The organism is Kaistia terrae (genome assembly GCF_026344005.1).
GTDB classification, from domain to species: Bacteria; Pseudomonadota; Alphaproteobacteria; order Rhizobiales; family Kaistiaceae; genus Kaistia; species Kaistia terrae.
The window spans coordinates 1-57,671 of sequence record NZ_JAPKNH010000012.1; the positions used below are offsets into that span (position 1 = coordinate 1).

General features: G+C 63.7%; 44 protein-coding genes (1 of these 44 running past the window's edge). 21 read left to right on the forward strand and 23 right to left on the reverse strand.

All coding sequences use genetic code 11. From position 1 onward, the window contains the following. The first annotated feature begins 12 nt into the window (after positions 1 to 12). Positions 13 to 105, forward strand: coding sequence for a hypothetical protein (locus tag OSH12_RS22700; RefSeq protein WP_407660766.1), 93 nt, complete (start codon positions 13 to 15; stop codon positions 103 to 105). Between the two features lie 94 nt (positions 106 to 199). Here OSH12_RS22700 and OSH12_RS22705 read toward each other — a convergent pair whose 3' ends face one another. Further along, positions 200 to 1,300 (reverse strand): mandelate racemase/muconate lactonizing enzyme family protein, encoded by a 1,101-nt coding sequence (locus tag OSH12_RS22705; RefSeq protein ID WP_266345916.1) that lies wholly within the window; start codon positions 1,298 to 1,300, stop codon positions 200 to 202. 68 nt (positions 1,301 to 1,368) lie between these two features. Continuing rightward, entirely contained in the window at positions 1,369 to 2,847 is a 1,479-nt protein-coding gene (locus tag OSH12_RS22710; protein WP_266345917.1) for an aldehyde dehydrogenase family protein, read from the reverse strand. Positions 2,848 to 3,061: 214 nt separating this feature from the next. Between OSH12_RS22710 and OSH12_RS22715 the strand changes: the two genes are divergently transcribed. From OSH12_RS22715 to OSH12_RS22725, 3 genes are all read left to right on the forward strand, one after another. Beyond that, positions 3,062 to 3,787: an FCD domain-containing protein gene (locus OSH12_RS22715; RefSeq protein ID WP_266345918.1), complete on the forward strand. Its 726-nt coding sequence runs from the start codon at positions 3,062 to 3,064 to the stop codon at positions 3,785 to 3,787. 28 nt (positions 3,788 to 3,815) lie between these two features. Next, the gene (locus OSH12_RS22720) at positions 3,816 to 5,438 is read left to right on the forward strand and encodes a GMC family oxidoreductase (RefSeq protein WP_266345919.1); all 1,623 of its coding nucleotides are present in this window, start codon (positions 3,816 to 3,818) and stop codon (positions 5,436 to 5,438) included. 181 nt (positions 5,439 to 5,619) lie between these two features. Then, entirely contained in the window at positions 5,620 to 7,338 is a 1,719-nt protein-coding gene (locus OSH12_RS22725) for an FAD-binding protein (RefSeq protein ID WP_266345920.1), read from the forward strand. Positions 7,339 to 7,560: 222 nt separating this feature from the next. On the opposite strand, the gene OSH12_RS22730 is transcribed toward OSH12_RS22725, so the two are convergent. From OSH12_RS22730 to OSH12_RS22740, 3 genes are all read right to left on the reverse strand, one after another. Further along, a complete protein-coding gene (locus OSH12_RS22730; RefSeq protein ID WP_266345921.1) occupies positions 7,561 to 9,042 on the reverse strand; it encodes an aldehyde dehydrogenase family protein in 1,482 nt (493 codons plus the stop codon). Positions 9,043 to 9,097: 55 nt separating this feature from the next. Beyond that, positions 9,098 to 10,723 (reverse strand): GMC family oxidoreductase, encoded by a 1,626-nt coding sequence (locus tag OSH12_RS22735; protein WP_266345922.1) that lies wholly within the window; start codon positions 10,721 to 10,723, stop codon positions 9,098 to 9,100. Positions 10,724 to 10,786: 63 nt separating this feature from the next. Continuing rightward, positions 10,787 to 11,218, reverse strand: coding sequence for a MaoC family dehydratase (locus OSH12_RS22740; protein WP_266345923.1), 432 nt, complete (start codon positions 11,216 to 11,218; stop codon positions 10,787 to 10,789). 136 nt (positions 11,219 to 11,354) lie between these two features. Between OSH12_RS22740 and OSH12_RS22745 the strand changes: the two genes are divergently transcribed. The 9 genes from OSH12_RS22745 to OSH12_RS22785 all read left to right on the forward strand — a co-directional run bounded on the left by OSH12_RS22745 (position 11,355) and on the right by OSH12_RS22785 (position 21,019). Then, complete coding sequence (locus tag OSH12_RS22745; protein WP_266345924.1) at positions 11,355 to 11,624, forward strand: hypothetical protein; 270 nt, start codon at positions 11,355 to 11,357, stop codon at positions 11,622 to 11,624. A 21-nt stretch (positions 11,625 to 11,645) separates the two neighbouring features. After that, positions 11,646 to 12,875: a CaiB/BaiF CoA transferase family protein gene (locus OSH12_RS22750; protein ID WP_266345925.1), complete on the forward strand. Its 1,230-nt coding sequence runs from the start codon at positions 11,646 to 11,648 to the stop codon at positions 12,873 to 12,875. A 25-nt stretch (positions 12,876 to 12,900) separates the two neighbouring features. Continuing rightward, entirely contained in the window at positions 12,901 to 13,359 is a 459-nt protein-coding gene (locus tag OSH12_RS22755; RefSeq protein WP_266345926.1) for a MaoC family dehydratase, read from the forward strand. Positions 13,360 to 13,427: 68 nt separating this feature from the next. Next, on the forward strand, positions 13,428 to 15,035 hold the full coding sequence (locus OSH12_RS22760; protein WP_266345927.1) for a choline dehydrogenase: 1,608 nt from the start codon (positions 13,428 to 13,430) through the stop codon (positions 15,033 to 15,035). A gap of 87 nt (positions 15,036 to 15,122) precedes the next feature. Continuing rightward, positions 15,123 to 16,103, forward strand: a complete 981-nt coding sequence (locus tag OSH12_RS22765; RefSeq protein ID WP_266345928.1) for an ABC transporter substrate-binding protein — start codon at positions 15,123 to 15,125, stop codon at positions 16,101 to 16,103. 117 nt (positions 16,104 to 16,220) lie between these two features. Beyond that, the gene (locus OSH12_RS22770) at positions 16,221 to 17,765 is read left to right on the forward strand and encodes a sugar ABC transporter ATP-binding protein (RefSeq protein WP_266345929.1); all 1,545 of its coding nucleotides are present in this window, start codon (positions 16,221 to 16,223) and stop codon (positions 17,763 to 17,765) included. Beyond that, complete coding sequence (locus tag OSH12_RS22775) at positions 17,762 to 18,784, forward strand: ABC transporter permease (protein WP_266345930.1); 1,023 nt, start codon at positions 17,762 to 17,764, stop codon at positions 18,782 to 18,784. Before OSH12_RS22770 ends, OSH12_RS22775 begins: the two co-directional genes overlap by 4 nt. Then, positions 18,785 to 19,810, forward strand: a complete 1,026-nt coding sequence (locus OSH12_RS22780; RefSeq protein ID WP_266345931.1) for an ABC transporter permease — start codon at positions 18,785 to 18,787, stop codon at positions 19,808 to 19,810. Positions 19,811 to 19,900: 90 nt separating this feature from the next. Further along, complete coding sequence (locus OSH12_RS22785) at positions 19,901 to 21,019, forward strand: LacI family DNA-binding transcriptional regulator (protein WP_266345932.1); 1,119 nt, start codon at positions 19,901 to 19,903, stop codon at positions 21,017 to 21,019. Positions 21,020 to 21,226: 207 nt separating this feature from the next. Here the strand turns inward: OSH12_RS22785 and OSH12_RS22790 are convergent, their stop codons facing one another. The 3 genes from OSH12_RS22790 to OSH12_RS22800 form a co-directional block, all read right to left on the reverse strand. Beyond that, a complete protein-coding gene (locus OSH12_RS22790) occupies positions 21,227 to 22,282 on the reverse strand; it encodes an aldose epimerase family protein (RefSeq protein ID WP_266345933.1) in 1,056 nt (351 codons plus the stop codon). Between the two features lie 940 nt (positions 22,283 to 23,222). Next, complete coding sequence (locus OSH12_RS22795; protein WP_266345934.1) at positions 23,223 to 28,070, reverse strand: autotransporter domain-containing protein; 4,848 nt, start codon at positions 28,068 to 28,070, stop codon at positions 23,223 to 23,225. 93 nt (positions 28,071 to 28,163) lie between these two features. Continuing rightward, positions 28,164 to 30,431, reverse strand: a complete 2,268-nt coding sequence (locus tag OSH12_RS22800) for a glycosyltransferase family 2 protein (RefSeq protein WP_266345935.1) — start codon at positions 30,429 to 30,431, stop codon at positions 28,164 to 28,166. Between the two features lie 813 nt (positions 30,432 to 31,244). Here OSH12_RS22800 and OSH12_RS22805 point away from each other — a divergent pair. Then, positions 31,245 to 32,144: a tetratricopeptide repeat protein gene (locus OSH12_RS22805; protein WP_266345936.1), complete on the forward strand. Its 900-nt coding sequence runs from the start codon at positions 31,245 to 31,247 to the stop codon at positions 32,142 to 32,144. Between the two features lie 200 nt (positions 32,145 to 32,344). Here OSH12_RS22805 and OSH12_RS22810 read toward each other — a convergent pair whose 3' ends face one another. From OSH12_RS22810 to OSH12_RS22840, 7 genes are all read right to left on the reverse strand, one after another. After that, positions 32,345 to 33,136: an SDR family NAD(P)-dependent oxidoreductase gene (locus OSH12_RS22810; protein ID WP_266345937.1), complete on the reverse strand. Its 792-nt coding sequence runs from the start codon at positions 33,134 to 33,136 to the stop codon at positions 32,345 to 32,347. Positions 33,137 to 33,215: 79 nt separating this feature from the next. Beyond that, positions 33,216 to 34,277, reverse strand: coding sequence for an aldo/keto reductase (locus OSH12_RS22815; protein WP_266345938.1), 1,062 nt, complete (start codon positions 34,275 to 34,277; stop codon positions 33,216 to 33,218). Further along, complete coding sequence (locus tag OSH12_RS22820) at positions 34,274 to 35,317, reverse strand: Gfo/Idh/MocA family protein (protein ID WP_266345939.1); 1,044 nt, start codon at positions 35,315 to 35,317, stop codon at positions 34,274 to 34,276. Before OSH12_RS22820 ends, OSH12_RS22815 begins: the two co-directional genes overlap by 4 nt. Continuing rightward, the gene (locus tag OSH12_RS22825) at positions 35,314 to 37,284 is read right to left on the reverse strand and encodes a hypothetical protein (RefSeq protein WP_266345940.1); all 1,971 of its coding nucleotides are present in this window, start codon (positions 37,282 to 37,284) and stop codon (positions 35,314 to 35,316) included. Before OSH12_RS22825 ends, OSH12_RS22820 begins: the two co-directional genes overlap by 4 nt. Beyond that, the gene (locus OSH12_RS22830) at positions 37,281 to 38,300 is read right to left on the reverse strand and encodes an ABC transporter permease (protein ID WP_266345941.1); all 1,020 of its coding nucleotides are present in this window, start codon (positions 38,298 to 38,300) and stop codon (positions 37,281 to 37,283) included. The genes OSH12_RS22825 and OSH12_RS22830 overlap by 4 nt, the downstream gene beginning before the upstream one ends. 20 nt (positions 38,301 to 38,320) lie before the next feature. Beyond that, positions 38,321 to 39,898 carry a sugar ABC transporter ATP-binding protein gene (locus tag OSH12_RS22835; RefSeq protein ID WP_266345942.1) on the reverse strand — a complete coding sequence of 526 codons (1,578 nt, stop codon included), beginning with the start codon at positions 39,896 to 39,898 and terminating at the stop codon, positions 38,321 to 38,323. Further along, positions 39,895 to 40,869 (reverse strand): substrate-binding domain-containing protein, encoded by a 975-nt coding sequence (locus OSH12_RS22840; RefSeq protein ID WP_266345943.1) that lies wholly within the window; start codon positions 40,867 to 40,869, stop codon positions 39,895 to 39,897. The genes OSH12_RS22835 and OSH12_RS22840 overlap by 4 nt, the downstream gene beginning before the upstream one ends. A gap of 486 nt (positions 40,870 to 41,355) precedes the next feature. Here OSH12_RS22840 and OSH12_RS22845 point away from each other — a divergent pair, with 486 nt between their 5' ends. Continuing rightward, the gene (locus tag OSH12_RS22845; RefSeq protein WP_266345944.1) at positions 41,356 to 42,210 is read left to right on the forward strand and encodes a sulfurtransferase; all 855 of its coding nucleotides are present in this window, start codon (positions 41,356 to 41,358) and stop codon (positions 42,208 to 42,210) included. 78 nt (positions 42,211 to 42,288) lie between these two features. Here OSH12_RS22845 and OSH12_RS22850 read toward each other — a convergent pair whose 3' ends face one another. From OSH12_RS22850 to OSH12_RS22875, 6 genes are all read right to left on the reverse strand, one after another. Continuing rightward, the gene (locus tag OSH12_RS22850; protein WP_266345945.1) at positions 42,289 to 43,185 is read right to left on the reverse strand and encodes an SDR family oxidoreductase; all 897 of its coding nucleotides are present in this window, start codon (positions 43,183 to 43,185) and stop codon (positions 42,289 to 42,291) included. A 49-nt stretch (positions 43,186 to 43,234) separates the two neighbouring features. Continuing rightward, positions 43,235 to 45,343 carry an ADP-ribosylglycohydrolase family protein gene (locus OSH12_RS22855; RefSeq protein ID WP_266345946.1) on the reverse strand — a complete coding sequence of 703 codons (2,109 nt, stop codon included), beginning with the start codon at positions 45,341 to 45,343 and terminating at the stop codon, positions 43,235 to 43,237. Between the two features lie 24 nt (positions 45,344 to 45,367). Further along, positions 45,368 to 46,213 carry a carbohydrate ABC transporter permease gene (locus OSH12_RS22860; RefSeq protein WP_266345947.1) on the reverse strand — a complete coding sequence of 282 codons (846 nt, stop codon included), beginning with the start codon at positions 46,211 to 46,213 and terminating at the stop codon, positions 45,368 to 45,370. Next, on the reverse strand, positions 46,210 to 47,055 hold the full coding sequence (locus OSH12_RS22865; RefSeq protein ID WP_266345948.1) for a carbohydrate ABC transporter permease: 846 nt from the start codon (positions 47,053 to 47,055) through the stop codon (positions 46,210 to 46,212). The genes OSH12_RS22860 and OSH12_RS22865 overlap by 4 nt, the downstream gene beginning before the upstream one ends. A 67-nt stretch (positions 47,056 to 47,122) precedes the next feature. Then, the gene (locus tag OSH12_RS22870) at positions 47,123 to 48,439 is read right to left on the reverse strand and encodes an ABC transporter substrate-binding protein (RefSeq protein ID WP_266345949.1); all 1,317 of its coding nucleotides are present in this window, start codon (positions 48,437 to 48,439) and stop codon (positions 47,123 to 47,125) included. A gap of 27 nt (positions 48,440 to 48,466) precedes the next feature. After that, positions 48,467 to 49,471: a LacI family DNA-binding transcriptional regulator gene (locus OSH12_RS22875; protein ID WP_266345950.1), complete on the reverse strand. Its 1,005-nt coding sequence runs from the start codon at positions 49,469 to 49,471 to the stop codon at positions 48,467 to 48,469. A 286-nt stretch (positions 49,472 to 49,757) separates the two neighbouring features. On the opposite strand from OSH12_RS22875, the gene OSH12_RS22880 reads away from it, so the two are divergent. From OSH12_RS22880 to OSH12_RS22890, 3 genes are all read left to right on the forward strand, one after another. Next, a complete protein-coding gene (locus OSH12_RS22880; RefSeq protein WP_266346028.1) occupies positions 49,758 to 50,207 on the forward strand; it encodes a DUF1801 domain-containing protein in 450 nt (149 codons plus the stop codon). A gap of 111 nt (positions 50,208 to 50,318) precedes the next feature. Further along, positions 50,319 to 51,233, forward strand: a complete 915-nt coding sequence (locus OSH12_RS22885) for an AraC family transcriptional regulator (RefSeq protein ID WP_266345951.1) — start codon at positions 50,319 to 50,321, stop codon at positions 51,231 to 51,233. A 222-nt stretch (positions 51,234 to 51,455) separates the two neighbouring features. Then, positions 51,456 to 52,205 carry an SDR family oxidoreductase gene (locus tag OSH12_RS22890; protein ID WP_266345952.1) on the forward strand — a complete coding sequence of 250 codons (750 nt, stop codon included), beginning with the start codon at positions 51,456 to 51,458 and terminating at the stop codon, positions 52,203 to 52,205. A 147-nt stretch (positions 52,206 to 52,352) separates the two neighbouring features. Here OSH12_RS22890 and OSH12_RS22895 read toward each other — a convergent pair whose 3' ends face one another. Both OSH12_RS22895 and clcA read right to left on the reverse strand, forming a co-directional pair. Beyond that, entirely contained in the window at positions 52,353 to 54,119 is a 1,767-nt protein-coding gene (locus tag OSH12_RS22895; RefSeq protein ID WP_266345953.1) for an oleate hydratase, read from the reverse strand. A gap of 302 nt (positions 54,120 to 54,421) precedes the next feature. Next, complete coding sequence (gene clcA, locus OSH12_RS22900) at positions 54,422 to 55,723, reverse strand: H(+)/Cl(-) exchange transporter ClcA (protein ID WP_266345954.1); 1,302 nt, start codon at positions 55,721 to 55,723, stop codon at positions 54,422 to 54,424. A gap of 564 nt (positions 55,724 to 56,287) precedes the next feature. On the opposite strand from clcA, the gene OSH12_RS22905 reads away from it, so the two are divergent. The 3 genes in view from OSH12_RS22905 to OSH12_RS22915 are tightly spaced (at most 35 nt apart) and all read left to right on the forward strand, a layout consistent with a single transcriptional unit that may run on beyond the window. Continuing rightward, positions 56,288 to 56,590: an urease subunit gamma gene (locus tag OSH12_RS22905; protein WP_266345955.1), complete on the forward strand. Its 303-nt coding sequence runs from the start codon at positions 56,288 to 56,290 to the stop codon at positions 56,588 to 56,590. Between the two features lie 21 nt (positions 56,591 to 56,611). Then, positions 56,612 to 57,022, forward strand: coding sequence for an urease subunit beta (locus OSH12_RS22910; RefSeq protein ID WP_266345956.1), 411 nt, complete (start codon positions 56,612 to 56,614; stop codon positions 57,020 to 57,022). Between the two features lie 35 nt (positions 57,023 to 57,057). Further along, positions 57,058 to 57,671, forward strand: the start of a protein-coding gene (locus tag OSH12_RS22915; protein WP_266345957.1) for an urease subunit alpha. Its footprint extends 1,105 nt past the window's final position; 614 of the gene's 1,719 nt are visible here — the first part of the coding sequence; its start codon is at positions 57,058 to 57,060; its stop codon lies beyond the right edge, outside the window.

The following is a 57,671-nucleotide window of genomic DNA, read 5'->3' on the forward strand; positions in this document are numbered from 1 at the left end:
CTGGACCAGGAAGTGCTGTCCCTCCTGCGCCGAGCCTCCCCCGTGCCGCCACCACCGCCGGGCGTCAAAAAGACCATCACCGCGCCGGTCCGGTTCAGACCCTGACGTCACTGCCGAGTTAGCGGCACTCCGGCGGCTGATTGAGACAGTCTCAGTGCGCATGTCTGCCGCCGGGCGCGATCTCTCCCGCCTTTACGCGTCAGGCGCGGTCGGCCTCTTCCAGGCGAGCCCAGTCGAAGCGCACGCCACAGCCCGGTTCGTCGGGCGCCACCGCGCGGCCGTTCTCGACCACCAGCGGACGGTGGGTGTAGCGGTCGATCTGGAAGGCGTGGACCTCGAGCCAGCCGGCATTCGGCACGGCCGGCACCAGGCTCACATGCAACTCCTGCATGCCGTGGCTGCAGACCGGAATGTTCTTCGCCTCGGCAAGCTTTGCCGCGCGCAGGAAGCCGGTGACGCCGCCGCAATTGGAGGCATCGGGCTGGATGTAGGACAGCGACGAATGCTCGAAGGCGTGCTTGAACTCCTGCAGCGTATGCAGGTTTTCGCCCATCGCCAGCGGCACCGTCGTCGCCTTGGCGAGCGCTCCATAGCCGGCGAAATCATCCGGCTCCATCGGCTCCTCGAACCAGACGAGATCGAACGGCTCGAAGGCCCTTCCGGCCGCGATCGCACGGTCGAGGTCATAGCCAAAATTACCGTCGACCATCAGCTTGTTCGAGGCGCCGATGCGCTGGCGCACGGCGCGCAGGCGCGCAACGTCCTCGGCCAGGTCGGCCTTGCCGACCTTGATTTTCACGGCGGTAAAGCCCTGGTCGATATAGCCGCCGACGCTCTCGACCAGCTTTTCCAGCGGATAGTTCAAATCGACGCCGCCGCGATAGGTCAGCGGCGTCTTGCCGGCGCCGCCCGCCATCTTCCAGAGCGGCAGGTTCCGCACCTTGCCGCGCAGATCCCACAGCGCGATGTCGATCGCCGAGATGGCGAAGGAAGCAATGCCGCCGCGCCCGACATAATGCAGGCGCGACTGCATCTCGTCATAGAGCGTGTCGATCTCGTCCGGGTCATGGCCGACCAGCATCGGCGCGAGATCATGGTCGATCATCGCCTTGGTGGCATGGCCGCCGGTGCCGATCGTGTAGGTGTAGCCAATGCCCGACTGTCCGTCCGAGGTCGTGATCTCCGCCGTCACCAGCTCGAAGTAAGTCTGCAGGCCGTGCTTGGCGTCTTGCATCGGCTCTTCGAGCGGAACGCGGAAAACGCGCGCCTGGATATCGCGAATGGTCTGTCGGCTGGTCATGGTTTCCTGGCCCTGGCGGTTCTTGTTGTCGAGTATGGGAGGGGTTTGCTGCCGTTTCCCCGGCCGCATCAGCTCCAGTTGACGTACATCGTCTTCTTCTGGAAATAGCCGTCGAGGCCGTAGCGGCCGTCTTCGCCGCCGATGCCGGATTGCCCCCAGCCGCTATGGAAGCCCTGCACCAGTTCGCCATTGGTGCGGTTGAAATAGATCTCCCCGAAGTTCAGACCTTCGGTCAGCCGCATCAACCGCTTCAGGTTGCCCGTGTAGACATAGGCGGAGAGGCCGAACTCGGAATCATTGGCGAGCGCGAGCGCCTCCTCGAAGTCATCGACGATGACGATCGGCACGACGGGCCCGAAGATCTCCTCGCGCATGGCAGGGACGGCGTTGTCCTTGGCGAGCAAGACGGTCGGTGCATACCAGTTGCCTCTCGCATAGGCGCCCTCGGTGAGCCTGCCGCCTTCCAGCAGGACTTCGGCGCCGGCCTCGGTGCTGCGGGCGACGATATCGACGATCTTGTCGACTTCGGGACCGCTGATCTTGGGTCCGATATCCGGATTGGAGAGCGGATCGCCGACCACCAGCGCCTTGCTGCGGGCGATGAACTTCTGGATGAATTCCTCCGCGATGGCGCGGTGGAGATACATGCGCTCGTTGCAGGTGCAGATCTGGCCGCAATTGGTGTAGCGGGCGGTGATGGCGCTCTCGACCGCGCGGTCGATATCGGCGTCCTCCATGACGATGAAAGGCGCCTTGCCCCCGAGCTCCAGCCGGATCGGCTTGATGCGCGCGGCACCCGAGGCATAGATCTCGCGACCCGCCCGCGTGCTGCCGGTCATCGTCACGAGATCGGAATCCGGGCTTTCGACCAGCGCCTGGCCGACCGAACGTCCGGTTCCCGTCACGACGTTGAAGACACCGGCGGGAATGCCGACTTTTTCTGCGAGCGCAGCAATGGCGAGGCCCGAGAGCGGCGTGAACTCATGCGCCTTCAGGACGAAGCTGTTGCCGGCCACCAGCGCCGGGCCGAGTTTTCGCGCTGTCAGCGCCGCCGGATAGTTCCAGGCGGTCAGGCCGACCACGACGCCATAGGGAACGCGGCGGATCCAGATTTCCTCGCTGGCGGCGTCGGACGGCATGATGTCGCCCTCGATCCGGCGCGCGCTCTCGGCCGCATAGCGCAGGAACACCTCGGTTGCGCCGATCTCTCCGGTCGCCTGGTTGAGGGGCTTGCCCTGCTCGGCGACGACGACATGCGCCAGCAGCTCGCGATTGTCGCGAACCGCGTCGGCGAGCAGCCCGACCAGTCTGCCTCGTTCCGGCGCCGGGGTCGCGGCCCAGCCGGGCTGCGCCTTGCTGGCGGCATCAAGCGCTGCCTGGGCATGATCGGCGGAGCCGCCCGGGACCGTAGCGACGACCTCGCCAGTGGCGGGGTTCTCGACCTCGACGCGATCTGCCTTTGCCTCGGGAAGCCACGCGCCATCGATGAACATGCCGAAATGCGACGGCGTTCCCGCCATCGCCGCGGCCTTGAACTTGTCGAGCATCGCTTCCTCCAATATTATTTTTGGTACGACCAAACTTTGTAAAACTTGGACCACGGAACCAAAACTGAGTCAAACCGATTTTAAAAATCGAGGTATTTGGCCGATTCGTGCCGATATCAAATTATTTTGGTCCGTCCATATCGGCTCATGCTTGATCTTCGCCGGCGTTTGATGGATTGCTGCAATCAATAAATTTCCGCCCGGATGAAGATCGATGTCGAACGCCAAGCTGCCGGATGAGCCGGCTCCCCGCATGAGCGAGCACCGCGCCGCCGATGCCATGGTGGCAGAGATCGAGCAGGACATCGTCACGGGAAAGCTGGCGAACGGCAGCCCGCTGCCGCCCGAACGCGACCTGATGGGGCGCTTCGGCATCAGCCGCACCGTCGTGCGCGAGGCGATCGCGACGCTGACGACGCGCGGCCTGCTGGAAAGCAAGCCGCGTTATCGGCCGATCGTGCGCAGCCCCGGCTATGACGCGGCCTTCTCGGCGGTCGGCGGCGTCGTCATGCACCTGCTGAAGCAGAACAACGGCGTCAAGACGCTCTATGACGTCCGCATTTTCCTGGAGGCATCGCTGGTGCGCCACGCGGCGCTACACGCCCGCAAGGACGACATCGTCGCGCTGCGTGAGGCGCTGGAGCGCAACCACGCCGCCATCCACGATCCGGTCGAGTTCGACAATACCGACGTCGCCTTTCATGCCGTTTTCTATGCGATCCCCGGCAATCCGGTGTTTCCGGCGGTGCACCGTGCCTTCGTCAGCTGGCTGTTCGAGCACTGGCAGAGCATGAACCGCTCGGTCGAGCAGAACCTCATCTATTACGCGGGCCACAAGGCCATCTTCGACGCGATCATCGATCGTGATCCCGAGGCAGCCGAAAAAGCGCTGCTCTCCCATCTGGGCGAGGCATGGGAAACCGTTCGGGGCACATTCTAACAAAAAGAAATCAGGGAGGATTTCAGCAGTGGCTCGGGAGGAGTTTGACTACATCGTCGTCGGGGGCGGATCATCCGGCTGCGTCGCCGCCGCGCAATTGGTGACCAAGGGCAACTTTCGCGTCCTGCTGCTCGAGGCCGGGCATTCACACCACCACCCGCTGCTCGACATGCCGCCTGGCATCTTCAAGATGATCAACGGCAGCAAATACATGAAATACCACACGACCGTGCCGCAGGAGCATCTGGACGGCCGCGAGCACGATATCCCGCAGGGCAATGTGCTGGGCGGCGGTTCGTCGGTGAACGCGCAGGTCTATATTCGCGGCCGCGCGTCGGACTATGACGATTGGGACCAGATTCTGCGCGGCAACAATGACGGCGCCGACTGGAGCTGGAATGCTGTGCTCAAGCACTTCCGGGGCATGGAAGGCAACAATCGGCTGAACAACGACGCGCATGGCGCGGACGGTCCGCTGCTGGTTTCCGACCCCGGCCATATCAACGAATTGTCGCGCTGGTTCGTCCAGGCCGTGCAGGCGTTGGACGAGCCCTTCAATCCTGATTTCAACGGCCTGTCGCAGCGCGGCGTCGGCTTCTACCAGTTCATGAACCGCAGCGGAAAGCGCAGCAGCGCCGCCTATGCCTTCATCGAGCCGTTGAAGGACGATCCGCGCCTGACGGTTCGGCTGAACGCCGAAGTGTCGCGCATCCTGATCGAGAACGACGCCGCCGTCGGCGTCGTCTATCGCAAGGATGGGGTCGAACATGTCGTGCATGCGAAGGGCGAAGTCATTGTCAGCTCCGGCGCGCTGGTCAGCCCCAAGCTGCTGATGCTGTCGGGCATCGGCCCGGCCGCGCATCTGGCCGAGCATGGCATCGACTGCGTCGTCGACCTGCCGGGCGTCGGCGCCAATCTGATCGACCATCCGGAAGTGCCGATCACCGGCACGACCAATGGCAAATACGGCTATTTCAACCAGGGCAATGGCTGGCGGATGCTGAAGAACGGCATTCAGTTCAAGCTTTTTGGCAGCGGGCCGATCACCTCGGCCGGCGTCGAGGCCGGGGCCTTCGTCAATCCGGACGATCCCGAAGCGCCGCCGACCATCCAGGCCTTCTGCGTGCCGATCGTCTATCTTGATCGGGACACCCGCAAGTCGATGAAGGACACCTACGGCCTGACCATCACCACGGTCGTCGTGAAGCCGAAATCGCGCGGCTTCGTCAAGCTGCGCTCGGCCGATCCCGCCGCCATGCCGCTCGTCTCGCCCAATCTTCTGAAGGATGAGGACGACATGCGCCAGATGATGGCGGGCCAGCGCTTCTTCCTGCGCGCCTTTAGCACCGACCCGCTCGCCAGGCGGATCGAGCGGGTGGCGCTGCCTGCCGTGGCCAATCCGGACGACGCGGCAATCCGCACCCACTGTAAGCGCTTCGTCAAGACCAACTATCACCCGGCCGGCACCTGCAAGATGGGCGCGGATGGCGATCCGATGGCGGTGCTGGATTCCCGCATGCGGGTTCGCGGCGTCGACAATCTCAGGGTTTGCGACATGTCGGCGGTACCGAACATCAATGCCGGCAACACAAATGCCCCGGCCATGATGCTCGGCGACCGCTGCGCGGACTTCATCCTCAACCCGGTGTGAGTTGCCACCGCAAAAGGTTGAGGTGCGCCCCGGCAGGAAGATTGTTGGACGCGGCAAAATTGGCTATAGAGAAATATGAAAGCGCTTTCATTTCTCCGGAGCGCGCCCTTTTTCTTTTCCATAGCCAGAAGCCGACATCGGAACGCGTGTCGGTCGTGAAAGGACGGACATGCCGCAGGACATGCGTGAGATCAGGACCGACGTTCTCGTCATAGGCAGCGGTGGCGCGGCGCTTCGGGCAGCGCTGGAGGCGCAGGAGGGCGGCGCCGAGGTCACGGTCGCCATCAAGGGCGAATTCCGCCGCAGCGGCGCGACATTCCACTCCGTGGCCGAGGTCGGCGCCTTCAACGTGCCGGACGGCGCCGGCGATGCCGCCGACAGCCCCGACGTGTTCCTGAACGACATCCTGACCGCAGGCCAGGGCATGTCCGATCCGCGTCTCTCGGCGATCCTTGCCGGCGAAGCCGAAGACGCGCTGCGTTACCTCGAAGGGTACGGCGTCCATTTCGAGCGCGTCGGCCCGGAAGCCGGCGAGCCCTATCTGACCTTCAAGGCCTGCTTCTCGTCGAAGCCGCGCTCGCATGTGATCAAGGACCACTTCAAGCCGATCGTGAAGGCGCTGGGTTCAGAGGCGACAAGGCGCGGTCTCTCGGCCATGGACCGGCTGATGATCAAGGACCTGATCGTGCGCGACGGCGAATGCCTCGGCGCGGTCGCGGTCGATGCGGCAGGCAAGCTGGTCGTCATCCGCGCCAAGGCGACGATCCTGACCACCGGCGGCGCCAGCCAGCTTTTCCGGACCAACCTGTATCCGTCCGACATCACCGGCGACGGCTATGCCATGGCGCATCGCGCCGGTGCGCATCTGGTCAACATGGAGTTCATGCAGGCCGGCGTCTCGATCATCGATCCTTTCGTCAACCTGTTCGGCAATTACCTCTGGGATGCCCGTCCCAACCTGACCGACCGGGACGGCAAGCCGTTCATCACCGACTACCTGCCCGAGGGCTTGGCGCTCGACGCTGTCATCCACGAGAAGCAGCGACATTTTCCGTTCTCGTCCAGCGACATCTCGCGCTTCATCGAGATATCGATCCAGAAGGCGATCAACGAGGGGCGGGGCACCGACAAGGGCGGCCTGCTTCTCGACTTCATCCATGACGATCTCGACGCGATTCTTGCCGACCAGAGCCGCAGCGTCGCCAAGATGTGGCCGCTGACCTATGACTGGTACAAGGAGCGCGGCACCGACCTGCGCAAGGACAAGGTCGAGATCACCTGCTCGGCCCATGCGATCAATGGCGGGCTGCGGATCGACGAGGACGCGCAATCGAACATCAAGGGCCTGTTCGCGGCCGGCGAGGTCGCGGCGGGACCGCATGGCGCCGACCGGCTCGGCGGCAACATGTCGGTGACCTGCCAGGTGTTCGGCGGCCGTGCTGGTCGGGCGGCGGCGGCGCGCGCCCGCGAGATCGACCACCGCCCGCTGGCCGACGCGCTCGAAGGGCACGGCGCCGTGCCGAAGGGCGCGAACGGGTCTTCGACACGGGAACTGCCCGAGCTTCGTGCGAAATTGCAGGACGCGGCCAATCGCCATCTGCTGATCCTGCGGGGCGAGAAGGGTCTCAAGGCCTTCCGCGCCGAATGCGCCGATATCCGTCACAGCCTCGCGAACGAGACGCGGATCGACACGCCGGCCGAGACGGTGCAGGCGCTGGAACTCGCAAACCTGATCGAGGTCGGCGAACTGATGGCGCTGGCCGCGCTCGCCCGGCCCGAGAGCCGCGGCAGCCACTACCGCGAGGATCACCCCGAGCGCGATCCCGCCTTCGAGCACAATATCCTGCTCGATCGCCACGCCGAGGGCGGCTTTTTCCGCGCGCGACTGGGCGACCTGTAGAGCCATCCATGAGGAGCCCGGCGCGGCCGGGCTCCGATCCCTCCACGCGATGGGCACAAAAAAGCGGGCGTTGCGAAGGGGTTCGCAACGCCCGCAAGTTTTGGGGCCAGTATCAAGCGGGAGGGGGAGGGATGTGGCCCCGGAAAGTGTCCTTTGATCGGTTTGGAGGGCCGTTCAGCATTCCGGTGAAACGCTGAACGGCAGTTGTCGTCCGTCCTTCGGTCAGCCCTTGGCGGCGTAGTAGGGCTGGCGCTTGCCGAGATGGGCGAACACCGTCTTGATGTTGGTGAATTCGTCGAGACCGGCCTGGCCCATTTCGCGGCCGAAGCCCGAGGCCTTGTAGCCGCCGAAGGGCATCTGCGGCGAACCGTCGATGGTGGTGTTGATCCAGACCGAGCCGCTGCGCAGCTTCGGCGTGATCTGGTGGGCGGTATCGAAATTCTTGGTCCAGATCGTGCTGGCGAGACCGTAGATGGTGTCGTTGGCGAGGCGGACGGCCTCGTCCTGGTCCTTGAAGCGGATGATCGACAGCACCGGCCCGAAGATCTCCTCGCGGAAGATCGTCATGTCGCTGGTTACATGGTCGAAGATCGTCGGCTGGACGAACAGGCCGGCGTCCTGCTTGGCGGCCTCGCCGCCCAGAAGCACAATGGCGCCCTCGGCCTTGCCCTTGCTCAGATACGAGCAGACCTTGTCGAAGTGCTTGTCGCTGATCATCGCGCCGACATCGGAATCATCGGCATGGATGTCGCCGAGCTTGAGCGACTTGGCCCGCGCCACGAGACGCGCGACGAAATCGTCGGCGATCTTTTCGTCGACCAGAAGCCGGGTGGCCGAGCAGCAGCATTCGCCCTGATTGTAGAAGATGCCGTAGAGCGAGCCGTCGATGGCGTCCTCGAGATCGGCGTCGGCGAACACGATGTTGGCCGACTTGCCGCCGAGTTCGAGCGAGACGCGCTTCAGCGTCTCGGCCGAGTTGGCGAGGATGCGGCGGCCGATTGCGGTCGAGCCGGTGAAGGAGACGAAGTCGACGTCCGGGCTCTTGACCAGGGTTTCACCGACCGGGTCGCCATAGCCGGTGACGACCGACAGCACGCCCTCGGGGATGCCGGCCTCCGTGCCGAGACGCGCCAGCTCCAGCGCCGTGCCGGAGGTGAACTCGGACGGCTTCACCACCACGGTGCAGCCGGCGGCAAGCGCGAACGGCACCTTCTGGGCGAAGATCAGGGCCGGGAAATTCCACGGGATGATCATGCCGACGACGCCGACCGGCTCGCGGTGGATCCAGCCGGCCTTGTGCGGGCCGAGATTGGAGTAGGTCTCGCCATGGACCTGCATGGCGAGGCCGGCGGCGAAATGGGTCAGCGACACGACATTGCCGAGATCGCCGCGCGCCTGGCGGATCGGCTTGCCGACCTCGTCGACCTCGATGCGGGCGAGGCGTTCGAGGTTTTCCTCGATCAGGTCGGCCCAGCGGCGCAACACGGCGGCGCGCTCCATGCCGGTCTTGTTGGGCCAGGGACCGTTGTCGAAGGCGTCGCGCGCCTGGGCGATCGCTGCGGCGGCGTCCTCGGCCGTGCCCTGCGCGAAGCGGGCGACGAGGCGGCCGGAGCCGGGCGAAACGCGGTCGATCATCGAGCCGGAGGCGCTCCCGTCGCCGGCCACGTGGTGGGCGTAGTCTCGCGTCGTGAAGATGTGGTTCATGGCTTCAATCCTTCGATGCAGGCTGTTCGAACAATGAGGGAGGCGGGCGGTTGGTTCATCCGGCCCGCTCAAGCGATGCGGCACCCATGGCGATGCGGTTGCCGCGGATGAAATCGGAAGCGCGCTCCCCGATCATGATGCTGGGAGCGTTGGTGTTGCCCGACACCAGCCGCGGCATGATCGAGGCGTCGGCGACGCGCAGTCCATCGACGCCATGCACCCGCAATTCGGTATCGACGACGGCCATGTCGTCGTGGCCCATCTTGCAGGTGCCGACCGGGTGATAGCCCGAGCGCGCCCGATCCCGGATATAGGCTTCGTATTCGGCGCGGCTACGGCATTTTGGTCCCGGCATGAACTCGTCGGTGGCGAAGCGGGACATGGCGGGTTGCGCCATGATGTCCTGCCCGACCTTGACGCAGTCGATCGTGCGCTCGACGTCGTAGGGGTCGCCGAGGAAGTTGGGGTCGATCGAGGGCGCGACGCGCGGATCGCTGCTGCGCAGCGTCACGGCGCCACGCGCCCGCGGATGCATGAAGTAGCCGTTCAGCGTGCAGCCATTGCCGGTGACGGTGGCGTCGGTGTCGTTGACCTCCTCGACGCCGGTGCCGGGCAGGAAGTGATACTGCAGGTCGGGCGCGTCGAGGCTCGGGTCGCTCTTGCAGAAGGCGCCGCCCTCGACGATCGTCCCGGCGATCGGGCCGTTGCGGAACAGCGCATACTGGATCGCCGGCATGATCTTGCGGGTCGTCTTCTTGTAGACATCGTAGCTGTCGACGTTCTTGACGTTGTACATCATGAACACGTCGAGATGGTCGTGCAGGTTCTCGCCGACGCCGGGCAGGTCGACCAGCGTGCGGATGCCGTGGCTCTTCAGATGCGCCGACGGGCCGACGCCCGACAGCATCAGCAGCTTGGGTGAGCCGATCGCGCCGGCCGAGACAATCACCTCGCGCGAGGCGCGCTCGATCACCGTGCCGTTGCCCTTGATCAGTTCGACGCCGACGGCGCGGTTGTTCTCGATCACGATCCGCTTCGCCAGCACGCCGGTGCGCACCGTCAGGTTCGGCCGGTTGCTGGCCGAGCGCAGATAGGCGACGGCGGCGCTGCAGCGACGACCGTCGCGGTTGGTGGTCTGGTAGAGGCCGGTGCCGGGCTGGGTCGCGCCGTTGAAGTCGGCATTGTAGGGCATGCCGTATTCCTGGCAGGCCTGCACGAACGCCTTGCTGAGCTTGTGGGGATGGCGCTGGTCGACGACGCTGAGCGGGCCGTCAATACCGTGATAGGGCGCCGAATATTTCTCGTTGCTCTCGGCGCGCCGGAAATAGGGCAGGACGTCGCGATAGGCCCAGCCGGCGCAGCCCATCTCTTCCCAATTGTCATAGTCCTCGGCATTGCCGCGAATATAGACCTGGGCGTTGATCGACGAACCGCCGCCGAGCACGCGGGCCTGCGGATAAAGCGGGGTGATGCCGCCCTGGTGCTGCTGCGGCGCCAGCTCGTAGCGCCAGGTCAGAGGCCCCTTGGTCGTCTTGTAGAAGCCGACCGGCATGTGGATGTAGGGGTTCCAGTCGCGCGGGCCGGCTTCGAGCAGCAGCACCTTGGCGTCCGGATCCTCCGACAGTCGGGTCGCGAGCGCCGAGCCGGCGGATCCGCCGCCCACGACGATGAAATCATACATGGCTGTCCTCCCAGATATTCTTGTTGGATGGGCCCGGCGCAGCGTTGGCGCCCGGACCGAAGGTCAGCTCACCCATTTCAGGATGTGCTCACCGACGCATACGGTCTCGTCGCGCTGGTTGGTGACGGAGATCTCGGAGCGGGCCCGGCGCCGCTCGGGATCGATCTCGCGCACCGCGTAGCGCAGGCTGACCGTGTCGCCGATGAAGACGGGCTTCAGGAAGCGGATCCGGTCGTAGCCGAGCGAGACGGGCGTCTCGGTGGCGCGTACATTCGGCACCTGCTCGACGATCTTGGTGGAGCAGGCCGACATGAAGGCGACGATCAGCGCGCCATGGGCGATGCGGCCCTCATAGGCCGAGCCCGACATTGCGGTCTCGTCGACATGGTTGGGCGAATGGTCGCCGCTGACCTCGGCGAAGGCGTTGACGACGGCTTCGCTGACCTCGCGCTCGAGCGTCACCGCGTCGCCTACCTTCAGATAGAAATCCGTCACCCCTGGTTCCTCCTCGGGCATTGCGTCGCCGGTCCGCGCTAGGCACTGGCCGGGCTTGTCATTGGTTCCCCGGCGGCTGGAATGGCGAGCCGTTTCAAGGGGATGGATCGCCGCGATGCCGGCAGGGCCGCCTCGCATGGCAGGAAAGCGGCTCCCCTTCATCCTCCTCAAGATCAAAATGAAAACGCTTACATTTCCGAATGCTATCGCCTTTTTGTGCGCGGTGCAATGGGGGTCTTTCGCCGGCATGGTGCCGCATGTGGTCTTGTGGATCGCTGAAAATATGAGCAATGCCTTGGGGAATGCGGTCGGTATAGTCCCTGCCGCCGCCGTGAACAGGGCGCTTGCACTGCCCCATTGCCAAGCCTCAATACTTGCGATAGCCTTTCTGAAATCGCTTTCATAAACGGATTTCGTTGGAGGAACAGTGCGCCATCTCGAGGGTATCCGGATCATCAGCTTCAACCATTTCCTGATGGGTCCGGTCGGCATTCAGTTCCTGGCGGATCTCGGTGCGGACGTCATCGCCATTGAGCCTGTCGAAGGGGCGTTCCAGCGCAAATGGGGCGGCGCCAACCGCTTCCTGGACGGCCAGACCATGCTGCAGCTGACCGGCAATCGGAACAAGCGCAGCCTGGCGCTCGACCTCAAGAGCCCGGAAGGGCTGGCGGTCGCAAAGAAGCTCGTCGAGAGCGCCGACGTCGTGGCGGAGAACTACCGCCCCGGCGTGATGGCCAAGCTCGGTCTCGGCTTCGAGGATATCCGCAAGGTCAATCCGGGCATCATCTATGCCGCCGCCTCCGGCTTCGGGCCGGATGGTCCCTATGCCAAGCGGCCGGGCCAGGACCTGATCGTGCAGGCGATGTCGGGCCTCGCCGCGATCACCGGCACGCAGGAGGACGGGCCGCGCGGTGTCGGCGTCTCGGTGGTCGATCATCATGGCGCGGCGCTGTTCGCTGCCGGCATTCTGGCTGCGCTCTTCCGCCGCGAGCGCTCGGGCGAGGGCGGCCGGGTCGACGTCAGCCTGCTCAACGCGGCGCTCGACCTGCAGATGGAATCGCTGGTCTGCTTCATGAACGGCGCGCGCGATGACGACGTTCGCCAGACCGGGCGGATCTCCGGCTGGTACTATGGTGCGCCCTACGGCATCTATTCGACGAGCGACAGCTTTGTCGCGATCTCGCTCGGCACGCTCGAGGCGATCGCCACGGCGATCGAGATTCCCGAGGCCGAGCGCATTCCGAATACACAGGCCTATGAGCGTCGGCAGGAAGCGGCGGCCAGCATCGCCCGGGCGCTGAAGAAGCGGACCACGGCGGAGTGGACCGTCATCCTGGCCGAGCACGGCATCTGGCATTCGGAAGTCAACGACTACACCAAGCTCGCCGACGACCCGCAGGTCATTCACAACGGCAATTTCGTCACCGTCCCCGGCGCAACCGGCTCGCCGATCACGCTGGTGACCCATCCGGTCCGCTACGACGGCGAGGTGCCGGAGGTGCGGCTGCCGCCGCAGAATCTGGGCGCCCAGACGGCCGAGATCCTCGCGGAACTTGGATATGACGAAGCGGGGATCAAAGCCCTTTTCGAAGGCGGCGTGGTCGGTGGCGAGACCGCCGGAGAGAGCGCCGCGCCGCTCGCCGCGATCGCACACTGATAGCTACAGAGGATAGGCTAAGATCATGAAATCAATGCATGCAGAAATCGGCGATGCCGTTCGCTTCTCGAAGACGGTTGGCGAGGCGGATGTCTATCTCTACGCCGGCATCACGGGCGACTTCTCCGGCAATCACGTGAACGAGGAGTTCATGAAGAAGTCGGTCTATGGCCACCGGATCGCCCATGGCGCTCTGACCATCGGCTTCATGTCGACCGCCTCGACGCTGATGATCGAGCGCAGCCTGTCGCAGGGCATCGATTCGACGCCGGTGTCGCTCGGCTATGACCGTGTGCGCTTCCTGGCGCCGGTGTTCTTCGGCGATACGGTCAACGTTACCTACACGATCAAGGAAGTCGACGAGGAACGTCGCCGGACCCGGTCGCAGGTCGACGTGCACAACCAGAACGGCGTTTTGGTTGCCGTTGGCGAGCACCTGCTGAAGTGGGTCAAGAACGAAGTGGTCGAGACCGAGGCGGCCTAGCCGCATCCGCGTAGAGGCCGCGACCGGCCGCTTGCAGGACGTGTCGCGGGGGAGTGAGGGAAGAGACTATGACCGACTACGTGATCGTCGGCGCCGGCTCGGCGGGCTGCGTCCTCGCCAACCGATTGAGCGCCGATCCCGCCGTCAGCGTGGTTCTGCTGGAAGCCGGCGGACCTGATCGCAGCCCGTTCATCCACATGCCGGCGGGCTACCGGCAGCTGATGCTGTCGGGCAATGTCGACTGGGGCTACCAGACGGTGCCGCAGAAGCATTGTCATGGCCGCACCTTCCACTGGCCGCGCGGCAAGGTCCTTGGCGGCTCCAGCTCGGTCAATGGCATGGTCTATATCCGCGGCCATGCCTCGGATTATGACGGCTGGGCGCAGATGGGCAATCGCGGCTGGTCCTATTCGGACGTGCTGCCCTATTTCAAGCGCGCCGAGAACTGGGAACTGGGCGAGGACGAATTCCATGGCGGCGACGGGCCGCTGCATACCTCGCGCGTGCAGGAATTCCATCCGCTGGCCCGCGCCTGGATGGATGCCGGCGTGCAGGCGGGCTATCCGCGCAATCCCGACGTCAATGCGTCGAGCCAGGAGGGTTTTGGCCCGCTCGACAGCACGATCACCAAGGGACGTCGCGCGAGCACCGCCTATTGCTACCTGCGGCCGGCGCTGGCCCGTCCCAATCTCAAGGTCATCACCCACGCGCTCGCCTCGCGCGTCGTGATCGAGGGCGGGCGCGCGGTCGGGGTCGAATATGTGCGCAAGGGAAAGACCGAGATCATCCGGGCGGATGCCGAGGTGATCCTGGCCGGCGGGGCGATCAATTCGCCTCAGCTGCTGCAGCTTTCCGGCGTCGGCGACGGCGACCATCTGCGCTCGGTCGGCATCCGCGCGGTGCACGACCTGCCCGGCGTCGGCCAAAACCTTTCCGACCACGTCGCGACCGAGATCCAGCAGGAATGCACGCAGCCGATCTCGCTGCTGAAGGAGCTGAAGCCGGTCAATGTCGCGAAGTCGCTGGTGCGCTATGCGCTGACGCGGGGCGGGCCGATCGCCCATCCGGGCATCCAGACCGTCGGCTTCGTCAAGTCGCGGCCGGATCTCGTTGCTCCCGACATCCAGTATCATTTCATCATGATCATGTATGGCGAGCATGGCCGGACGCTGCACAAGTCACACGGGTACCAGCCGCTGATCAACGTGCAGCGGCCCGAGAGCGTCGGCACCGTGCTGATCCGCTCCAAGGATCCGACCAAGCATCCTGAAATCGATCCAAATTATCTGGCGGCCGAAGACGACGTGCGCGTCCTGCGCGACGGCATAAAAATCTGTCGTGACGTGTTGGCGCAAAAAGCGTTTGATCCATATCGTGGAACTGAAATTTCCCCTGGACGCGACGTCAGGACGGATGCTCAGATCGACGACTATGTTCGCCAGTCGGCGCACACGCAGTATCACCCGGTCGGGACCTGCAAGATGGGCATCGACCCGATGGCAGTTGTTGATGCATCGCTCCGGGTGCGCGGATTGAGTGGACTTCGGGTTATCGATGCGTCGATCATGCCGAAGATGGTAAGTGCGAATACGAACGCCGCGACGATCATGATCGCCGAAAAAGGGGCTGACATGATACGCGGTGGACGTGAGGGCTACGCGGAAAGCGTGGCCTGATGGGGGACGGGGCTTTTGGGAGAGAGCCCTGAATTTAAAAAGGCGGATATCGGACCCCGCCCAACATGGTCCGAGGGAGGAAGTAAAATGATCAATCGTCGTTCATTGCTGCAGATCGCTGCCGGTGGCGCAGCCCTGGGTGCCTTTGGCCTGCGTCCGGCTTATGCCGACATGCCCAAGCTGAAGGAAAAGGAAACCTACAAGATCGGTTTCGCCCAGACCGAGAGCAACAACCCCTGGCGCCTGCAGCAGACCAAGAGCATGCAGGAAGAAGCCAAGAAGCGCGGCTGGCAGCTGGTCTACACCGACGCCGCCGGCTCGGCCGCCAAGCAGGTTGCCGACGTGCGCTCGATGATCGCCCAGAAGGTCGATGTCATCCTGCTCGCACCGCGCGAAGAGCGCCCGCTGATCCCCGCCGTCATGGAAGCCAAGAAGGCCGGTATCCCGCTCTTCCTGATCGACCGTGGCGTGGATCCGAGCCTCGCCAAGGGCGGTGAAGACTACGTTGCCTTCATCGGCTCCGACTTCGTCGAGGAAGGCCGCCTGGCCGCCGAGGCGCTGGTCAAGGCCGTCGACGGCAAGGCCAAGGTCATCGAGCTGGTCGGCACCGTCGGTTCGTCGCCGGCCAATGACCGCGCCAAGGGCTTCGCCGACTACATCAAGGACCATCCGGGCATCGAGGTCATCGCTTCCCAGTCCGGTGACTTCGCCCGCGACAAGGGCCGCCAGGTGTTCGAGACGCTCTACCAGGCGCATCCCGAGGCAACGGCGCTCTATTCGCACAATGACGAGATGACGATGGGCGCCATCGCTGCGATGGAAGCGGCCGGCAAGGTTCCGGGCAAGGACCTGATCATCGCTTCGATCGACGGCACCAAGGACGCCGCCCAGGCGCTCCAGGACGGCAAGGTCGTCGTGGTGGTCGAGTGCAACCCGAACTTCGGTCCGGCTGCCTTCGACGCCGTGGTCAAGTATGGCAAGGGCGAGGCCGTGGCCCCGCGCCTGGTCAACAAGGACCGCGTCTTCACCAAGGAAAACATCGCCGAATATCTCCCCGAGGCTTACTAAGCCCGGCCGGCGGGCGTCCTCTGGGCGCCCGCCATTTTATTCAGCGTTGACCATTCCTCGCGACAGCCGTAGCCGGATGCGGCTTCGGCTGTCGTCAGCTCCGAGACAGAAGCGCCCATGGCTACCCAAGATATGGCCGTCGCAGAACCTTTTCTGTCGATGCAAGGCATCAACAAGTCCTTTGGCAACATTCCCGCCCTGATCGGCGCTTCGCTCGAAGTGCGCGAGGGCGAGGTGATGGCCCTGATCGGCCAGAATGGCGCCGGCAAGTCCACGATGATCAAGGTCCTGAACGGTTTCAGCCGCAAGGACGCAGGCACCATCACGGTGAATGGCGCGCCCTGGGCGGCGACCTCTCCCGAAATGGCGCAGCGCGGCGGCATCTCGACGATCTTCCAGGAAATCAACCTCATTCCCTTCCGCTCCGTGACCGAGAACATCTATCTCGGCCGTGAGATCAAGACGCGGTTCGGCCTGCTCGACCTCAAGGCCATGCAGGCCGGCGCCCGCGCGCTGCTGGCCGAGTTCGACATCGATGTCGACGTGCGCCGGCCGCTCGGCGAATTCTCGACCGCCATCCAGCAGATGGTGGCGATCGCCCGCGCCGTGTCGTTCGAAGCCCGTCTGGTGATCATGGACGAGCCGACCTCCTCGCTCGACGATACCGAGGTCGGCGTGCTGTTCGAGACCATCCGCCGGCTCAAGGCCAAGCGCGTCGCCGTCGTCTTCGTCAGCCACAAGCTCGATGAACTCTACGCCGTCTGCGACCGCGTCACGGTCATGCGCGACGGCCGCACCGTCGCCGTCTCGACCATGGCCGAAATGACCAAGCTGCAACTCGTCGCCACTATGCTTGGCCGCGACCTCGCCGAGGTCCGCCGTGCCGGCGCCACCGCCTTCACAGAGGGCAGCCGCGCCATTGGCGAGGAACTGCTTTCCGTGAGGGATCTTGGGGTCGGCCGCCGCGTGCGCGATGCAAGCCTCTCCGTCCGTCGTGGCGAGATCGTCGGCCTGGCCGGCCTGCTCGGCGCCGGCCGCACCGAGACGGCACGCGCCATCTTCGGCGCGGATCCGCACGAGAAGGGCAGCATTCGCTTTCAGGGCAAGGAGACCGATTTTGCCGCGCCCGCCGATGCGATCCAGGCCGGCATCGGTTTCTGCTCCGAGGACCGCAAGCATGAGGGCATCATCCCCGGCATGTCGGTTCGCGAGAACCTGACGCTGGCGCTGCTGCCGGCGCTGTCGCGCGCCGGCATCGTCGACGAGGGGCGGCAACGCGAGATCGTGCTGCGCTTCATCAAGGAGATCGGCATCAAGTGCTCGAGCCCCGAGCAGAAGATCCGCGAACTCTCCGGCGGCAACCAGCAGAAGGTTCTGCTGGCGCGCTGGCTCTGCATGAACCCGAAGCTGTTGATCCTGGACGAGCCGACGCGCGGCATCGATGTCGGCGCCAAGGCCGAGATCCAGCGTCTGATCCGCAAGCTCGCGGATGACGGGCTGGGCGTGCTGATGATCTCGTCCGAAATCGAGGAAATCGTCGAGGGCTCGGACCGGGTCTTCGTGTTGCGGGACGGCAAGATGACCGCCGAATTCGATGGCGAGGCCATCACCGAACCTGCGGTCATGGATGCCATGGCCCACGCGCATGGAGAAGTCGCATGAGTTCCACGACCCAGAATGCGCCTTCGCCGGTGCCGGGAAGCGTCGGCTCGCCGCCGCGTGGCGGTATCGCCTCCCTGCTGTCGCGCCGCCATATCGGCACCATCGCGGCGCTGATCGCGCTGCTGATCTTCAACTTCATCTTCACGCCGCACTTCGCGACGATGCAGACCCTGTCGGTGAATCTCACCCAGGTCTGCGTGATCGTCATCGTCGGCGTCGGCATGACCATGGTCATCGCCACCGGCGGCATCGATCTCTCGGTCGGCTCGATCATGGCGATCGCCGGTGCCTTCGCGCCGCAGATCTTCCAGGGCATGCTGTTCCCTGTACCCAACCTCTATGTCGGCATTGCGCTCGCCATCGTTATGTCGATCACCATCGCCGGCTTCTTCGGCCTGTTCAACGGCTGGCTGGTGTCGAGTTTCCGCGTCCAGCCGATCATCGCAACGCTGATCCTCTACATCGCCGGCCGCGGTATCGCGCAGGTCTGGACCAATGGCGACCTTCAGGTCTTCAAGGTTCCCGAGTTCCAGCAGATCGCCATCGGCCGCGTCTTCGGCGTTCCCTTCCAGGTCTGGATCATGCTGGCGCTGGTGCTGATCGCGGCATGGGCGCTGCAGCGCACCGTGTTTGGCCGGCAGGTGCTGGCGGTCGGCGGCAATGAGCAGGCGGCCCGCCTCGCCGGCATTCCGGTCCGTCGCGTCAAGCGCCTCGTCTATGTCATCTCGGGCGTGTGCAGCGGCATCGCCGGCCTGATCGTCATCGCGATGAATTCGGCCGCCGACGCCAACCTGATCGGCATGGGCATCGAGCTCGACGTGATCGCGGCGGTCGCGGTCGGCGGCACGCTGCTCAGCGGCGGCCGGGCGACTATCATCGGCACGCTGCTCGGCGCGCTCATCATCCAGCTCGTTCGCTATACCCTACTCGCCAATGGCGTTCCCGACGCGGCGGCCCTCGTGGTCAAGGCCGGACTGATCGTGCTCGCCGTCTGGCTGCAAAGGCAGGATCGCGCGTAAATGCCTCGTCTTCACGCCTCCGCCGGCTTCGGCGCCCTTCTCGCGCTGCTCCTGATCATCGGTTTCGGCGCCTGGCGCTACGATGGCTTCATCAGCGAGTACAACATCCTCACCGTGCTCCGTTACAACTCGATGTTCGCGTTGGTCGGGCTCGGCATGTGCTTCGTCATCATGACGGGCGGCATCGATCTTTCGGTCGGGTCGGTCGCAGCGCTCTCGAGTGTCGTCGCCGCCTATCTCAGCCCCTATGGCCTCATTCCCGGCCTGCTGGGCGGGCTTGCGGCGGGTGTTGCTGCCGGCACGATCAACGGCTTCATCATCTCGAAGATGAAGATCCTGCCCTTCATCGCCACGCTGGCGACGATGCTGGCGGCCTCCGGCGTCGCGCTGCTGCTTTCCAACCAGCAATCCGTTCCGGCTTCCTACGACACCAATTTCATGGCGCTTGGCCAGGGTGATTTCGCCCTCTACGCACCCGACTGGGTCAATGGCGAGGATGCCGGCTTCTTCGGCGCTGTCATCCGCATCTTCCTCGGCTTCCCGATTCCGGCCTGGATCGCGCTGTTCGCCTATCTGCTCGGTTCCTTGATCCTCAATCGCACCGCCTTCGGCCGCCATGTGCTGGCGGTTGGCGGCGGCGAGGAAGCCTCGCGCCTGATGGGCTTGCCCACCGATCGCACGATCTTCCTGGTCTATGTGATGTCCGGTCTTCTGGCTGGCATGGCGGGTGTGATCCTGGCCGCACAGTTCGGCGCCGGCCAGCCGATCGAAGGCATCGGCTGGGAGCTGTTCGCCATTGCTTCGGTGGTGGTCGGCGGCACGCTGCTGACCGGCGGCAAGGGCTCGGTCGGCGCGACGCTGGTTGGAACCCTGCTGCTCGGTATCCTCTTCACCGTTCTCAATTTCGAGAACGGCATGGGCTGGATCAGCCTCAGCGCTTACTGGCAGTCGGTGCTGCGCGGCGGCTTCCTGTTCGTCGTCGTGATCCTGCAGAGCCGGCTCACCCGGTCGACGGCTGCCGCCTGACGCTCCACATCGGCTCAGCGGTTTACAAAACCGCTGAGCCGTGGACTGGCATCGCTTGCGGCGTTCAGCCATCTGCTACAGAGTCCCGGCATGGATAATTCCGACAAGAAATTGCCGTCGCATGCCAAGGGAAAGGCCGAGCCGCCGTCACCCGGACCGACGCGTGCCAAGCTCGAGGACGTCGCCAGTCTGGCGAAAGTGTCGCTTGCAACGGCCTCGCGCGCGATCAACCAGCCCGACATCGTGCGGCCGGCAATTCGCGAGCGGGTGCTGCGCGCCGTTGAGATGCTGGCCTATACACCGGATCGTGCCGCCAAGGCGCTCAGTTCCGGCCGCAGCCATACGGTCGGCGCCGTTGTGCCGACACTCGGCAACGCCATCTTCGCCGATGGCGTCGAGGCGCTTGAGGTCGGGTTGGGCGCTCGTGGCTACACGCTGATCCTCGCCCATTCGCAATATGATCCGGCGCGCGAATTCCGCCAGATCCGCTCGATGCTGGAATATGGCGTCGATGGGCTCGTTTTGGTCGGCGATTCCTTCGCTCCGGACTCGTTGCCGCTCATCCGGCAGCACCGGCGGCCGCTGGTCACGACCTATGTCTGCACCTCGCGCCAGAACATCGCGGCGATTGGCATCGACAACCGCCGCGCCACCTACGGCATGACGCGGTACCTGCTGGAGCTCGGCCATCGGGAATTCGCCGTGATCGCCAATACCGGCATGCCGAATGATCGCTCGAAGGCGCGGCTCGATGGTATCCTGGACGCGATCGGGGAGCAGGGCATCCGCCTGCCGCCCGACCGGATCATCGAGGCAGCGCAGCCTACCATCGTCGCCGGTCGCGAGGCATTCCGCCGGCTTCGCGCGGCCCATCCCGGCGTCACCGCCTTCCTCTGCACCACCGACGCGATGGCGGTCGGCGCCGTGGCCGAAGCCCGGCGCGAGGGCATTCGCGTGCCCGAGGATGTTTCGATCACTGGTTTCGACGATGTCGAGATCGCGGGCGAGACGGATCCGCCGCTGACCACCGTCCGGGTTCCCGCGGCCGAGATCGGCACGCTGGCAGCCAATCAACTGATCCGCATCATCGAAGGCGAGCCAATCCCGATGAGCACGCAACTGGAAGCGACGTTGGTCATCCGTGGGTCGACCGGACCTGTCGCGGCTCCCGCATTACGCAAGCGCCGTCCCCGCGCCGCCGTCGTCTAGTCGCGCCGGACGTGCCGTTTCGCCAGGAGGGCCGCCGACATCCAGATCGCCAGCCGTCGGGAATCCCGTCCGATCCACTCAATCCGTGAACCGATCTAGCCCGCTCAACGACGGCCGGCAGAGAGCCTGTCACCGCCAAAACGGCGACAGGCTCCAATCTGCGTCGGGTCGCGTTTCCGTCACGCGAACCGCGTTCGTTCGAACGCCCTATTCCGTGAAGAAGCGAACCGACATGCGGTGATCATAGACTTGGTCGGGCAACACGGTCGTGCTTGGGAAGTGCGAGAAATTCGGTGTGTCCGGGAATTTCTGCGTCTCGAACGTGTAGCCGGCGAAGCGGCAATACGGGCTGTTCGATTTTCCGATGACCGTCTCGTTCAGATAGCCGCCGGTATAGAATTGCACGCCGGGTTCGGTGGTGTGCAGTTCGAGGCCGCGGCCCGAAGCGGGATCGACGACGCGGGCGCAGAGACGGAGGTCTTCGGCCTCGCCGCCGAGGCACCAGTTGTGATCATAGCCGCCGCCGACGAGATGGCCGGTTCCGATATTGGCCAGCGCATCGATGTCGGCGCCGATCGGCTTGGGCGCCCGGAAGTCGAAGGGCGTTCCGGCGACGGCAAGGATTTCGCCGGTGGCCAGCAGTTCATCATCGATCGGCACGAAGAAGTCGGCGTTGATGGCGAGGACCTGCTCGCGGACATCGCCGGATGCGTGTCCTGCCAGGTTCCAGTAGGTGTGATGCACGGCATTGAGCACCGTCGGCCGGTCGGTCATGCCGCGAATGGCGATCTCAAGCCGGTTGTCTTCGGTCAGGCAATAGCTGGCCGAGAGATGGACGGTGCCGGGATAGCCCTCCTCGCCATGCGGCGAGACCATGGAGAAGGTGACCGTGTTGGTAGCCTCGTCCACGGTCGCGTCCCAGATCTTGCGATCGAAGCCCGCCACGCCGCCATGGAGGTGATTGTTGCCCTCGTTGCGCGAAAGCTGGATCGCTTCGCCGCCAAGCGAAAAGCGACCGTCCCGGATGCGGTTGCCATAGCGCCCGCAGGTCGCGCCGAAATAGGTGTCGGTGGCGACATAGGCGTCGACATCGTCGAAGCCGAGCACGATGTCGGCCATCTCGCCGGTGCGATCGGGCGCGTGAAGTTCGGTCAGCCGCGCACCATAGGTAATCAGTTTCGCCGACAGGCCGTTGCTGTTGCGCAGGACGAAGCCGCGCACAATCGCGCCGTCCAGATGCCCGAACACGAAGTTCTCAATCATTCTCGTTTTTCCTCGATCCACGTTGCCGCCCTCGCTCGGGCAAGGGCGACCCACCCCCTCCGGTGGACGGCTCAATTCTAGGTGCAAGTCTCGTGGCTGCCCATCCAGTTTTTGGCCGAAGCGAGTGAGATGCTGATGAAGCAGCTCTCGGAATTTTGTCGGTGGGATGGCGACGCCTTCATGGAAAGGCCCGAGGTGGCCGATCCCGTGCGCTTTGGGTTATCGATTGGTACAGGTCAAGTTCGAGACCGAGCGTCACATACCGGTGTACAACCTTGCAAAGTCAGGCAAGAAGCCGCGCTCTAGTCGTCACGCCAGCCATGGAGATGCCGGGACTCATTCGAAGAGGCGAGCGCGTCACGCGAGCTCAATCCCCACTGTCGCGAATTTCAGTCAATCTGGCAGCAGCACATCGTCGAGATGAAGGGCAAGGTCAGAGTAAGCAAGCACCCGAAAAAGGGCTTGTGAGCTGGCGTGCCCGTGCCGCGAGGATCGGCTCGGTGACTGATGACCGAGAGCCGGGATCCGCGAAAATCCTGGCAGATCGTGGAGACGCTCCTTGCGACCTCCTGCCTCGGTGTCGGTCATCAGCGGTCGTCTCTCCGCCCCGGAAGAGGTAGCAAACGCCGTTCTGGCGGTCGCGAGTCTTCTGACCTTTACGACCGGCTCTATTGTCCCGGTCGACGGCGGACGGCCTCTGAACTAGATCGCCGCCTCATTCGGGCGCCGACCGTTAATGTCTCAACCGGCGGGGCAGTTGGAGCGGCTGGGAATAGCGCATGCCTGCTATGGCCTATGGCTGACCGCCGCAACGCTCTCCAACCGCTCTCATGAAACTCCAAATCGGAACTAGCTTGTCTGGCGTTCGAATAGAAAAGGCCCCGAAGCGTGCGCTTCGGGGCCTTGTTGTTTGGCGGATCCGGCGTCGGCCGGTCCTGGATCAGAAGTTGTGGCTGGCCTTCAGGCCGAAGGCGTTCTCGGTCGAGGTCTGGCCGAAATTGCCGTCGTAGAAGGCGCGGATCGTGTTGCCGTTCTCGAACAGCACGTCGACGCCGGCCGAGGTGTTCCACAACAGTCGGTCGGTCGAGGTGGTGATGGTGAAGGCGTCGGTGCCCGACGTATCGGCGGTAAAGCGGGCGTTGAGGTCGAAGCCGTCATTGGAGAACACGGTGACGCCGCCCTTGACGTAGGGACGGATCATCGTGCCGCCGGCTGTCACAACCTGGCCGCCGACTTCCAGTTCGGGCGCCACGCTGAACACGGTGCGCGAGCCGCTATCGACCGATACGGCGGCGAGACCGCCGGTTTCGCTGAACGCAGCCTGGTACAGATAGGTGGCGTTGCCCTCGATCTGCGGACGGATATAGACCGTCTCATTGCCGAAATCATACGAGGCGCGCAGGCGGGCATTCAGCGTGCCCGATTCCGGCTTGCCGGTCAGGTCGTCGCTGAAATCGCCGAAATTGACGGAACGTTCGGTGTCATACCAGGCATAGCTGCCCGAAGCCGCCGCCGAGAGCGTCAGCGGGCCGGGAACGTACTTCACGACAACGCCGGCTTCGATCTGCTTGCCGTCGCTGGTAGCGCCGTCGGCACCGGTAGACTTGGAGGTGCCTGCCGCGGCGCCGAAACCGAAGCGGTAGTCGTCCTTGAAGGCGTACTGCGCGCCACCGGCCAGTTCCCACGTGTCGCGGCTGAAGCCCGTCATGTCTGCCGTCGTATCGCGGTCGAAGGTGCGATAGCCGACGCGGCCCCAGGCGCACTCGCCTTCGGCGTTGAAGGCAAAGGCGCCGTCGCGGACCTTACAGCTCAGCAGGCTGCTGGCGAAACCGAGCGAGTCGTAGAGCGCCGTCAGCTGCTGGTTCAGATAGGTGTCCGGCGAAAGCTGATTGTAGGCGTCGTTGACCTCTTCGAGCGAACCGAGATTGAGCAGCGCAAGGCCAATCGGGTCGAGCGAGGGCGTGTTGCCGATGGCGTTGTTGAGATAGCCGCCAATGGCCCGGCCGTTCGGGTTCATGCCCTGGGTGATGTAGTCGTAGCCGGCCACGGTGATATCGAGATGCTCGTCGTCCGGCGTGTTGATCGCGTAGTTCACCAGCGGATTGGAAAGCGCCAGGTTCGAGACCGTGACCGAGTTGGCCGACGCGACCGTGAAGGTCTGGCCGAAGGCGCCTATCGATGTCAGGTTCAGGCCGAGATTGCCGGCAAAGCTGGCGTTCTCCGAGACGTCGAGCCTGTCGGCTGTCGAATTGGCCAGGTCGATGTCGATCTTCAGCGTGCCGGTCGAGGTGTTGACGAAAGAACCGGTCAGCGCCGTGGTCGCAACGACGCCATCGCCGCCAATCGAGACGAAGCCGCTATTGGTCAAGGTGCCTTCACCCAGGTTGACGAAGGCACCCGTGTTGAAGACGGCAAGCTCGTTGTTGGTGAAGCTGTTTGCCCATTCGCTGAGGAGGACGTTGCCGGTGATCGTGCCCGTGTTGATGATCGACGTGACACTGTCTGCACCCGCCGTGACAGCGTCGCCAGCAATTCCGTCCGCGGTGCTGATGGTTCCACCGTTGGCGAGCGAATTGATATGTCCGCCATCAAAGTTGATGCCGGCAAAACCCGCGCCACCCTTGACCGAGCCGGCGGTGACGGTGACGCTCTGGTTGCCGTAGCCACTAAGGCGAACGCCGTCTCCACCCGCCTGGATGTCGCCATCCGTGGTGACATCAATCGCGGCATTGGCGCTCTTGACGAAGATGCCGCTGCCATTCGTGGTGGTGATGTCGCCCGTATGCTGGATCGAAACTAGACCGGTATCGCTGACGTTGCCGGCACTGATGCCGTCTTCCTTCGCGACGATGTCGCCCGTGCTGACAACGGTGATGGCGCCAAGCGCCGACGTTGCGATGATGCCGTAGCCGCTGCGGCTCGTGACATCGCCATCCTGGGTGACCTTAACCGCCGTCGTGCCGAGGTTAGAGGCAACGATGCCGTCCTGTTCGGCAAGGATGTGGCCGGTATTGTGGACGACGACCGCGCCGACTGCGGACGAGGCGATGATGCCACGGCCAGTCGTGGCGGTGATGTTTCCGGAGGTCCGGGTGATGCTGACGTTGGTCTCGCCGACATTGGAGGCAACGATGCCGTCCACCGCAGCGAAGATATCGCCACTACCCTTGACCTCAACCTCGCCGGTGGTCGACGAGGCGAGGATGCCCGAACCCTGATTGGCGGTGATCGTGCCGCTACTCGTGACGGCGACCGTGGTGTCGCCCTTGTTGCCAGCGGTGATGCCGTCGTGTTCCGCCGTGATCTGGCTATTGCCGGTCACGGTCACGGTAATGGCGCCGGTCGATGACCAGGCGCTGATGCCGGTGTTCGAATAGGAGGTGACATTGCCCTCCTGGTTGATTGTCACGGCGCCGCCGCCGAGATTCGCGGCGCTGATGCCGGCAAGCTCTGCCGTGACGACGCCGGTGTTCGCGACCTTGATCTCGCCGGTTGCCGACCAGGCATTGATGCCGACGCCCGCGGTGGAAACCACTCCGGCGCTGATGATATCGATCGTGCCGCCGCCGAAATTGGTCGCGTCGATACCGTCGAGCGCAGACGTGATGGCGCCTGTGGTGACATTGACCGCGCCGGTCGACGAGGAGGCCTCGATGCCCTTGCCGCTCGTGGAGGTCACGGTGCCATTCTGCACCACGGTGACCGCAACGTTGTCTGTGTTGGACGCCTTGATGCCGGTCAATTCGGCGACGATGGCACCCGTATTCGTGATCTTGACGATGCCGTTCGATGACGACGCCTTGATGCCGACCCCATGCGTCGAGGTTACGCCAGCGCTGGTGATCTCTACCTTTCCATAGCCGAGATTGGAGGCATCGATGCCGTCGAGTGCGGCTGAGACCGCGCCCGTCGTGACCGTGACGTCGCCGCTCGGCGACGAGGCCTCGATGCCTTTGCCGGCGGTTGAGGTCACGGTTCCCGTCTGGTTGACGGTGACAGATCCGTAATCGCTGTTCTTGGCATAGATGCCGTAGGTCTTGCCCTGGATGGCGCCTGAAGAGGTGACGGAGACCGTGCCGGTCGTCGACGAGGCCCAGATCGCCGCGCCATTCGATGCTGTGACGTCGCCGGTCTGGAAGATCGTGTTGTCGGTAGTGGATTCGGAACGGATACCGTCCTGATTGGCGGTGATCGTGCCGTTGTTCGTCACGGATACGCCGGCTCCATCCGACACAACCTTGATGCCGGTTCCACCTGTTGACTCGATCGCGCCTGCGGTCCGGTTCACGGTGACGCCCTGGTTGGCGCTGATGGTGATCGCGTCGCTGGCCGCCTTGATGGCACCCGACCCGGTGAGGTCCGCGGTGCTGTCGAGCGTGCTCATGACTACGCCATTGCCGGCAGTCGATGTGATGTCGCCGGTCTGGACGATCTTCGTTGATTTCGAACCGGACACGGCAGTCACGGCGTCCGATTTCGCCGTCACGGTCCCGGTCTTGGTGATCTCGACGGCGCCGTCGCCCGAGTAGGCGTAGATGCCCTTGCCGTCCGAGGATTGCAGCGCGCCGGTCTGGCTGACGGTCACGGATTGCGAGCCGCTCTCGGCATAGATGCCGACGCCATGGGACTCGATCGTGCCGGTGTTGGTGACGGAAACGACGGCATTCGGGCCGAGAGCCACGATGCCGTCGGCGTCGTGGGCGATGATCGAACCGCCCGTATGCGTGATGATCAGGGACTCGGAATCGCTGGTGCGAGCATAGATGCCGGTGTGGCCGGCATCGATGGCGCCGTTGACGTCGATCGAGATCGTGCCGAGCGCTTCGGTGTAGACGCCGTAGCCGGCATCCGCGGTCAGGTCGCCTGTGTGGTGAACATCGACCAAGCCTTCGCTGCCATGGCTTTCGAGACGGATGGCGTCCACGCCGGCCTGGATGTTGCCCTCGCTCTGGGAAGTGACCTCTCCCTGGCCCCAGCCGGTGATGCCATTGCCGGCGGTCGCGTTGATCGCGCCATCGTGGTCGATGGACACGTCGCCCGAGACATTGCTTCGAAGGTTTATGCCGTCGATCGCCGCATCGATCGTGCCGACGCTGGTCTCGGTGATGCCGCCATTGGTATCCGCGACGATGCCTGACCCGAGGGTTGATGTCAGGTTGCTCGTCACGTCGATGTCGATCGTGCCATCGCCGGTACCGTGCAGCTTGATCGCGTCGAGACCTGCGCTGATGGCCCCATGGGTCGTCAGATCGATCGCGCCATCCGTTTCCGCCCAGACGCCGAAACCATCGGTCGCGGTGATGGCGCCGGTGTGATTGATCTTGATGTCGCCGATGTCGCCGTCTTCGTAGCTCTGCGCCTTGATGCCGCTCGCGCGCTCGCCGGTCACCGAGATCGCATTCGAACCCGTGTCGCTGGTGATCTCCACCGCGCCATTCGAGATGAAGCGAATGCCGGAAATGCCGGCGGGCGGGGCGATGTTGGCGCTCGGGCTCGTTACGATGAGCTGGTCGATCCCATCGTTTTCGCCAATATCGATTCCGCCAGCGAGATCGCCGCTGCAGGTTTCCGTCGTGCCGCTGGTCGTGCACGGCGTCGCGGGGTCGGCGAAGGCCGGTGCCCCCATGCCGAGCAGGAGCGCGCTTGCCGCTGCACCGCCGAGAAGGGCGCTGCGCCAGGAGGATGCCGAGCGGTGGGAATCATCGTCCATCAGATACCGGCCCGAGGTGGGATTGTTGCGGTTCTGCTGGCGGTGGCCGTAGCCCCCTACGCTTTCTGAATGTGACAAGACGTCCCCCGGCTCTGCATGATCTGTCTGATGAAGGTGTTCCGGGCCGCGTGGCGCGGTGCCCGGATCGAAAGAAATGGGTTGTGCTCAGCGCTACTCGTCATCGCGCGTCTCCAGCCGGGCATCGGTCAACCCCGTCTGGTTGGCATCCGTCCCGGCAGCACGGGCGTGCGCCGAAGGATGGCTGGACGGCTTCAGGATCTGGGACGCCGGCTCGGCATCCTTGGCGGTCTTGCCGCTGGTCTGGCTCGCGATCGCACCGCCGACGAAATCGTCGTTCGAAAGCTTCGGCGCGGCGTTCATTGGCGCGACCATGACGAACACGAACAATCCCGAGGCGGCGAGCATCTGCGTCGGGCGGAAGCGCAGCATGCGGATGTTCCCGGTCATATGCGCCTGCGCCTTGGCCAGCGCGCCGATGGCGGGACGCGTTAGCGTCTCGAGGCGCTGGCGGGTCGCCAGCATCAGGTCGGCGAAGCCGTGCCGGAAGCCGATGAAGTGGTGCAGGCCGTAGGCGTAGAGCGAAACGTTGAGCGCCGGAATGATGGCGCCGAGATATTGGCCGGCCAGTATGCCCTCGATGACATAGCGCGACATCAGCAGCAGCATGAAGCCGTTGAACAGGAAGCAGTAGGGCGGGATGAACGTCCTGTCGGCAACCTTCGGCGTGCGCGAGAAGCTGCCCTTTTTTCCCGTCACGATCTGGCGGATCGAGGCGGCAATGCCGGCGAAGCTCACCGGCAACAGCATCAGATTGAGCGCGCAGACTGCGAACAGGTCGCGGAAGCGATAGCCAAGCCGCTTCAGATCCATGCCGTAAAGCAGGAAATACGGGACCATCACCAGCGGCGTCCAGACCAGTGCACGTCCGTCGGATCCCGCCCAGACCATCAGGATGAAGACCGCGACGTTTCCAATCACCGGCGACAGCAGATAGTTGGTCCGAAGCATGAGTTCCGGCAGCCGCCTGAAGCGTCCGGAATTGCCGAGATATTGCTTCAGCAGCATCGGGAAGATGATGAGCCCGCCATTGCTCCAACGCTTGCGCTGGATCGCCAACGCGCCGAAATCGGCCGGTGTCGCGCTGTAGGCCATCGGCGCGAAGTGGTTGTGCACCGACCAGCCGGCATGCAGCAGGTCGATGGTCGACCCGGTATCCTCGATAACGGTCTCGTCCTGGATGAAGACCCTGCAGCTCTTGCCGCCTTCAACCTGCTCGCGAACGATCTGCTGCAGCGCTTCGAAGCGGATGAGGGCGTTGGCTCCGACCCAGTAGGATGCGTTGAAGTACGTTGCGCCCTGGTGGATCAGGTACTGGATGTCCGTCGTTGCACCGGCGATCCGCTCGACTGGCGCGGTACCCTTCGGGAACGTCAGGTACGGGGTCTGGGCGACGCCGAGCGTCGGATTGCCGTTCAGCAGATGGACCAGCTGCAACATGTAGTCGTTGAGAATGACGCTGTCGGCATCGAGCGTCAGGACATAGTCGGCGCCCGCGATCGCGATGGAATCGGTAGAGTTCGGACGCGTCGTCTCGATGACAGCGCCGTGCTGCGTCGAGCGCGCGACGTAGCTTCCTCCCATCAGCCCGATATAGGCGTTGAGGTTCATCGCCTTGTTCGGCGCGTGCGACAGGTTCTCGAACGTCTTGCGCTCGAAGCTGCTGATGTCGGTGCAGAACAGGTTGGCGAGCACGCGGTATTCGCGCGCGATCTCAGGAATCGTGAGCCCGCCCGCTGCCACTCGATCGGCCGCGCTGCGATAGTGCCGGGCAAGATCGAGCAGGATCCGGTCGATGAAGAAGCGGTCGACGTGACCGAAGGCCGGCGATATCTCGGCCTCAAGCGTTCTGGCCAGGCCTTCGAGCCAGTATGCCGCGTGGTCATAGCAGCGCTTCAACCGGCCTGCCTCGGCGGCGAAATTGATGACGTCGGTCTCAGAGCGTCGCTGCCAGGCGGCGGCTTCAGCTCGTAGCGCCCGCATCGGCTTGTCGAGCATCCCCCAAACTTCGTCGACGGCCGAAAGCGTGAGCTCGACAGAGTCGGGATCGCTCGGCGGGTCATCGACAAGCAGGACGATGCGGCGGTTGGAGTAGCGGGCCAGGGCGGCCGAAAGCATCGTCATGATGATAACGCGCCGCTCTTCGCGATAGGTCGGGATCAGCACGGCTACACTCGGCGCGCGATCCTCGAACAGATAGGCGACGTCGGTTTCGGTAAAGGCGCGGTGCTGTTGCGCGCGTCTTGCCGCGCCATAGCGGCTTAGTTGGTAGGAAAGGCAGCAGTAGATGAGTCCGAGCAGCAGCCCGCAATAGATCAGGCGGTCGGCGAGGCCCATGTCGTCAAGGACATAGAGGAACACGGCCAGCGCACCGACGGAGGTGAGGGAGCAGGTAATGAAAAACAGTACGAGAAACGGCTCGTACGAACGCCTACCGGACGACGATCTCGGAAAGGGAAAACGCAGAATTGGCATGCAGGCTTGGCTCGATCCGGATTTGCAACAGGTGATGAGCGCGGGCTCACCCAGGGCATCTCGAGACGCCATGTGGCATCTCGAGAGGTCTAGCGATAAGCGGTGTTGCCGGATGCGAGTGGGGGCGGATGACCGATCATGCCCAGCGGCAGATTGCTGCTGCCGAGGCGGGTCAAGCCAAAATCAGGGGGAAGGCCGGGTAAGTTGTTTGGTATTGCAATACAGTCGGGAGAGGCGAAAAGGCAGGGCTCGGCCAGGCTCGTCCGTCTAGGTGACGAGCTACGCAACAGACCCGAGGTCCGTCGAGCGAGCCGCTCCTCTAATCCGTCTTCCACTTTAGTCGCCCCCCGGCAGCTCACAGTTCCAACGTTACGTAACCCGAAGCAAGTTTCGTATTAAGAAAATAAAAATCAATGAGATAATCGAAAATCGCAGAACCTGTTCCTCCGTTACACGGCTCGGCTACGCAGCGCAACCGCTGCCCCTTACGTTACTGGCATCTGTGACGGGAATGTCACGATAATGGTTCTATTCTTCGACCAACCCCACCTTGTTCACCGCGGGCGCAGCGGCTACCAATGTCGCGGTCCGGCGGGCCCGAGCGTTCAGGCAACCTCCGCCCGGGTCGGCATTATGCGATCGGGGTCCCAGTCAGATGGCTTCGGGGACTGATCGCTGCGAAGGGGCTGGGTTCAAGGCATGGGCAATAATCTCGTTAGCTATCGATCGGCGCTTCGGGCTCTGGTCGGGGGGCTTTTGGTCGCCGGATCGATCGCCTGTGCGAATGCCGGGCCGAACGACGAAGGCGACCGGGCGCTCGCGGCGCAGAACTACGATCGCGCCATGGCGCTCTACCGGCAGGCAGCCAACCGCAATGACCCTTGGGGTCAGATCAACGTCGGCAAGATGTACGAGAATGGCCAGGGTGTCGCCAAGGACCCGAAGCAGGCTGCCGTGTGGTATGCGAAGGCCGCCAATCAGGGCAATGATTGGGCCCAGAACAGCCTAGGCTCCTTTTACGAAAACGGCACCGGCGTGCCGAAGGACGTCGCCAAGGCTGCGGCGCTTTACAAAAAATCGGCTGCCAAGGGCAACAACTGGGCCCTGTACAATCTGGCGCGCTTCCAGGCCGAGGGCATCGGCATGGCCGCCAGCCCTGCGGAATCGCTGAAGAATTTTCGCAAGGCGGCCGAGCTTGGAAATTCGTGGGCGCAATACACGCTCGGCGACAAATACGCGACGGGCGCGGGCGTTCCGCCGAGCTACCCGACCGCCATCGCCTGGTACAAGAAGGCGGCAGACCAGGGCAACGCGTGGAGTCAGTTCAAGCTCGCGCAGTTCTATGAGAAGGGGACGGGCGTCGTGCAAAACGATGCGGCCGCCGCCAAGCTCTACAAGGCCTCGGCCGATCAAGGCAATCACCTCGCCCAGGCGAGCTACGGCTTGGCGCTGGAGACCGGCAAGGGCCTGAAGCGATGGAACAAAGCCGAGGCCGTTCGCTACTACAAGCTGGCCGTGGTCAATCCGGGCGCCCCGGCGTGGGTCATGAAGCGTCTTAGGGCGCTGGACGGCGCGCAGCCCAAGCAGGCGGCGAACTGACGCTGGCCTCGATGAGGCGGGCCGTACGCATAACAGCCACCCGTCATGGTTGACGCGACGAAGGCGGGCCCGAATTGTTGCGGTAGGATTGAGATCGGTTCTCGGGGGCTGCGCGACAAATCCCGCGCAGCCATATCTGATGAACGTCTCATCGCGTCATGGTCGGCGTCCCCGCATGACGCCAACCAGTGTCGGCGCCGCTACGGCTTGACCCAGGTCGCGCCCGACAGCACGCCGCCATCGACGACGATGGCTTGTCCGGTGATGTAGGAAGAGGCGGGCGAGGCTAGCAGCAGCGTCGCGCCGATCAACTCGTCCGGGTTGGCGAGACGGCCGGTCGGGATGAAGCGGGCGAACCAGTCGGCACGATATTCGTCGTCCCAGAGCGGGCGGGTGAACTCGGTCTTCACGAAGCCCGGCTCGATGGCGTTGACCTGGATGTTGTCGCCGACCCATTCGCGCGCCATCGCCTTGGTCAGCTGGCTGACGCCGGCCTTGGAGGCGGCGTAGACCGAGATCGTGTTGAAGGCGTGCTTGGCGCTCAGCGAGCTGATGTTGACGATCTTGCCGCCGCCCTGTGCCGCCATATGCGGATGCGCCGCCTGGGACAGGAAATAGATGCTGCGCAGGTTGACGTCGATGATGGCGTCAAAATCTTCCGGGGTCACCTCGACGATCGGCTTGCGGCGGTTGGTGCCGGCGCTGTTGAGCAGGATGTCGAGGCTGCCGAGCGCCGCATGCGCTTCGTCGACCAGCGAACGGCAGGCCTTGGCGTCGGTCAGATCGGCCTTGAAGGTCAAGACCTCGACGCCAGCCTCCTCGATGAACGCCTTTGACGAGGCCAGGCGCTCGTCGTCGAAGTCGTGGATGGCGACCTTGGCGCCGCTTTCGGCCAGTGCCTTGGCCAGCACGCGGCCGATGGCGCCGCCGGCGCCGGTGACCAGCGCCGTCTTACCTTCCAGCGAAAAGAGCGTATCGAGGATACGAGCCATTTAACTTGCTCCAAAGGATGATTGAAGTGTGCTCGGCCCAACCGGAACACCGGCCGGGCCTAAGGTTCGGAGATCCGGGCTAGAGCGCGGACGGAATAGCGGCGACGGCGAGCTTAGCCGATGGCACCGGGATGGTATCGTCCAACAGGCCCTCGTCGCGCAGTTCCAGCCAGAAATCGTCCGGGATCGGATGCTGCAGATACTTTAGATTCTGGATGATCTCGCCGGCGCGCGAGGGGCCGCTGAGCACGCTCGCGACCCCGTCGAAACCGAATGGAAACTGCAGCGCGGCGGCCGCCAGCGGCACGCCATGGCGCTCTGCCACAGCCTGCAGCCGTCCGACCCGATCGAGGACCGCCTGGGGCGCCGTCGAATATTCGTAGCGCGCATTGCCGGAAACGCCGGTCGCCAGGATGCCGGAATTGAAGACGCCGCCGATGACGATGCCGGCGCCCTCGCGCTGCGCCCGCAACAGCTCGTCCGCATAGATCGTTTGTTCCAGCAGCGTATAGCGCGAGGCGACGAGGAAGGCGTCGAGCGGGTAGCGGTCGAGAAAGCGGTTGATCATGCCGCGCTCGTTGATGCCGGCGCCGATGGCGCTGATCTCGCCGGAGGATTTTAGTTCTTCGAGCGCGCGAAAACCGCCGTTCTCTAGCTCGCGCAGCCGGGCCAGCAGGTCGGCCTCGTCCGGGAAATAGCCGCTGTCGAGATCGTGGATGTAGAGGACATCGACCTTGTTGATGCCGAGCCGCTGCAGGCTGTCCTCATAGGAGCGCAGGATGCCGTCATAGCTGTAGTCGTGCACATGGTCGAAGGCGAGGCCGCCCTTCCACTTCGAGCCGTCGAATGTGGCGCGGTCATGCGGCCGGAACAGCCGCCTTCCGACCTTGGTGGAAAGGACGAAATCCTCGCGCGGACGGCGATAGAGTGCGCGTCCTGTGCGATGCTCGCCCTGGCCGAGCCCATACCAGGGTGCGGTGTCGTAGAGCCGGATACCGCCGTCCCAGGCGGCTTCCAGCGTCGCGCTGGCATCCGCTTCCGGGATCTCTTCGAACAGATCTCCGAGCGGGCAGGTACCTACGCCGAAGACCGGGATTTGCAGATCCGTCTTGCCGAGCTGGCGTGTCTGCGAAGGGTTCATGCGGGATCTCCCAGTCGGTCGGGATGGATGAGCGTGCCGCGCGCGGCCGAGAGATAGGCCGCCTCGAGCAGGGCATAGGTTGCAAGGCTGTCGCGGCCGGACGTATCCGGCTCGACGCCCCGGCGAAGGCTATCGACGAAATGGCGCTGGGTATGGACGACGCTGTCCTGGATCTGGGTCCAGGGTTCGCTGGTCCAGCTGCGGTCATCATGGGGCACCGCGATCCGCCGCGTGCCGTCCTTGCCATGCACGGTCAGCACCCGGTCGGCGCCGATGATCAGCGTGCCCTCGGTGCCCTCGATCTCGCCCAGCGTCTGCGGGAACGGGTCGGGCTCGCGTTTCGTTGCGTAGCTGAAATCGAGGATCGACGTCGCGCCTTGTTCATGGCTGAGCAAGATGGTCGCGGCGTCCTCGCCGGCGATGCCTTCCTTGATCTGCTGCGTGCGGCAGAAGACGCCGTTCGCCTCGCCAAACAGGAAGCGGGCGAGATCGAGCAGATGGATGCCGACATCCATGATCATGAAGCGTTTGACGTGAACCAGATAGGGCTGGTTCGAATACACGTCGATGCCGGTGCGCCAGGACAGGCGGCCGAAGGTAAGTCGGCCCAACTCGCCGCTGTCGAGAATCTCCCGGACGGTCCGGAACAGGTTCTGGAACCGGAAATCCTCATGGATCATTAGCGGTACGTTCGCCGCAGCCGCTGCCGCTACCATGCGCTTGCAGCCGTCGAGATCCGGCGCAAAGGGCTTTTGCAGGATGACGGGCACGCCATGGGCGAAGGCAAGAGCGGTCAGCGCCTCATGCGTTTCCATCGTCGTTGGGATATCGACGAAATCGAGGGCCTCGGTAGCTAGCATCGCTTCGGCGCTGGTGTAGACGCGGGCGATGCCGAACTTTTCCGCAGCAAGCTTCGCTTTGGATTCATCGACATCGCAGACGGCGACGATCTCGACATCGTCGAGGTCGGCCCAGCCATGCAGATGGTTCTGCGCGAAGAAACCGCAGCCGATGACGGCGCCCTTCAAGCGTGCGGTCATGCTGCCGCTCCTTCTTCGAGAACGGTCGCAACCGCATAGGCATCGAGCGTCAGCACGCCGTCCGTCGGGAGGCTGGCGGTCGTGTCGCGGAACAGGACCGGGTCCAGCGCCGCAGCGGCGAAGTTCTCGGCATCGAGACGTCGGATGGAAGAGAGGCCAAGACCCTTCAGGCGGAGCGTCACGGGCTCGTCGGACAGATTGGCGAGGATCACCTGCCGCCGACCATCCGAAACCCAGCCGAGCGCTGCGATGTGCGGATGAGCGACGTCGATCGCGAGTTGCCGGTTGCCAGACGCCGCGACGAGGTCGGCCGCGACATGGAACAACGGATAGAGGCTGCCCTCCGCCGCATCGTCCCACCACGGCCGTGCATAGGTCTGGCGCGTCGAGACTAGGCCGAACGGGCCGACCGGCGCGCCGAGCACCAGCGTGTCGATGCCGTATGGCGCGACGGTCGCCGCGTAGCCGACATGCCAGGCGGCGCCGAGCAGCGCTCGCTGGCGCGGATCGGCGGCGGCGAGGCCGACGCGGCCGTTGTCGGGATTGGGCGTCGGCCCGGCGCCATAGGGATTGAGCCTTGCCCCGATGCCGATCGGGCCGATGTGATGTGGCGCGTCACCGGCGATCGCCCGCGCCGAACGCAGAATATGCGGCAACGATTGCAGCGTCTCGATCACGGAGAGATCGTCGGCGGCATGCACCGTTGGCGCCGTCGCGTGCGTGATGAAGTCGTAGGTATCAGCAGGCGGTCGCTTGCGGTTGAATTCGGTGAAGAAGGCGGGCGTGCCGCCGCCGGCAGCAACGCCGGGGAGGAGTTTGCGAATGGCCTGATGAATCGTCGCCTCGTCGGGCGCGGGTGGGCGCGGCTCGCCGGGCTGGAACGAGTTCTCGTCCTGCTTCGGGAAGACGGCCACGCTCAAGGGCGTGATGCCGGCTTCTGTCAGAAGGCGGGCGGCCTCGGCGATCTCGGCGTCGGGGTCGCTTTCGGCAGTGATCAGTAGTTCAAACGAGATAGGCAGGCCGGCAGCCCGTGAAAACTCGCCGGCGGCACGAATGTCCTCGGGTTTGTCTCCGGCGGAGGGATCGTAGCGCAGCAGGAGATGCGCTCCAGCGAGGGGCGCGAGCGTGGAGGCGACTTCGAGCGAGGCGCTGGCGAGGCTGGCCGGAAGGCCAATGCCGATGCGCGGCAAGCGTATGTCGGTTTCACCGCCGACGATCACGTCCGCAACGTTGTTAGCGTTCGCAGCCGTTGCCGGCTGCGCCAATGCGGACGAGTCGTTGACCTGCAACAGCACGGACTGCCGTGTCGTCGTGCCCGCTTCGAGCGAATAAGGGTAGGGCAGGCCGATCGGGCGGCTATAGGTCTTGAACGAGGCGTCCGACCAGTTGCGGTGGTCTTCCATCTCGAAGACATCGCCTTCCAGCCGAACCGAGACCGAAAGACCCGGTCGCGGCGAATGGGTGATGGCACGGATATCGAACAGCGGCTGGCCGGGGCTGATCGCCTCCGGCATCACAAATTCTTCCGTGCCGCCGGAAGCATGCTCGACCGTCAGGCGCTGGCCGACGACACCATCGAGCGGGTGCAGCACGACGAAACCAGTGCGGTTGGTCTCGAAGCTGGTTTCAGGCTCTATGGTCGCCGTCGCCTCCAGCCGGCCCTCGGCCGTACCGGAAAAGCGGATGTCGACCGAGACGATCGAGGCGTGATCGCGATAGTGCGCCGTATAGCGGATTTCGAAAGCGGCCTCGTCCTCGCGGATTTCCAGATCGGAAATCTCGGCATCCGGCGTTCCCCAGCCCGGCGTGCGGACGAGGAACGAGATGCCGCGCAGCACCTCCTGGTCACGCCAGCGGATCCAGCGCAGCGCGCCGCGATCATAGCTAGCCGAAAGAGCGCCGGCGCGGAGAGGCTGGACCGGCGGCTCGGCGAGCTCGGTTCCCGTCAGAAAGATCGTGCGGCTCATCGCTTGTACTTCTTGATGAAGATATCGAACGTGACCGCCCCGACGATGATCGCGCCGATCAGCAATTGCTGGACGTAGGGCGAGACGTTGAGGATCACGAGACCGTTCAGCAGCACGCCGATCAGCAGAGTGCCGATCACCGTTCCGGCGATGCTGCCGGTGCCGCCATAGAGGCTGGTGCCACCGATCACCACGGCGGCGATGACGTTGAGTTCATACTGGTTGCCGGCAACCGCCTCGGCCGAATTGAGCCGCGAGGCGAGCAGGAAGCCGCCAAGACCTGCGCAAAGCCCTGTCAGCGCATAGACGCTGATCAGCGTGCGGTTGACGTTCAGCCCGCACAGACGCGCGGCTTCCGGGTTGGAGCCGATGGCATAGACCGAGCGGCCATAGCGCGTGTAATGCAGCACGAAACCGGCGATGACGACGACGACAAGGAAGACGATGACCGGGACCGGGACCGGCCCGACCATGCCGCGTCCCCACCATCCGAAGGCCTCGTCAAAGCCGCTGATCGGGCCGCCATTGCCGATGATCAGCGCGAGACCGCGAAAGATCGTCATGCCGCCCAGCGTCACGACGAAGGCCGGCACGGTCAGCTTGGCGACGAAGACGCCCTGCAGCGCGCCGGCCACGCCGCCGACCACGATTGCCGCAAGGGCCGCCCAATACCATTCGAAAGCGCCGCCACCCGCCGTCAACTCGAAGCGACCGGGGATGCCGCCCTTGGCGACCACGGCGGCGACCAGGCCGGTCAATGCGATCAGCGCGCCGATCGAAAGGTCGATGCCGCGCGTCAGGATGACGAAGGTCATGCCGACCGCGACGATACCGAAGATCGAGACCTGGCGCAGGATGTTGAACAGGTTGAGCGACGACAGGAAGCGCGGCGCCAGGAAGGTGAATAGCGCCATCAGCAGCAGCAGGAAGATCAGCGGCGCAAGGCGCGCGAGCAGCGCGATTGCGTTTGCCGGCGCCCGGGGGCGGACCAAGGAGGTCGGGGGAGCAAGGGACATGGTTTCAACCGTTGTGGGGATCAGGCTGCCGCCTTGGGAAGCGTCATCAGGCGCATCAGGCTCTCTTCATCGGCGTCGCGGCCGGCGAGTTCGCCCGTCAGGTGGCCGCTGCGGATTGCCAGGATGCGGTCGCTGAGCGCGAGAACTTCCGGCAGGTCGGACGAGATCAGCAGGATGGCGACGCCGTCAGCGGCAAGCTCACGCAGCAGCCGGTGCAAATCCGTCTTGGCGCCGATATCGACGCCGCGTGTCGGCTCGTCGACGATCAGCAGCCGGGGCTTCAGCGCCAGCCATCGCGCCAGCACCACCTTCTGCTGATTGCCGCCGGAAAGCGTGGCAATCGGCGCGTCGGCTCCTGCTGCGCGCAGCTTCAGCCGATCCCGGAACTGCTGGAAGGCGAGCTTCTCCGCCTTGCGGCGCAGGGTCCCGAACAGGCCGGGACGAACGCTGCCAACGGCGGCAAAGTTTTCGCTGATCGGGAGCGAGGGAAAAAGCGACTGCTGCTTGCGGTCTTCCGGCACGAGTGCGACGCCGGCCGCAATGGCATCGCCTGGACCCTTGGGCCGAAAAGCCTGTCCGTTCAGGCGGATGACGCCAGAGCCGATCGGATCGGCGCCGAAAATCAGTCGGGCGATTTCGGTGCGGCCGGCGCCGACAAGCCCTGCCAGGCCGACGATCTCGCCGGCCCGGACAGCGAAGCTGACGCCCTCGACCGAGGCCGAACGGGCGGAGCGCGGCTTGCTATGCAGATTCTCGACCTCCAGCACCACCGCGCCCGGCTTCGAGGCGGCGTGATCGCGGTCTTCTTCCAGCAATTCGCGGCCGACCATCCAGCGCACCAGGTCGTCGATCGTGGCGTCGGCGATATCGCCGCGCGCCACGACCACACCGTCGCGCAGCACGGTAAAGCTGTCGGCGAGTTCCTTGACCTCTTCCAGCCGGTGGCTGACGAAAAGGATCGCGACGCCTTCGGCCGTCAGCGAGCGAATGACCGATTTGAGGCGGCCCACTTCGCGCGGCGTCAACGAAGCCGTCGGTTCGTCCATGATGATCAGGCGGGACTTCAACGTCAGCGCCCGTCCGATCTCGACAAGCTGTTGCTCGGCGATGCTCAGATCCGCAACCCGTCGTCCCGGAGCAATGTCCGCACCAAGCTGCTGCATCACGGCCGCGGTGCGCTTGGCGATGCCGCGCCAATCGACCAGGCCAAGCCGGTTGACGGGCAGGCGACCCGCGAAGATCGTCTCCGCTACCGTCAGATCGGGAAACAGGCTGAATTCCTGATGGATGGTCGAGATGCCGCGCTTCTGCGCATCGTTCGGCCCTGTCAGCTCGACGGGCTGGCCGTCGATGCGGAGCGCGCCGCCATCCGGCTTGTGAATGCCGCTCAGGAGATTGATCAGCGTCGACTTGCCCGCGCCGTTCTCGCCGAGAAGCGCATGCACCTTGCCCGCCGCGATCGACAGCGAAACGCCATCGAGAACGGTCACGCCAAAGAAGTTCTTGGTAAGTTTTTCGACGTCCAGAAACGCCTCATCGGGCGGCGTGGCGCCACCCGATGAAACGTCATTCCTGGCATCACTGCCGGTTGCGATCATTTCGTGATCGTACCGATGCGTTCGGCTTCGGCGAGGTTAGCCTTGGTGATGGCGACCGGCTCGACGAGGATGTTGGAATTGGCCGGCTTGGTGCCTTCGCGGATGAAGTCGACCAGCGTCTTCACCGCGACGCGGCCCTGCTTGCCGGGGAACTGGTCGACGGTTGCGGCCAGCGAACCGTCGCTTACGGCCTTCAGCGCATCGGTCGAGCCATCATAGCCATAGATGGCGATCTTGCCGTTGAGCTTGCGGGCTTCGACGGCCTGCACGGCGCCGAGCGCCATGTCGTCATTGGCGGCAACGATTACCTGCGGCGCGTCGGCAAGACCGGTCAGGATATTCTCGGTGACCGAAAGGCCCTGATCGCGGCTGAAACGAGCGGTCTGCTCGGAGACGAACTTGTAGAGATCCGGCTGCTTGTCGAGGACGGTATGGACGCCCTGGTTGCGGTCGTTGGCGGTCTTGTCGCCGGGGATGCCCTGCAGGTTGATGATCGTCGCGCCCTTCGGGAACTGCGCGGCGATGGCTTCACCCTGGCGTTCGGCGCCCTTGACGTTGTCGGCGGCGACATTGGCCAGAACTTCCGGCACGCCATTGACCGGACGGTCGATCGTCACGACCGGCACGCCGGCGGCGATGGCGGCCTTGACGGCCGGAGCGAGCGCGTCGGCGTCGGCCGGAGCGATGATGATGCCGTCGACGCCCTGCACGATGGCGGCTTCGATGTCGGCGATCTGCTTCGGCGCGCTCAACTGGCCGTCAGCGCGGAGGATCTTCACCTTGCCGAGCTTGCCGGCTTCATCTTCCAGCTGTTCCTGCAGGAAAACGAAATGCGGGAAGGAATAGGTCAGCGAGGAAACGAGGATGGTAACCTCTGCATCCTTGCCCTTCGGCTCGGCCGAAGCGTGGAAAGCGGGGGTCGTCGCAAGCGCCGCGAGAGCAAGCGCGGAGATCGTTGCCTTGATCGACATCGGTTTGAAATTCCCTTGGGACTTCAGTGCCCAAGCGTATTTGGGCGGTTGATACTGCAGTATCTATATTGAGATTGTCGTCGATCCCTGAAGGCAGGATTTTCTGTGAAAATGCGATCAAAGGAAACACAATTCCAAAACAAACAGAGCCTGTCTAGCCGCCTATCTTTGATATCTTAGATTGCTTCGTCGTATGTTTACCACCCTCTCCTGGCGACCCAGTGTCTGCGATCCGTGCAATGGGTGAATGGGTATGAGCGGGTGGCGGCTGAGGCTGGACTTCCGCGCCGCCCGGCCTGCGAGCGATCGATTTTGGTGGACGCGGACGGCTGCGGTTCGACGCCGGAATGACGGCGGCGACTAGCGACCGGATGGGGCTTCTTCTATTGCTTTGGGCATTCGGACGGCGGGGTGCGCGCGCCTCCCTACGAGGCTGACGGTAGCCATCCGGACGGACCAGGATTTCGTTTTTGTTGGAGAATGACGATGAGCGAATGGCTTGTAACCACGGACTGGCTTGCATCGCATCTGGGCGATGCCAAGTTGGCCGTGCTCGATTGTTCCTGGTATCTGCCCGATTCCGGCAAGCAGGCGATTGATGATTTCCGTCGCAGCCATATTCCCAGCGCGCGCTTCATCGATCTCAGCGCGGTATCGGATCCGGACTCGCCCTATGTGAACATGCTGCCGTCTGCCGAACTCTGGGCCAGCGAAATCGGTCGCCTCGGCATCGACAACGAGACGACCGTGGTCATCTACGATGCCGGCTATGTATCTGCCCGCTTGTGGTGGATGTTCCGCGTCTTCGGCCACGACAAGGTTCGGATTCTGGATGGCGGCTTTCGCAAATGGGTTGCCGAAGGGCGGCCGGTCGAGGCTGGTGATGCCAAGGAGACAGCGCCCGCGGCTTTCGAGGCCACGCTTCAGGCGGGCCGGGTCGTCAACGTCGACGAGGTGCGCGTCGCGCTCGATAGCGGGGTGGCCGTCGTCGATGCTCGCACCGCGGCGCGCTTCGACGGAACCGAAGGCTCCGGCTATCCTGGAGTGGCGAGCGGCCACATGCCCAACGCAATCAACACACCCTGGGCCAAATTCTTCGATCCGGCGAATAACTTCGCCTTTGTCGATGCGGAAGCTGCCGCAAAGGTTTTCGCAGATGCGGGTGTCGATATCACCGGCTCGGTGATCACGACCTGCGGTTCCGGTGTGACGGCCTCGATCCTGGGCTTCATGATCGAACGCGCCGGCAACGAGAACTGGAAGCTCTATGACGGCTCCTGGCACGAATGGGGTCAGCGCGAGGATACGCCGAAGCTGAGCGACGCTGCCCCCAAGGCCTGATCGTGCCTTTGCTCGCTGGATCGCCAGTGTCCGGACGTCGTTCCGTCGGGACACTGGCCGCGATCCGTAGTGGGGAGCTTATCTTTCGTAGAACTTGTTCAGCCTTGCGCTGATGACGACCTCGTTGAGGCAGACCGAAGCCGGCTGCGTCACGATGAAGAGGGCAAGCTCGGCAAGATCGGCCGGCTGCAGCATCTCGGCTCGTTCCTGGGCGGTCGGCGGCGTCGGCCGCTTTTCGAGGATCGGTGTCGCGACTTCGGCCGGCAGGATGGCCGTCGAACGGATGCCGTTGCGATATTCCTCCATGTTGATGCTCTGGCTCATCGCCACGACAGCATGCTTGGCCGCCGTATAGACCGGGCCGCTGACAGGGTGGATGAACTTGCCTGCCCAGGACGCGATGTGGATCAGCTGGCCCTGCTGGGCCTTGCGCATGGGATGCATAGCGGCAGCTGCGCAATAGAAGGCAGCTGACAGATTGCTGTTGATCAGACCATCGATGCTGTCGGTGGTGAGGTCTTTCCAGGCGCGTTCGACGATGTTGCCGCCGGCATTGTTGACCAGGATGTCGAGCCGGCCGAACCGCGCCTCGATTTCGGCAACGATCGCGCCCGCCGTTTCGGGCTGCGTCAGGTCGCCGGCTCGTGCGAGGCTCGTGCCGCCGTTCTTGGCGATATTTTCTGCTGTCTGCTCGAGCGCTTCCTGACGCCTTCCGGTCAGGACGACGGTGCAGCCGGCGCTCGCCAGCGCGGTCGCGACCGCCTGTCCGATCCCGCTGCCCGCGCCGGTGATCCAGGCGACTTTTCCAACCAGACTGTTCATGCTCTTCCCGTCCTTGAAGGTGAGCGCCGCTGATAGCGAATGGAGAGGCGGAAGGGCAAGTGTGTCGACCGCAATGTGGCGGAACGGATAGGCGATGGCGACGATATCGCCAGCCTCGACCGCGCCAGAGGACCGGCGATTCAGCGCGCACATCGAGATGGGCACTGCGCAGAGGGGGCTAGCCCTCTGCGCAGTGGATTTGTTACGCGGCCGAGATCTTGACGGTGTCGGTCGAGAGCGCGCCTTCATAGACGGTCAGGCCGATTCCGCCATCGCGGAAGGCTTCGGCGCTATTGTCCGTCGCCTCGATGGCAACGCCGCCGACGGTGGCCGAAATCGTCGAGCCGACGACCTTGGCGCTGACGGGGATCGCCTTTTCTAGCACGAACTCGAACGGCTTCGACGCCAGCACAACTTCCTTCTCGTCGCGCACGCGGACGATCTGAAGCTGGCCGTCCTGGGTGATGCGGATGCTGTAATAGCGGCGCAGGCCCTGGACGCGCAGCGCGACGCCACCATGGACGGCGAGATGGATCATGATGTCCGCGTCGAGCGCGTAATCGGTCCATTCGCGCGTGCCATGCGAGACAATGCCATCGCCCAGCGATTGCGAGATCCGGAAGCTCGGCGGGAAGCGCTTCGAGAAGAAGCTGACGCCGTTGACCCAGGCCATGCGCCAGAAATCGCCGTCGCCGGCCGGACGCTTCAGCGTCACTTCCGGCGCGCCGTCGAAGCGCAGGTAATCGACCAGCACCTTGCCATCGGCGCGACGGCCGGTTGCCGTCAGCACGACGCCGATTTCGGCGATCGGCTGGCCGTCCAGTTCGGGCAGGCGCCAGTTCAGCACGGTCTCTGCGCCGGGAGCGAGCTTTACCGCTTCGCCATCGATATCGCGCAGCTTGTCGGCGCCGTCATAGACGCGCAGACGCAGACGCGCTTCGACCTCGCCCTTGTTGGCGGCAGGCGCCACGACCCGCGCCTTCACAACCTGGCCCGGATAGACCAGCGGCGTTGCCATCAGGTCATAGGTTCGCATGTTGAGAAGTTCAGGCGGCGAGAAAGTGGGGCTGATCGCCGCCGCTTCCTGGCCGGGGCCAAGCGCCTCGTAGCCGATCGAAAGGGCGCGTGCGTTGCCGAATTCCTCGTTGCCGACGCGGAGGAACGCATTGGCCGTGAAACCACCCTGCGGGCGGAATCCCTGCTGGCTGCCCGGCAGCGAGAAGTGGAACTGCGCGCCGTCCTTCGGCTTGTCGAGCTTGTCCTGGCCGGCGAGCTGACGACCGAGATTGGTGAGGTAATAGGAGACACGGACAGCGTCATTGATCGAATTGCCGCCATCGCCAGACGAGATCAGCAGCCGGTCAGCGATAGGGCCGCGCCAGTCCGGGCCGGCCTCGATGCCGTCGAGACCGAGCATGATGCCCATCAGGCAGCCGACATTGCCGGCGTTGCAATCGGTATCCCAGCCCGACGTGTTGACGATCATCTGCGCTTTCTGGAAGTCGTCCGGCGCGTAGAGCACCGACATGATCATCAGCGCGTGGTTCGGCACGACGTGGCAGTTGCCGGGATATTTGTCGTAGCCGTAATGGTCCTGGATCAACTGGCGGGCGACGCGCCAGTCGGCGTTTTCCTTGCGCCAGCGGCGGACGTCGGCGATCAGCTTCGCGATCAGGCTGTCCGCCGGAATGACCGAGAGACCGACATCGAGCAGGTGGTCGATGTCGCGGCTCTGGAAGGCTTCCGCTTCCATCGCGGCCCACAGCATGGCGGCATAGACGGATTCGCCGTCATGGCTGACCTTGCCGGCCTGCTCGGCGAGCTTTGCCGCCAGCTTCGGCTGGTTCGGCGCAACGAGCGCCCAGCCATCGATGAAGATCTGCGCGCCGATCTGCTCGGCGACGGGCTGGCCATTGGTCGCCATCGAACCGGAGGCGGGCGCAGGAATGCCCTTCTTCAGGTTGATCCAGGCCGTGTGCTCGGTCGAATTGCCGACGCCGCCCCACCACAGGATCGAGCGCTCCTCGACGATATAGTTGAGCCATGCCTTGCCGATATCCTCGGCCGAAAGGTCCGGCGAAACGCCGTAGTCTTCCAGCGCGCGGACGAAGGTGAAGGTGCCGGCGACGTCGTCATCCGTGACGACGAGCGGCTGGTCGAGACGGTCATGGACGTAATAGTCGATCGGCCCGAGCTCTTCCATGATGCGCTGGTAGGTCCAGCCCTCGAAGGGACGGCCGAGATAGACGCCGATCAGCTTGCCGAGAACGCCGGCATAGACGCGATCCAGATAATCGTTCGGTAGGGTCATGTTGCCTCCATAAGAATCTTGTTCTCAGCCCTTCACCGAGCCGCCGGCCATGCCTTCGATGAAGCGGCGCTGCAGCAGGACGAAGAGGACGACGACGGGCAGGACGATGATCAGGGCTGCGGCCATGATCTCACCCCAGTCCGAGCTGTACTGGCCGCTCAGCAGGAAGAAGGACACGACGGCGGTCATGTTCTCCGAGCCCTGCAGGAAGGTGGTCGCGATCAGGAACTCGTTCCAGGAATAGAGCCCGATGATCAGCGCGACGGTCAGGATGCCGGGGGACACGATCGGCAGCATCACCTTGGTGAAGACCTGCCAGTGATTGGCGCCGTCGATCTGTGCCGCTTCCTCGAGTTCGCGCGGAATGGCGAGGAAATAGGTGCGCAGCAGCATGACGGCGAAGGGTGAGAAGATCGCGGTATAGATCAGTGCGACGGCGAAGGTGTTGTTGATCAGCCCCAGCTTGGCGAAGCCGAAATAGAGCGGGAACAGGAACAGCTGGATCGGCGCCGTCGTCGTGCCGAGCAAGTAGAAGGTGACGATCTTCCAGCTTTCGATCTTGCGCCGGGCCAGCACATAGGCCGTCAGCGACGAGGTCGTGCAGACCAGGACGATGGTCGTCGCGGTCAGGATCACCGAGTTTAGCATCGTCTGCGAGAAGCGGGCGTCTTCCCAGGCGCGGGTGAAATTATCCCAGCGGAACGTCTCCGGCCATGCCAGCGGATTCTGCACGATCTGGGCGGCAGGCTTGACCGAATTGAGCACCAGCAGCGCGATCGGAAACAGCGTGATGATCAGCGCGATGCTGAGCACCGTATAGGTCAGGATGAGCGTCGCCCGGTTCTCGACGAGTTTCACTTCGTGCTTCACTGGTGGAACTCCTTGGCCTGCGCCCGGATGTAGAAGGCGGTCGCGACCAGGCCGAAAAGGCTGATGACGACGGCGACGGCCGCGGCCTTGCCGACAGCGAGGTCATAGAAGGCGCTGCGATAGGCGAGGGTGGAGAGTACTTCGCTGGAGAAGGCGGGACCGCCCTGGGTCAGGATGTAGACGAAGTCGAACACCAGGAACGACCAGATGACGGTCATGATCATCATCAAGGTGATGGTCGGCCAGATCGCCGGGATCAGGACGTAGCGAAGGATCTTCCAGAAGCTGACGCCTTCGAGACGCGCAAACTCGATCTGTTCCTGCGGGACCTGGCGGAGCGCTGCGAAGAAGATCACGCAGAGAAAGCCCCACCAGTGCCAGAGGTCGACCGTCGCGATGCCGAGCAGCGCCGTGGAGGGTTGCGACAGCGGATCGATCGTCGGGAAGCCCATGCGCTGGAGCATGCCGTTCACGCCCGAGACCGGGCTGTAGATCATGCCCTGCCAGACGCGCGCCAGAATGGCGGTCGCGATGATCATCGGCAGGAAATAGATGACCTGGAAAAACATGCTGCCGCGACGGGCGATCAGCAGCAGCGTCGCCGCCAGCAATCCCATGAAGATCGGGATCGTCAGGAAGATGCCGGTCCAGATCAGATTGTTGGTGAGCGCGGTCCAGAAAACGCGGTCGCTCCAGAGCGCCTGGAAATTCTGAAGGCCGATAAAGACGGGCGTCGTGATGCCGTCCCAGCGGAAGAAGGCCAGCGCGATGGTCAGGACTGCGGGAATGAAGATGATGACGACATTGATGAGCAATGTCGGAACGAGATAGAGCCGATACATGCTGGGTTCTCCGCGGGAAAGAGCAGCGACGACGATCGCGCCGCTGCTCCGCCAGGCGCGTGGGGTGTTACCGGGCGGGGATGGCCGGCACCTTGCCGTCGGCCTTTTCCTGCAGGAACGTCGCGTTGAGCTGTTCCAGGAACTGGGCCGTCGTGCTGCGGCCGAGCCAGACTTCCTCGATGCCGCTGACCAGGTAGGAATCGGTCGCCGGCGGCAGGAATGTCCAGGTCGTGTAGCCGTACTGGTTGTCGCCAACGGCTTCGGCCAGCGTCTTCATCGTCTCGCCGTAGAGCGGCAGGCCGTTGTCGACCTGTACTTTCGACAGATCGGCCAGTGGCGTGTTCCACTCGCCCGGCCAGGCCGAGTTCATGACGCCATACGTCTTCTCGGAGAAGATGTAGTCGATGGCCGCCGCGGCGCCGTCCGCGTTCTTGGAGGTGGCGGCGACCGAGAAGGTCGAGCCGACGCCAAGCGGATAGACCGGACCGTTGATGCCCTCGGCGCTCGGGAAACCGACGAAGCCGACTTCGGCGTTGTTCGGTGGGAAATAGGTGTTCACGCGCTGGAACTGCCAGGTGCCCGTCGGCATCATGCCGGCCTGTCCGGTCGCCATCTGGGCGAAGGCCTGCTCGTCGCTGAGCGAGAAGTAGTTCGGGCCGAAATAGCCCTTCTGCCACCAGCTGTTCAGCGTATCGATCGCCTTGACGAAGGGCTCGGCGGTCCAGGGCAGTTCGCCCTTCAGCGCCTTGTAAACATTCTCCGGTCCGGCGATCGAGTTCAGCACGATCGAGACATAGTGCTCGTTGGCCGGGCGCCAGTTGGCGTTGCCCGAGGCGAAGGGCACGATCTTCTCGGCCAACATGGCGTCGGCAAGCGTCTCGATCTCGGCGATCGTCGTCGGCGCCTTCCAGCCGTGCTTCTCGAACAGGGTCTTGTTGTAGAACAGGCCGAGCGTCTCGTAGGTCTTCGGCAGCGCATAGAGCTTGCCGTCATACTTGCCCATCTCGATGAACACCGGAAGAATCCGGTCGGTCCAGCCGAAGCGCGTGACGTAGTCGTCGAGCGCCAGCAGCTGGCCGGCGCGGGCCATCGGCGCGACATAGGTCGGGCCGGCCGTGTAGACGATGTCCGGGCCGTTGCCGGAAAGCAGCGCCACGCGCATCTGCTTGTCGAGTTCGGTGCCGCGATAATCGATGGTGAGGTTAAAGTCCGGGTTCGCGGTGTTGAACGGTTCGATGATGCCGGACTTGATGTAGCCCTGCTGCTTCGGATCGGCGCTCTCATACCACCAGGTGATACGCTTGCCCTCGGCAAGGGCTGGGCCGATCAGGGCGGTGCTGGCCAGGAGCCCGAGGGATCCGGCGATGAATGTACGTCTCTTCATGGTTTCCTCCTTCAATCAATCTGACGTCTAGACGGTGCCGCGCTCGATCAGCTGAAACGGCATTTCCTCAATGGTGCCCTTGCCCGAACGGGATCCGCTCAGGCGTTCGATCAGGATTTCGGCGGCTTTCTCCCCCATCCGGTCCTGAAACTGCGCGACGGTGCTCAGCGGTGGCGTGACGAGGCGCGCGGCTGAAATATCGTCAAAGCCGAAGACAGCGATCTCACCGGGAATGGCGATGCTTCGTTCGCGAAGCGCCTGCATGACGCCGATCGCCATCAAATCGTTGGCAGCGAAGATCGCGGTCGGCTCGTATCCCGTCGCCAGGATCGCCTCGGCGGCGCGAAATCCCGCACCTTCGCTAAAGTCATTCTCGATGATGACGAGCGGCTCGATGCCGGCGCGGCCAAGCACCTCGCGATAGCCCTCGACCCGGACGCCCTGCGGTCCGCCGGTGCCGGCCACCATTGCGATGCGGCGATGGCCCTTGGCGATCAGGTGCTCCGTGACGGAAATCGCCGCGGCGTGGCTGTCGACGAAGATGTCGTCTATGGCGAGGTCGCCGCCGCGCTTCTTGGCCGATTCAATCCGCACCACCGGGATGCCGATATCGAGCAGGGGCACGAAGTCCTGGACGCGCACGGTGAAGAAGACACCGATGACGCCGTCGACGCGGCCCTGCCGGGCCCAATCGAGGAAATGCCGCTCGCGCGCCGGGATGCCATCGGTGTTGACGGCGATGACGTCGTAATCATGGTCCTGGGCGATCTTCTGAACGCCGCGGATAAGGCCGGGATAGAACGGATTGGTGATGTCGGGGACGATGCAGGCGATTGTCATCGTCCGCCGCGTCTTCAGCGCCTGCGCAAACCGGTTCGGCACATAGCCGAGTTCCTCGGCGACGGCGCGGATCCGCAGCACGGTCTCGGCGGAGACCGACTGGGTCGTCGCCCCGCCCAATACCATCGACACCGTTGCCTGCGAGACACCGGCACGGATCGCGACGTCTTTTTGGGTGGGTCTGCTCGACACTCGGTATCCCCTTATACGTATTATTTATACGTATAAGTAGCGCCACGATGGAGTCAAATGGATTCCTGCGATCTCTCGCCGCCACATCGAAACCCGATCCTCCACCACGACGCCGCCGTTCCGACACGGGCATCGCGGCACGCTTTACTTCCGCAAGATTTGTCGGGCTCGTCTGTGTATTCTTGGTGAAGTGCAGATGGCACAGTCAGCCAGAGATAACCGCGATGGTTCAACGGGATACACCACCCCATGGCCTTCTCACCGATATCCATCTGAAGGGACCGTGATGCGCGACCAGCGAGGAGCTCCCCCCGTTCCAGACGCGGTTGCATCGGCTTTCGCGGGATTTTCCGGACCGACCCGAAGTCGACTCCTTCGCATTCGCCAGCTGATCTTCGAGGTTGCCGAAACGACTCCCGGCGTCGGGCCGCTGACGGAAACGCTGAAATGGGGCGAACCCGCCTATCTGACCAATGCCTCTCGATCTGGCAGCACGATCAGGCTTGGCGTCGTCAAAACCCCGCCAGACACCGCGGCCATCCTGTTCAATTGCCGCACCACCCTGGTGGAGAGCTTTCGGGCCCATTTTCCGGATGTCTTTGCCTATCAGGGCAACCGGGCGATCCTGGTTCCGACCTCCGCCCCCCTGAACGAGCAAGCCCTGGCGATCTGTCTGGCGATGGCGCTCACCTACCACCATCGAGCAAGGTCCTCCGCCTTATCGAGCGGACAGTAACATCGGCGCCGGCATGTGAGGCCTCCCGATGGAGGCTGCTGCAGGTTCGCTGGATGAAAGGGGCGAGATGACTTATAAATCATGGAATAGATTTATTACGGATCGTCTCGGATGGACCCCTTCAGCGATGTCATCGCCCTACTTCGACCGAGCACGGCCATCTCCAAGCCCATCAGTGGGCGAGGCCGCTGGGGCATTCGATATGCGGCCCATCATGCGCCCGGCTTTACGATCATCCTGAAAGGCGCGTGCTGGATCGCCTTCCAGGGAGAGGAGCCCTGGAAGCTGGAGAAAGGCTCCTTTCTTCTCCTGCCCTCCACCCCGGCTTTCACCTTGAGCAGCCATCCCGGTATAGCCTGTGAGCTGCGCGACCCGATGGACGTGCCCGTCCGCCACGGCGAGCAGGAAGGCGAGGCGGATTTCGAAGCGCTCGGCGGCACCTTCCGCATTGAGACGGTCAATGCGCCGCTCTTGCTCGCCCTGCTGCCGCGCATGATCCATATTCCGCCCTCGGAAGGGCGATCGGTGCGGCTCGGCCGGGTGATTGACCTCATCATGGAGGAATGCGGCGGCGACGAACCGGGCAAGGAAATGATCCTTCAGCGCATGCTCGAGGTTCTGCTTGTCGAGGCTTTGCGCTGGCACGGAATCGCGACGGACGGCGACCGTGCCGGTCTTCTCAACGGGATGCGCGACCCGGCCCTGGCGCGCGTCCTCGGCGCCATGCACGCCGATGTGCGGGCCGACTGGACGGTCGCCAGCCTTGCCAAGATCGCCGGGCAGTCGCGTTCCGCCTTCGCCGCGCGCTTCGGCGCGGTCCTCGGCTGCGGCCCGATCGAATATCTCGCTCGCTGGCGGATGGCGCTGGCAAAAGACGCCCTGCTGCGCGGCGCCAAAACGCTCGATCGGATAGCCGACGAGGTCGGCTACGAATCCGCGAGCGCTTTCAGTACGGCCTTTCGCAAGCGGATCGGATGTCCGCCGGGAAAATTCGCCCGGATCAGCGGCGTCATCGAACCCGCCTAGGCTCGGTCATACGGGTCAGGCTCGCGGCACGTGAAGCATCCACGTCTGCGACGTCGTCCGCATCGCGCTTGATGCTCTTCTTGCATCCGCGTCTGTAGGGACCCTCTCTTGCCATTGCTTCCCACGAATTGGACAGTTGGAAATTAAAAACAGACGTTTGATTATGGGTCGTCCCACCAATGCCGCCTATCAAGGAGCCATCCGAAACCAATGGAGGCTCCCATGCAAACGATCCTGATCACCGGTACATCCTCGGGCTACGGCCTCGAGATCGCGCGTCATTTCCTCGACAAGGGCTGGAATGTCATCGCGACCATGCGGCGCCCGGATGCCGCTCTGCTGCCGACCTCGCCCAAGCTGCGCATCCTGCCGCTCGACGTGACGAACGAAGAGAGCATTGCCGCCGCCATCGCAGCGGCCGGGCCGATCGACGTGCTGGTCAACAATGCCGGCATCGGCGTCGTCGGCGCGTTCGAGGCCACGCCGATGGCGCATATCCGCAAGGTGTTCGACACCAACACCTTCGGCGTCATGGCGATGTGTCAGGCCGTCATTCCGCAGATGCGCGAACGCCGCTCCGGCGTGATCGTCAACGTGACGTCGAGCGTCACGCTGGCTTCCATGCCGCTGGCCGCCGCCTATACCGCCAGCAAGCAGGCGATCGAGGGCTTCACCGGCTCGCTCGCCCATGAACTCGGCCATTTCGACGTCCGCGCCAGGCTGGTGGAGCCGGGATATGCCCCGACGACCCGTTTCGCCCAGAATACCGACCTGCGCGTCGAGGATCTGATCCCTCCGGCCTATGCCGGTTTCGCAGCACCGATTTTCGAGGCTTACGCCAAGCCGGCGCTGACGACGAAGGAGGCGGATGTCGCGGAGGCCGTCTGGGCCGCCGTCCACGACACATCGGACCGGCTTCAATTCCCGGGTGGAGCCGACGCTATCGCCCTCTATCAGGCTCGCCACGGTTGAGGTTGGACCCGGCTTGATCCCGAACAACGGGGTAGATCGGCGGTGCCGTGTCTATCCCTCGTTGTTCTTCAAGTTCCATTTGCCACGCTTGGCATTGAAGGGAGCAGCCGGGCCCAGCGCATGTCTGGCTCGGCCCGGCAATCCGCCTCACTCGGGGATGAGCTTGTATTCCTTCAGCAGGTTTCCGACCTGCGTTCCGTCGACCTTCTTCAGGAACAGGTGCTGAAACAATTTGGGGCCAGGAACGTCGAGTTCCCTGCCATCCCGCAGGACATGCATGGCGCCCAGCATTTTCCGGATATCGTAGGTCGAGTTGAATACTTCCGGAACGCCGCGCTCCACGCCGAGCAGGGTGTAAACGGCCTCCATCGGCGTACGGACCGAATACTCCGTCGTGAATATGCAGTCCCGTTCTCGTGTTTCAGCGAACTGGCCAATGAATGCGAAGTTCACCGACCCCTCCGGGACCACGTCCGGCCTGTCGCCAGCCTTTCGGGGCATGAAGAACGAGGTGACGTAGGGCATCATCACCGGCACGGCCCGGGCGCCGGTCGCGGCCAGTTCGGGAATGTCCTGAACGGGAACGCCCAAGTGATAGAGCCATTCCTGTACAATCTCCTCGCCGGTGCAGTCCTGCATGGGCTTCTTTACGAAGTCCCCGGCCTTTTCCACGAACAACGAGTAAAACCAGACAACGATTTGGCTCTTGCTCTGCTTCTTGAAATGGGGCTGGCGATTGACCGTCCAGCTACACAGCCAGCTTGAATCTTTCGCGGTCACGATGCCGCCCGAGACGACCTTGCCGTTGAAAGGATCGCGCTTGCATATCCGCGCGATATACTCCGGGATCCGCTCATCCAGCGTGGTGATCGTCGCCGATTCCCACTTGGTTTCTGGAATATGGCCCGCAAACACCTCAGGCCGGCCAAAGGCGTCGTCCTTGGCCGCGATGCGCCTCCACAAATCCCATGCCGGGGCCGGGCCAGTGTTGAGGGCCGCGGGCGTGTGATGATCGCCATTTTCGGAGTTTTCGGTCAAAGACCCGATCGTCATGAACACGAGGTCGTGTTCTCCCAGGGTCACGCCCCCAGCCTGTCCATTCTCGGTCCAATGGATCCGGGTAGCCTGCTTGCGGCCGGGCTGGATGTCGAAATCGACGTCGGTGACCTCCACCCCATAGTGGAACTTCACGCCGTGGCCGGAGAGCCAGTTCACCAGAGGCAGCACGAGGGATTCATACTGGTTGTAGCGCGTGAACTTCAGCGTTGAGAAATCGGCCAAGCCTTTGATGTGGTGAATGAAGCGATGCAAATAGAGCTTCATTTCCAGCGCAGAGTGCCACTCTTCAAAGGCAAACATCGTCCGCCAGTAAAGCCAGAAATTGCTGGCGAAGAATTCCTTGCCGAAGACTTCGTTGATGCGCTTGCCTTCCATATCCTCGCGGGTCGCCATGAAGATCCGGACAATATCCTTCTCACCGTCGGGACCCAGGGTCAGGAGCTGCTTGTTGGCCACGTCCTGGCCCTGCTTCTGGGTCACCCTCTGAAGCGAGTAATTCGGGTCATCGCGGTTGAGATAATAGAACTCTTCGAGGACGCTCGCTCCTTCAACCTCAAGAGAAGGGATGGAGCGGTAAAGGTCCCAAAGGCATTCGAAATGGTCTTCCATTTCGCGTCCGCCACGAATGACAAAGCCCTTGTCCGGCTCGTCGATGCCGTCCAGCGCGCCGCCTGGCAGCCCTAGTCGTTCGATGATCGTTATCCTGTCGCCGGGCATGTGACCATCCCGGATCAAGAAGGCAGCGCCTGCGAGCGCTGCAAGACCAGAGCCGACGAACCATGCCGTCTTGTTCTCAACGCCTTCGCGTTTGCGTGGTCGGACAAAAGCTTCGTAGTTGCCGCTTGTATATTCCATTTTGCCTTCCACGATATAATAAAGAAATTTCGTTGATATGCCATGACGGCTAAAGACAGCGCTTCCGCGATGCCAGGATTTCCTTTGTAGATCGCATCCAAATCAGCAATCAGACTATGATTCTTTGATCGTGCCTGTCCATAGACCTCGCGGCCGGGGCAGGCGATATGACCAGACGGCCTTGGGCGGCGGCGGTCGTGATGACAGAGAAGCGGAGGATGACGCCGAGCCATCGCCGGGCGCCCGAACGTCATCCGGGCGGAGGAGGAGGCCATGGCATGGATAAGGCGGATTCGAGCCGCTCAAGCCAGTCCCGTTGGTTCCTCTTTCGCGATAGGCGTCTTGAGGCCCGCCTGCCTCAGCGTGCGATCGAGAAGCTCGGTATAAAGGGGGCGTCCGCCGCACCATTGGGCGATCAGGCTCGCGGTGACGCAGGTGGCCATCAACGGTAGGACAAGGGCGTAGGAGCCGGTTATCTCCAGCGTCAGGGCGACGCCGACGATCGGCGCGCGCACGGAGGCTGTGAAAAGTCCTCCCATCGCGACGATCGCGAACGCAAGCGGAGCCATCCCTGAATCAGGCAGAACGAGCGCCATCGCTTGGCCGAAGGCCAGTCCGAGGCAGCATGCGAGCGCCAGGATCGGGGCAAAGACACCGCCGGGGACGCCGCTCGAATAGCCGCCGACCATGGTCACGAACCGGATGGCCCCCAGCATCAGAAGCAAGGTGATGGTGGAGTTTTGGGAGGCGAGGTCGAGAATGACGCTTTCGCCGCCGGTGACCGTCATCGGGGACAGCACGAGGAGCGCCCCGCTGAGAAGGCCAACCACCGCCGGGTAGACATAGGGCGCGCGCTTCTGGCTGTGGGCGCTGAAGTCCATGGCCCAGAGGATGCTCCTGTTCAGCGCCACGCCGATAAACCCGAGGAGGGCGCCGAGCAGCAGGAAGGCGGGCAGAAGCGTCAGAAGCGCATCGGTCGACAGGTGCGGCAGCAGTAATGGCAGCGTCGGGCCGGTTCCGACCATGATTTGCGTGACGACCGTCGAGGCTATCGCCGCGAAGATCACGCCGAGATAGGTCCGGAACGTGTAGGGAAACTCCTTGTGGGTTTCCTCTATGATGAACAGTACGGCGGCCAGCGGGGCGTTGAAGGCGCAGGCAAGTCCCGCCGCGGCGCCCGAGGCGAGCAGGCCGCGTCGCTCCAGTTCCGTGGTCCGGAAACAATCCACCGCCGCCGCGGCCGCCGAGGCGCCCATGTGGATTGTCGGCCCTTCACGGCCAAGAACGAGGCCGGAGCCAAGCGCCAGCAGGCCGGCGAAGAACTTCACGGGCAGGACGCGACGCCACCGGACCGGGCGCAGTCCAGCCAGGGCGCCCTCGATCTCCTGCACGCCGCTGCCGCCGGCTTCGGGTGCAAAGCGGCGAACCATGAAGAGCGCGAGGACGGTGCAGGCCATCGTCACGAGGGCCGCCATTCCGGCCAGCGGCCAGCCGCTCGCGACGCGTGCGAGAAGTTGCGGCCAGACGATCAGCCAGTCGACGAGCAGATGAAACAGCGAGCCGATTCCGCCGGCCACGCCGCCCACCAGGACGGCGAGCGCCATATAGCGCGCCTCTCCCGGCCGATCCCCCGGCTGTCCCTGTGCGAGCATATCCGCGTCCGTCACAGCCGGAGAGCGTTGAGCCGTAAGCCGTTCATGCATGCCTTGTTCCGTCCCTTCCGTTCTGCCGATGCCCTTGCGGCCTGGGCATCCATCCCGTTGGCGCACCGGAGAGATCGCGGCTCACGCGTTGAGCCTGTTCTTGTAGACGGTGCCCACCAAAATCGCCCGGTGAAATCGTCAAGTCCACCACCCCGGCCGGTGAAGGGAGCTGGACCGCTGTGTCGGTGAGCGAGGACGGGAGGGCGGGATTTGTCTCAATCTGCAATTGAGTCGCGCTATGGCTGTGTTTGGAATCGAGGGTTGTCGTGCGTGAATTCTCGCGTCTTGTCCTAGGTTTCGGCCGGTTTTGACTTCAATTCGACCGAGGATGATGCGGAAAGCGGGGCACTTCGAGCTGCCTAGCGCCTTGCGTGGAAATAGATTCTCATCTTTATTCGTTGCAGGATGGCCTGCATCGGATGCGGTTGAAGGACAAGATGATTCCCGTCCGTTTTGGAGCGACACATGCATTTTACTCCCCGCGAGATTGATAAGCTTCTCATCTACACGCTCGCTCAGGTGGCGCAGCGACGGAAAGATCAGGGGCTAAAGCTCAACCATCCCGAGACCGTGTCGTTGATCTCGGTGGCTGCTCTTGAGGGCGCACGCGCCGGCAAGACCCTGGAAGAGGTCATGGAGTCCGCCAGCAAGACGATCACCCGCGATGACGTCATGGAAGGCGTCGTCGAGATGATCCCCTATGTCCAGGTGGAAGCGGTCTTCACGGACGGCAGCCGTCTCGTCACTGTCCACGATCCGATCAAGTAGTACCGAACAGGGGGGGCTTCGATGAGCTCAGATCAGAAGAAGGCGCCTGTCGGGGGCTTGGTCCTTGGTAAGGGCGATATCGAGATCAATGCGGGCTATCCCACGACGACATTGAAAGTCCGCAATACCGGCGATCGACCGATCCAGGTCGGATCGCACTATCATTTCTTCGAAGTGAACGCCTCGCTCGAATTCGATCGGGAGCAGGCTTTCGGGAAACGTCTCAACATTCCGGCGACAACGGCGCAGCGCTTCGAGCCTGGCGACGAGAAGGAAGTCACCCTCGTTCCGTACCAGGGCAAGCAGCGCGTGCTGGGCTTCAACGGTCTGGTCAATGGTTGGGTCGGCGACGAGAACTATGACGATTACCGTCCGCGCCTGGCCGATGCCATGGAGCGCATCGAGCGCTACGGATTCAAGAACAAGTCCTAGTTTGTCGTCCCAACCCAACAGAACGGAATTTTGAGATGGCAAAGATTTCGAGGCAGCAGTACTCGGACTTGTACGGCCCGACGACGGGCGACAAGATCCGGCTGGGTGATACCGATCTCTATATCGAGATCGAGAAGGATCTGCGCGTCTATGGCGAGGAAGCCGTGTATGGCGGCGGCAAGACGCTGCGCGACGGCATGGGCTTCGACAACGAGCTGACCAGCTCCGCCGGGGCGCCGGACCTCGTCATCACCAACGTCACGATCCTCGATGCCGTGCAGGGCGTCATCAAGGCGGATGTCGGCATCAAGAATGGCCTGATCTGCGCTATCGGCAAGGCTGGCAATCCCTCGACGATGTCGGGCGTGACAGCCGGTCTGGCGCTTGGTGCAGGTACGGACGCAATCTCGGGCGAGCACCTGATCCTTACCGCCGGCGGCATCGATGCGCACGTCCACTTCATCTCGCCACAGCAGGCCCAGGCCGCGCTCAGCAACGGCGTCACGACGCTGTTCGGCGGCGGCATAGGACCGTCGGACGGCACGAACGGCACCACGATCACCCCGGGTACGTGGAACATCGAGATGATGCTCCGCTCCTTCGACGGGTGGCCGGTCAATGCGGGCGTGCTGGGCAAGGGCAATTGCTC

Bases quoted from the DNA above. Each gene is read 5' to 3' on its own strand.
- OSH12_RS22830 (WP_266345941.1), bottom strand. From the start codon at position 38,300: ATGTCCCTTGCTCCCCCGACCTCCTTGGTCCGCCCCCGGGCGCCGGCA.
- OSH12_RS22770 (WP_266345929.1), top strand. From the start codon at position 16,221: ATGGCTACCCAAGATATGGCCGTCGCAGAACCTTTTCTGTCGATGCAA.
- OSH12_RS22865 (WP_266345948.1), bottom strand. From the start codon at position 47,055: ATGTATCGGCTCTATCTCGTTCCGACATTGCTCATCAATGTCGTCATC.
- OSH12_RS22895 (WP_266345953.1), bottom strand. From the start codon at position 54,119: ATGGAATATACAAGCGGCAACTACGAAGCTTTTGTCCGACCACGCAAA.
- OSH12_RS22825 (WP_266345940.1), bottom strand. From the start codon at position 37,284: ATGAGCCGCACGATCTTTCTGACGGGAACCGAGCTCGCCGAGCCGCCG.
- OSH12_RS22745 (WP_266345924.1), top strand. From the start codon at position 11,355: ATGGCAGGAAAGCGGCTCCCCTTCATCCTCCTCAAGATCAAAATGAAA.
- OSH12_RS22820 (WP_266345939.1), bottom strand. From the start codon at position 35,317: ATGACCGCACGCTTGAAGGGCGCCGTCATCGGCTGCGGTTTCTTCGCG.
- OSH12_RS22710 (WP_266345917.1), bottom strand. From the start codon at position 2,847: ATGCTCGACAAGTTCAAGGCCGCGGCGATGGCGGGAACGCCGTCGCAT.
- OSH12_RS22780 (WP_266345931.1), top strand. From the start codon at position 18,785: ATGCCTCGTCTTCACGCCTCCGCCGGCTTCGGCGCCCTTCTCGCGCTG.
- OSH12_RS22765 (WP_266345928.1), top strand. From the start codon at position 15,123: ATGATCAATCGTCGTTCATTGCTGCAGATCGCTGCCGGTGGCGCAGCC.
- OSH12_RS22705 (WP_266345916.1), bottom strand. From the start codon at position 1,300: ATGACCAGCCGACAGACCATTCGCGATATCCAGGCGCGCGTTTTCCGC.
- OSH12_RS22885 (WP_266345951.1), top strand. From the start codon at position 50,319: ATGGACCCCTTCAGCGATGTCATCGCCCTACTTCGACCGAGCACGGCC.
- OSH12_RS22815 (WP_266345938.1), bottom strand. From the start codon at position 34,277: ATGAACCCTTCGCAGACACGCCAGCTCGGCAAGACGGATCTGCAAATC.
- OSH12_RS22845 (WP_266345944.1), top strand. From the start codon at position 41,356: ATGAGCGAATGGCTTGTAACCACGGACTGGCTTGCATCGCATCTGGGC.
- OSH12_RS22755 (WP_266345926.1), top strand. From the start codon at position 12,901: ATGAAATCAATGCATGCAGAAATCGGCGATGCCGTTCGCTTCTCGAAG.
- OSH12_RS22805 (WP_266345936.1), top strand. From the start codon at position 31,245: ATGGGCAATAATCTCGTTAGCTATCGATCGGCGCTTCGGGCTCTGGTC.
- OSH12_RS22890 (WP_266345952.1), top strand. From the start codon at position 51,456: ATGCAAACGATCCTGATCACCGGTACATCCTCGGGCTACGGCCTCGAG.
- OSH12_RS22725 (WP_266345920.1), top strand. From the start codon at position 5,620: ATGCGTGAGATCAGGACCGACGTTCTCGTCATAGGCAGCGGTGGCGCG.
- OSH12_RS22855 (WP_266345946.1), bottom strand. From the start codon at position 45,343: ATGACCCTACCGAACGATTATCTGGATCGCGTCTATGCCGGCGTTCTC.
- OSH12_RS22785 (WP_266345932.1), top strand. From the start codon at position 19,901: ATGGATAATTCCGACAAGAAATTGCCGTCGCATGCCAAGGGAAAGGCC.
- OSH12_RS22735 (WP_266345922.1), bottom strand. From the start codon at position 10,723: ATGTATGATTTCATCGTCGTGGGCGGCGGATCCGCCGGCTCGGCGCTC.
- OSH12_RS22810 (WP_266345937.1), bottom strand. From the start codon at position 33,136: ATGGCTCGTATCCTCGATACGCTCTTTTCGCTGGAAGGTAAGACGGCG.
- OSH12_RS22850 (WP_266345945.1), bottom strand. From the start codon at position 43,185: ATGTGCGCGCTGAATCGCCGGTCCTCTGGCGCGGTCGAGGCTGGCGAT.
- OSH12_RS22730 (WP_266345921.1), bottom strand. From the start codon at position 9,042: ATGAACCACATCTTCACGACGCGAGACTACGCCCACCACGTGGCCGGC.
- OSH12_RS22870 (WP_266345949.1), bottom strand. From the start codon at position 48,439: ATGAAGAGACGTACATTCATCGCCGGATCCCTCGGGCTCCTGGCCAGC.
- OSH12_RS22840 (WP_266345943.1), bottom strand. From the start codon at position 40,869: ATGTCGATCAAGGCAACGATCTCCGCGCTTGCTCTCGCGGCGCTTGCG.
- OSH12_RS22905 (WP_266345955.1), top strand. From the start codon at position 56,288: ATGCATTTTACTCCCCGCGAGATTGATAAGCTTCTCATCTACACGCTC.
- OSH12_RS22715 (WP_266345918.1), top strand. From the start codon at position 3,062: ATGTCGAACGCCAAGCTGCCGGATGAGCCGGCTCCCCGCATGAGCGAG.
- OSH12_RS22790 (WP_266345933.1), bottom strand. From the start codon at position 22,282: ATGATTGAGAACTTCGTGTTCGGGCATCTGGACGGCGCGATTGTGCGC.
- clcA (WP_266345954.1), bottom strand. From the start codon at position 55,723: ATGGCGCTCGCCGTCCTGGTGGGCGGCGTGGCCGGCGGAATCGGCTCG.
- OSH12_RS22760 (WP_266345927.1), top strand. From the start codon at position 13,428: ATGACCGACTACGTGATCGTCGGCGCCGGCTCGGCGGGCTGCGTCCTC.
- OSH12_RS22775 (WP_266345930.1), top strand. From the start codon at position 17,762: ATGAGTTCCACGACCCAGAATGCGCCTTCGCCGGTGCCGGGAAGCGTC.
- OSH12_RS22880 (WP_266346028.1), top strand. From the start codon at position 49,758: ATGCGCGACCAGCGAGGAGCTCCCCCCGTTCCAGACGCGGTTGCATCG.
- OSH12_RS22910 (WP_266345956.1), top strand. From the start codon at position 56,612: ATGAGCTCAGATCAGAAGAAGGCGCCTGTCGGGGGCTTGGTCCTTGGT.
- OSH12_RS22835 (WP_266345942.1), bottom strand. From the start codon at position 39,898: ATGATCGCAACCGGCAGTGATGCCAGGAATGACGTTTCATCGGGTGGC.